Source organism: Streptomyces sp. NRRL F-5122, from assembly GCF_001507435.1.
GTDB classification, from domain to species: domain Bacteria; phylum Actinomycetota; class Actinomycetes; order Streptomycetales; family Streptomycetaceae; genus Streptomyces; species Streptomyces lannensis.
In genome coordinates this window covers 288,358-346,028 of record NZ_LMWH01000254.1, presented here as the reverse complement: position 1 = coordinate 346,028, position 57,671 = coordinate 288,358, and the positions used below count along the sequence as shown (strand labels likewise).

Here is a 57,671-nt window from a genome sequence, read left to right as displayed (position 1 = left end):
ACGAGGACTTCCAGTTCGCCAAGCTCAGCGAGGCGCTGTACCACTTCGCGTGGGACGAGGTCTTCGACTGGTACGTCGAGTTGTCCAAGACGACGTTCCAGGCCGGCGGCGAGGCGGCCGAGGCGAGCAAGCGGGTCCTCGGCGAGGTCCTGGACGTCACTCTCCGGCTGCTCCACCCGATCGTCCCCTTCGTCACGGAGACGCTGTGGACCACCCTCACGGGCGGTGAGTCCGTCGTCGTCGCGGACTGGCCGCGCGACAGCGGCTTCCGCGACGCGGCAGCAGAGCGGGAGATCGCGACCCTCCAGTCGGTCATCACCGAGGTCCGCCGCTTCCGAGCCGACCAGGGCCTGCAGCCCGGCCAGCGTGTCCCGGCCAGTCTGACCCTGGACGGCACGGCGCTCGCGGCCCACGAGGCGGCCATCCGCCAGCTGCTGCGTCTGCAGCCCGAGGGCGAGGGGTTCACGGCGACGGCGACCCTGCCGGTCGCGGGCGCCACGGTCGCCCTCGACCTGTCCGGCACGATCGACGTGGCGGCCGAGCGCAAGCGTCTGGCGAAGGACCTCGCCGCCGCCGAGAAGGAGAAGGCCCAGGCCACCGCCAAGCTCGGCAACGAGGCGTTCCTGGCGAAGGCGCCGGACAACGTCGTGGAGAAGATCCGCACACGGCTCGCCAAGGCCGACGAGGACATCGCGCGGATCCAGGCCCAGCTGGAGCGCCTGCCCCAGGCGTAAGGCCCGGCGCGGCGCAGTGCGCCGCACACGGTCCACACGTGACGCCCGGCCGGGACCTCCCGGCCGGGCGTCACGCGCACTCGGCTGCCGGGCGTGTGCGGTGACAGGGAGGATCCACCCGAACGGTCGGGCACCGAGGGCAGGACACCGCACGAACCGGACCATGAGGCGTGGGGGAACACCCACGCCTGATGGGAGACGCACCATGCGCAGAAGCGCCCTACGCCTGGGCACCACCGTCGGACTGGCCGCCGCCGCCCTGGCCGTCGTGCCACCGGCGTCCGCCGTCGACGGCCACCGCACGGAGACCATTCGGCTGACCGCCAGACAGGTTCAGTCCCGGCTGCTCGATCTGGGCGCGAAGGGGATCGGCCTGGGCGACGAGCTCGTCCTCGCCGAAGACCTCTACCGCGGCGGCAGGAAAATCGGCGACCACAGCGTGGTCTGCACGTACATCCGGATCCAGCCGGGTGATCTCCAACTCCAGTGCGTCGGGACCTTCGCGCTGCCCGAGGGCCAGATCACCTCGCAGGCGCTGCTGCACCTGAAGGGGCAGGGAACCCCCGCTCTCGCCGTCGACATCGCCCTGACCGGCGGTTCGGGCGCCTACAGCACGGCCCGGGGGTATGTGCACACCGTCGCGGCCGGTGGAACGGAACGGCAGGTCACCTTCCACATCACCATGGACGAGCCGGCGGCAGGCCAGGGCCCGCTCCGAGGACCGAGCAGGGCCCGCGCGCCGGCCTTCCTCCGGCACCGCCGGCTCCGCACGCGTGGGCCGCTCCCGGCACACGACCGCCCGCGGCCGCGCCTGTCACCCGTGCTCCGTAGACTGACATCGTGAGTGACGTGCCTCCGCTTGACCCCAATGAGAGCGATCCCTTCGAAGACATCGTCGCGGCCGAGACCGACCGCGATCCTGATCTCGCGGTGATCGAGGCCGGCAGCCGCACCCTGCGTACGCAGGGCGGCACGCCCCGGGCAGACGTCCCCGGCCGCCCCGCCGACCCCGAGGTCGACCGGGCGTTGCGGGCGGTCGAGGCGGAACTGGCCACCCGCTGGGGCGAGACCAAGCTCGAGCCGTCCGTCAGCCGTATCTCGGCACTGATGGACGTGCTCGGTGAGCCGCAGCGGTCGTATCCGTCCATCCACATCACGGGGACCAACGGCAAGACGTCCACCGCGCGCATGATCGAGGCACTGCTCGGCGCCTTCGAGCTGCGCACGGGGCGGTACACGAGCCCGCACGTCCAGTCCGTCACCGAGCGCATCAGCCTCGACGGGGCCCCCGTCTCCGCCGAGCGATTCATCGAGACGTACAACGACATCAAGCCCTACGTCGAGATGGTCGACGGACAGCAGGAGTACCGCCTCTCCTTCTTCGAGGTGCTCACCGGCATGGCCTACGCGGCCTTCGCGGACGCCCCCGTCGACGTCGCGGTCGTCGAGGTCGGCATGGGCGGAAGCTGGGACGCCACGAACGTGATCGACGGGGACGTCGCCGTCGTCACCCCGATCGACCTGGACCACACCGACCGGCTCGGCGGCACGCCCGGCGAGATCGCCCTGGAGAAGTCCGGCATCATCAAGCAGGGCGCCACCGTCATCATGGCCCAGCAACCGGTCGATGCGGCCCAGGTGCTGCTGAAGAAGGCCGTGGAGGTGGACGCGACCGTGGCCCGCGAAGGGCTGGAGTTCGGCGTCGTCTCCCGGCAGGTGGCGGTCGGCGGCCAGCTCGTCACCCTGCGCGGCCTCGGCGGTGAGTACGAAGAGCTGTACCTGCCGCTGCACGGTGCCTACCAGGCCCACAACGCCGCCGTGGCCCTCGCCGCAGTGGAGGCGTTCTTCGGGGTGGGCTCCGAGCGGCCCGAGCCGCTCGACCGCGACACCGTCCGCAAGGCGTTCGCGTCGGTGTCCTCCCCGGGCCGTCTCGAGGTCGTGCGGCGCTCCCCGACCGTGGTCCTGGACGCCGCCCACAACCCGGCGGGGGCCCGCGCCACCGCCGAGGCCGTGAGCGAGGCCTTCGACTTCAGCCGGCTGATCGGCGTCGTCGGCGCGAGCGGCGACAAGAACGTCCGGGGTCTCCTGGAGGCCTTCGAACCGATCTTCGCCGAGGTCGTGGTCACACAGAACTCCAGCCACCGTGCGATGGACGCCGACGAGCTGGCCGCCGTCGCGGTGGAGGTCTTCGGCGAGGACCGCATCCAGGTCGAGCCGAGGCTGCCCGACGCCCTGGAGGCCGCGATCACACTCGCCGAGGAGGAGGGGGAGTATGCCGGGGCGGGCGTCCTCGTCACCGGCTCCGTCATCACCGTCGGCGAGGCCCGACTGCTCATGGGGAAGGGCTGATCCTCCGTGCGTACGCTCTGTTCTTCGACCCTGATCGGCGAGTTCTTCGTCATCGGCTTCGCCGGGCTGGTCGCCATGAAGGACCCGGACCTGTCCACCGGCACGGTCTGGACGGTCTGCGGCATCGCCATGGCCGTCAGCGTCCTGCTCTGCGGTGTGATCACCCGACCCGGTGGTGTGCAGCTGGGCTGGGCGCTGCAGATTGCGCTGATCGCCGCCGGGTTCGTGGTCCCCTCGATGTTCTTCCTGGGCGCCGTCTTCGCGGCGTTGTGGTGGGCATCGGTCCACTACGGACGGAAGATCGATGAGGCGAAGGCCCGCTTCGCGGCGGCCGAGGGCAACGAGAGCAGTCCGGCCTGACGCGGTCCCGTCCACGGACCGTCCGCCGGGTCGGGCACGCCCTTCCGGGCGCCCGTTCCACGGCCCCTCGGCCGGCGTCAGTACGAGGGCGTGAGCGGCTGGTCGCGCAGTCGTCCACGCCCGTACGGGACATGGTCCCGGGACCGTAACCGCAGAGTCTGACGCTGAGTGACAACCACCCGGCTCCGCCCTGTAGCCTCATCCTCCCGCACCACCGATTAAGGAGCTCCCTCGTGACCGCGCGCACCCTCGTCCTCCTCAAGCCCGACGCCGTCCGTCGCGGGCTGATCGGCGAGATCATCGGCCGTATCGAGCGCAAGGCGGGCTGGACCATCAGTGCGCTGGAGCTGCGCACGCTGGACCACGACACGCTCGAGCAGCACTACGGCGAGCACAAGGGCAAGCCCTTCTACGAGCCGCTGGTGGAGTTCATGGCCTCCGGCCCGGTCGTCGCGCTCGTCGTCGAGGGGGAGCGGGTCATCGAGGGCCTGCGGGCGCTCGCCGGTCCCACTGACCCGATCGCTGCCGCGCCGGGCTCCATCCGCGGCGACTACGGTGTCATCGTGCGTGAGAACCTGATCCACGCCTCCGACTCCGAGGAGTCCGCCGAGCGCGAGCTGAAGATCTTCTTCCCCGGTCGCTTCTGAGCGTCCGACCGATGAACTTCTGAACGTCTCTTGTGAACAATTCCTGAGGGTTTGTCACGTCACCCGGATGCCGTAACGGGGGTGGCTGGAAAATCGGGCCCCGTAAAACCCGGCCGTCCCCCGGCATATGCGTGCCGTTAGGGGGAACGGCTACCCCCGAACGTCCGTCTCCACAAGCGAGGCGAGGCGTCATCTGCTGACAATGGCGAAGACCCTCGCGCAATGTTTCGTGCGGGCGAGACTACGATGTAAGCCTTCACGTCACAGCACCCACTTCGCCGCCCCAACAAAAGCCATCAAACGCTCAACTTGGGAAGGCCAGACGAATCCTCATGGGGAACTCAATGTCGTTCATCGGCCGTGACATGGCTGTCGACCTCGGGACCGCCAACACGCTGGTGTACGTCAGGGGTCGCGGGATCGTACTCAACGAACCGTCCGTCGTCGCGATCAACACCAACACCGGTGGCATCCTGGCGGTCGGCGCGGAAGCGAAGAAGATGATCGGCCGGACCCCGGGCAACATCGTCGCGGTGCGTCCTCTGAAGGACGGTGTGATCGCGGACTTCGAGATCACCGAACGGATGCTCCGCTACTTCATCCTGAAGATCCACAAGCGGCGGTATCTGGCTCGTCCGCGCGTCGTCGTCTGTGTGCCGTCGGGTATCACGGGCGTCGAGCGCCGCGCCGTCATCGAGGCGTCCTCCCAGGCCGGTGCGCGCCAGGTGCACATCATCGAGGAGCCCATGGCCGCCGCCATCGGCTCCGGCCTGCCGGTCCATGAGGCCACGGGCAACATGGTGGTGGACATCGGCGGCGGCACCACGGAGGTCGCGGTCATCTCGCTCGGCGGCATCGTCACCGCCCAGTCCATCCGCGTCGCGGGTGACGAGCTGGACAACGCCATCATCCAGCACATCAAGAAGGAGTACTCGCTCCTCCTCGGTGAGCGGACGGCGGAGCAGATCAAGATCACGATCGGTTCGGCGTACGACCTCGACTCCGACGAGCACACCGAGATCCGTGGCCGGGACCTGGTCTCCGGATTGCCCAAGACCGTGGTCATCTCGGCGGCCGAAGTGCGCAAGGCCATCGAGGAGCCGGTCAACGCCATCGTGGACGCGGTCAAGACGACGCTCGACAAGTGCCCGCCGGAGCTGTCCGGCGACGTCATGGACCGGGGCATCGTCCTCACCGGCGGCGGCGCCCTGCTGCGCGGTCTCGACGAGCGGCTCCGCCGGGAGACCGGCATGCCGATCCACATCGCCGAGGACCCGCTGGACAGCGTGGCGCTCGGCTCCGGCAAGTGCGTCGAGGAGTTCGAGGCGCTCCAGCAGGTGCTGGACGCCCAGCCCCGCAGATGACGCGACAAGCCGATTCCGCCGTACGAGACGAACTCCCTCTCGTGCGGCGGATCATTGATATAGAGGCTTAAACTCCCCCATACCACCCCTCGGTTCCGCCCGCCGGGTCGTGCCTGCCAGGTATTGCCCGCCGGGTTCACACCCACCGGGTACCGCGCACCCGGGGGACCCGCCCGACACATTCCGACGAGGAAGGCACGGCCGCCGCACGTGAGGGACACACGAGAGAGCCGGCTGCTCCTGGTGCTGCTGATCGCCATCGCGTTCGCTCTGATCACGGTGGACATCCGCGGCGGCCAGGACTCACCGGTCGAAGGTGCCCGCCAGGCCGCTGCCACGGTCTTCGGCCCGATCGAGAACGGGGTGTCGACCGTCGTCGACCCCATGGGCAACGCGATCGACGCCGTACGCGACTCCGGCAGCCGGCACGACCGCATCGCGCAACTGGAGCGGTCGAACGCCGCTTTGAAGGCGAAGCTGGGCAGCGACGACCGCAACCGGAGCCGCCTCAGGCAACTCGACAACATGCTCCGGGTGGCGGGCGAGGGCCAGTACGGCATAAAGGGTGCGGAGGTCATCGCGATAGGAGCGGCCCAGGGCTTCTCCTGGACCGTCACCATCGACGTGGGCGCCAATGACGGCATCAAGCGCGACATGACCGTTCTCAACGGCGACGGGCTGGTGGGGCGCGTCACCACGGTCGGCCCGAACACCTCGACGGTGCTGCTGGCGAACGACCCCGACTTCACGGTCGGCACCCGGATGGAGGGCAGCGACGAACTCGGTTTCGCCTCCGGGCAGGGCGACCGCCCGCTGCGCGTCCAGCTGCTCAACGGCAAGGCCGACGTGAAGAAGGGCGACCGTCTCATCACCTTCGGGTCGGAGGCCGACAAGCCCTTCGTGCCCGGCGTACCGGTCGGCGTGGTCTCCCGGGTCGACCCGTCCGGTGGTGACCTGACCCGCACCGTCTACGTCACGCCGTTCGCGTCCTTCACCAAGCTCGACGTCGTCGGTGTTGTGATGCAGGCGCCCAAGAAGGACCCGCGCGACGCCGTGCTGCCGCCCAAGCCCCAGCCGACGCCCACGCCGACCGTGACCGTCACCGTCACGCCCTCGGCCTCCGGCGAATACCAAGACCAGCAGCAGACGCCCTAGGAGCTGAACCAGATGCGCTTCAACCGGATGCTGCTCGCCACCACCCTGGTGGTCGTCGCCCTGGTGATCCAGGTGAGTGTGCTCGCCCGTCTCCATCTCCCCGGTGCCGTACCGGACCTGGTCCTGCTGACCGTGGTCGGTCTCGCACTGGTCTACGGCCACGTCGGCGGCTGTCTCGTCGGCTTCGGCGCCGGCCTGCTCTCCGACCTCGCCCCGCCCGCCGACCACGCCGCCGGGCGCTACGCCCTCGTGCTGTGCGTCATCGGCTACCTCGCCGGACTCGCCCGGCCCGAGAACGGCCGTCTGAAGTCCGCCACCGGCCCGATGGTCGTGGTGGTCGCCGCCGCGGTCGGCTCGACCCTGCTGTACGCGAGCGTGGGCGCCCTTGTCGGGGACACCGCCGCCCGTCATGTGGGCCTCGGCAGCCTGCTGTTCACGGCGGCCCTGTACGACCTGCTGCTCGCGCCGTTCGTGGTCCCGGGGATCATGGCCCTGGCCCGCCGGGCCGAGAACGACCCGCTCGCCGAGACCAGCTCCACCAAGGCGGCCGACGTCTCCTCCGGCTGGCTCTCCTCCGGTACCGGACTGCGGATCGGCAGCCAGCGCGGTCTCCGGGTCAAGGCGGCCAAGGCGAGAGTGGCCCGTGCGGGCCGTATCAAGGGGGTCAAGCGGCTGTGACGACCCGTAAGGCGGCTGACTGCTCACACAGGTTGGTCGTGTACTCGTATGACACGTATGTGCACTGAGAGGGGGCAGCAGCAGTGAGCAACATCCCCGAGACCGGACGGACCCCACGCGTCCAGATCCGTCTCGTCGTCATCCAGATCCTTGTCCTCTCGCTCCTCGGCACCCTCGGCGGCCGTCTGTGGTACCTGCAGATCCGCAACGGCTCCGAGTACGCCAAGGAAGCGTCAGGCAACCACGTCCAGCAGGTGGTCCAGCCCGCCGTGCGCGGCGAGATCCTGGACGCGCGCGGCGTCCCGATCGCCGACAACGAGACCCGCCTCGTGGTCTCCGCCTCGCGCACCGACCTGCTGAAGATGAAGGACGACGGCAAAGGGGTCCTCACCAAGCTGGGGAGCGTCCTCGGCATGAAGCCGCAGGACGTCATGGACAAGGTCCGCCTGTGCGACTCCAAGACGCCCCAGCCCTGTTGGAACGGCTCGCCCTACCAGCCGATCCCCATCACCGACGAGGCCACGCCCCGCCAGGCCCTGCAGATCCGCGAGCGCTCCGAGGACTTCCCCGGCATCACCGCCGAGCCCGAGGCCGTGCGCCGCTACCCGAGTCCCGGTGAGGCCAACACCGCCCAGGTCCTCGGCTATCTCTCGCCCGTCACCGACAACGAGATCCAGCAGGCCAAGGACACCGATTCGCCTTATCTGCGCTCGGACCAGGTCGGCCGCTCCGGACTTGAACGCCAGTACGACAAGGCGCTGCGCGGCAAGGCCGGCGTCACCCGCTACGAGGTGGACAACCTCGGCCGGGTCATCGGCAAGGCCAAGAGCGACCCCGCCCAGGCCGGTTCCAACCTGGTCACCAGCATCGACGCCCGGGTGCAGCGGGTCGCCGAGTACGAGCTGGACAACGCGATGAAGATCGCCCGCACCCAGTTCGACGACATCACCGGCGAGAACTACAAGGCCGACTCCGGTGCCGTCGTCGTGATGGAGGCCAAGACCGGCCGCATCGTCGCCATGGCGTCCGCCCCGACGTACGACCCGAACGTCTGGGTCGGCGGCATCTCCGCCAAGGACTACCAGCAGCTCACCGGCAAGGGTTCCGACTACCCGCTGCTCAACCGTGCCATCCAGGGGCAGTCGGCGCCCGGCTCGACCTTCAAGGTCGTCTCCACGGCCGCCGCGGTCGAGGCCGGCTATTCCTTCGACGGCAATTACCCGTGCACGAGTTCGTACTCGGTCGGCGGCCAGGTCTTCAAGAACTTCGAAGGTGAGAACTTCGGCCCGATCTCGCTCGGCCGCGCTCTCGAGGTCTCCTGCGACACCGTTTTCTACGGCCTCGCCGACAACGAGTGGAAGAAGGACGGCGGCATCAACCCCAAGAAGGGTCAGCCCAAGGACTACTTCTACAAGGCCGCCCACCAGTTCGGTCTCGGCAAGCCCACCGGAATCGACCTGCCCAACGAGGTCTCAGGCCGGGTCCCCGACCGGGAGTGGAAGCAGAAGTACTGGGAGGCCAACAAGGACAGCTGGTGCAAGACCGGCAAGAAGGACGGCGACTACGTCCAGAAGATCGCGTACGAGAACTGCCTCGAGGGCAACAAGATGCGCGAGGGTGACTCGATCAACTACTCCATCGGCCAGGGCGACACGCTTCTGACGCCGATCCAGGAGGCGGTCATCTACTCGGCGATCTCCAACGGCGGCACCATGTGGAACCCGACCATCGGCAAGGCGGTCATCAGCGCCGACGGCAAGCACGTCAGCGAGATCAAGCCCAAGTCGCACGGCAAGCTGCCGATCGACCAGAAGACGCGGGACGTCATGGAACAGGCGCTCGCGGGCGTGGTCACCCGCGGTACCGCGGCGTGGAAGTTCGGCGGCTGGCCGCAGGACAAGATCGCGCTGCACGCCAAGACCGGTACCGCGGAGGTCTACGGCAAGCAGACGACCTCGTGGCTGGCCACCTACTCCAAGGACTACGCGGTCATCATGACCATCGCCCAGGCCGGTACGGGTTCCGGCGCCTCCGGTGAAGCCGTGCACAACATCTACGACGCCCTGTACGGCGTCCAGAAGGACGGCTCGATCGACAAGAAGAAGGCCCTGCTGTACACCCCGCAGAAGGACCTGCCCAAGATCCAGCCCGATGGATCGATCACGGCCCCGAAGATCGAGAAGTACGACCCGAAGGCGGACCAGGCCGAGGGTGAGGGCCAGCAGGGGATGCCCACCGACAACCCGCCGGCCACCGTCCCCACGCCGACCTCGACCAATCGCGACACCCGTAGGCGCACAGCCCGCCCGAAGAAGAGGCGGAGGATCCTGACGTGACCGGAGCGAACAACTTCTCCGTCTCCGGATACGGTCCCGAGCGGCCCGTCTGGACGCGGATCTTCGCCCGCGACAGCCTGGCCCGCCGTCTGGACTGGCCGATACTGCTGTCGGCCCTGGCGCTGTCCCTGATCGGCACCGCCCTCGTCTACTCGGCGACCCGCAACCGCACCGAGATCAACCAGGGCGACCCGTACTACTTCCTGATCCGGCACCTGATGAACACCGGGATCGGGCTGGCGCTGATGGTCGGCACGATCTGGCTCGGCCACCGCACCCTGCGCACGGCCGTGCCCATCCTGTACGGCATCTCGGTGATGCTGATCCTGCTGGTGCTCACCCCGCTCGGCGCGACGGTCAACGGCGCGCACGCATGGATCGTGTTCGGCGGGGGCTTTTCTCTCCAGCCCTCCGAGTTCGTCAAGATCACGATCATCCTGGGCATGGCGATGCTGCTCGCCGCCCGGGTCGACGCGGGGGACAAGGCCTACCCCGACCACCGGACCGTGGCCCAGGCCCTGGGTCTTGCGGCCGTCCCGATGCTGATCGTCATGCTGATGCCCGACCTGGGCTCGGTCATGGTCATGGTGATCATCGTGCTCGGTGTGCTGCTCGCCTCCGGCGCCTCCAACCGGTGGGTGTTCGGGCTGATCGGCGCGGGTGCCCTGGGTGCGATCGCCATATGGCAGCTGCACATCCTCGACGAGTACCAGATCAACCGCTTCGCCGCCTTCGCCAACCCCGACCTGGACCCCGCGGGCGTGGGCTACAACACCAACCAGGCACGTATCGCGATCGGTTCCGGCGGGCTGACCGGTGCCGGGCTCTTCCACGGTTCACAGACGACGGGGCAGTTCGTCCCCGAACAGCAGACCGACTTCGTCTTCACGGTCGCGGGTGAGGAGCTGGGTTTCGTCGGCGCCGGACTGATCATCGTGCTGCTCGGCGTCGTCCTGTGGCGGGCCTGCCGGATCGCCCGGGAGACGACCGAGCTCTACGGCACGATCGTCGCTGCCGGCATCATCGCATGGTTCGCCTTCCAGGCCTTCGAGAACATCGGCATGACCCTCGGCATCATGCCGGTCGCCGGCCTTCCGCTGCCGTTCGTCTCGTACGGCGGTTCGTCGATGTTCGCCGTCTGGCTGGCAGTGGGCCTGCTGCAGTCGATCCGGGTGCAACGGCCGCTGTCGGCGTAGCGGCACGGTCGCCGTCGGGCCGGGAACGGCGGGCGCGTTCCGGACGAAGTCCGGTCGGCCCTGCCCTCCCGGCCCGATTGCCACTAGATTCGGTTCATGGCGGACACGAAGCGCGAAATCGAGCGAAAGTACGAGGCCGCGGCCGGGAACGAGCTGCCCGACCTCACCCGCGTCGGCGGGGTCTCGGCCGTCGTCGACAAGGGCCTCGCGCAACTCGACGCGACCTACTACGACACGGTCGACCAACGGCTCGCAGGCGCCTCGCTGACCCTGCGCCGCCGCACCGGCGGCGCGGACGCCGGCTGGCACCTCAAACTGCCGGTCTCCGAGGGCGTGCGCGACGAGATCCACGCCCCGCTCTCCGACACCGTCCCCGGGTACCTGTCGAGCCTTGTCCGCTCCCGCGTCCGCGACGCCGAACTCGTCCCCCTCGTGCGCCTGCGCTCCGCCCGCGACATCCGCCACCTCGTCGACGCCGAAGGCGCCCTGCTCGCCGAGGTCAGCCTTGACCGGGTCCGCGCCGAACGGCTCAGCGGCGGCGCGGGAGCCACCGAGTGGACCGAGATCGAGGTCGAACTCGCGGACGACGGCGACCCCGCCTTCCTCGACAAGGTCGACAAGACACTCCGCAAGGCCGGGGTGAGCCGCTCGTCGTCCCCGTCCAAGCTGGCCAGAGCCCTGGAAGAGACCGGCGCCCCGGCCGCTCGGACCACCGCGCGCGACGACAAGCCGCCCGTCACCGCGGGCGACCACGTCCTCGCCTATGTCCGCGTCCAGCGGGACGCGATCGTCGACCTGGACCCCGCGGTGCGCCGTGACGTCTTCGACTCCGTGCACTCCATGCGCGTGGCCACCCGCCGGCTGCGCAGCACGTTCCGCTCGTTCTCCAAGGTCCTGGACCGGGATGTCACGGACCCGATCGCCGACGACCTGAAATGGCTGGCCGGCGAGCTGGGCGTCGACCGCGACCGGGAAGTCCTCACCGAGCACCTGACGACCGCCCTGTCCGAACTGCCGCGGACCCTGGTCTCCGGCCCCGTACAGGGTCGGCTGAAGAGCTGGTCGAACGAACGGCGCGGCGGCACCCGGAACCGGCTGATCAGCGTCCTGGACGGCGACCGCTACCTCAGGCTGCTGAACGCCCTGGACGCCCTGGTCGCCGACCCGCCCCTGCTGAAGGCGGCCGCCAAGGATCCGGCCAAGGCGATCGCCAAGGCCGTACGGAAGGACTTCGGCAAAGTCGCCGACCTGGTCGGGCAGGCACTGGACCTGCCGCCCGGCCACGACCGCGACGTGGCGATGCACGAGGCCCGCAAGAAGACCAAGCGCACCCGGTACGCCGCGGAGGCCGCCGCGCCTGCCCTGGGAAAGCCCGCCGAGTCCCTGGTGAAGTCGATGAAATCCCTGCAGACCGTGCTCGGTGATCACCAGGACAGCGTGATGGCCCGCGAAACGCTCCGGGAGCTGTCGGCCACGGCCTACGCGGCGAAGGAGAACTCCTTCACCTATGGCGTGCTGTACGGGCGGGAGGAGCAGCGTGCGGCGGCCGCCGAGGCCGCACTGCCCGAGTTGTGGCGGTCGGTGCAGGGGCAGGTGCGGATCTAGCCGGGCGTGGGGGAGGTCCGGGCCGCCCACAGCCCCTCGAGCGTCCGAGGAGGGGTCGGGGCCGCGTTAGGCTTGATGGTCACCCCCGTCAGTACCGTCCAGCTCACGAAAGTCGCGAGATGTCTGCCGAATCGGTCTTCCCGCAGCTCGAAGCTCTGCTCCCGCATGTGCAGAAGCCGATCCAGTACGTCGGCGGCGAGCTCAACTCCACCGTCAAGCCGTGGGACGCCTGTGACGTCCGCTGGGCCCTCATGTACCCCGACGCCTACGAGGTCGGCCTGCCCAACCAGGGCGTCATGATTCTTTACGAGGTCCTGAACGAGCAGGAGGGCGTCCTCGCCGAGCGCACCTACAGCGTCTGGCCGGACCTGGAGGCCCTGATGCGGGAGCACGGCGTCCCGCAGTTCACGGTGGACAGCCACCGCCCGGTGAAGGAATTCGACGTCCTGGGCATGAGCTTCTCCACCGAGCTCGGCTACACGAACATGCTCACGGCCCTGGACCTGGCCGGGATCCCCCTGGAGGCCAAGGACCGCACGGTCGACGACCCCATCGTCCTGGCGGGCGGCCACGCGGCCTTCAACCCCGAGCCGATCGCCGACTTCATCGACTGCGCGGTGATCGGCGACGGCGAGCAGGCGGTCCTGGAGGTCACCGGGATCATCCGCGCCTGGAAGGCGGAGGGCCGCCCGGGCGGCCGCGAGGAACTGCTCTTCCGCCTGGCGAAGACCGGCGGGGTGTACGTGCCGGCCTTCTACGACGTGGAGTACCTCCCCGACGGCCGTATCGCCCGCGTCGTCCCGAACAAGTCGAGCGTCCCGTGGCGCGTCTCCAAGCACACGGTGATGGACCTGGACGAGTGGCCCTACCCGAAGCAGCCTCTGGTCCCCCTGGCTGAGACGGTCCACGAGCGCATGTCGGTCGAGATCTTCCGCGGCTGCACGCGCGGCTGCCGCTTCTGCCAGGCGGGCATGATCACCCGCCCGGTCCGGGAGCGCTCGATCACCGGCATCGGCGAGATGGTCGACAAGGGCCTGAAGGCGACCGGCTTCGAGGAGGTGGGCCTGCTGTCCCTGTCCTCGGCCGACCACAGTGAGATCGGTGACGTCGCGAAGGGCCTCGCCGACCGCTACGAGGAAGACAAGATCGGCCTCTCGCTCCCGTCGACCCGGGTGGACGCCTTCAACATCGACCTGGCGAACGAGCTGACGAGGAACGGCCGCAGGTCCGGTCTGACCTTCGCCCCGGAGGGCGGCTCGGAACGCATCCGCAAGGTCATCAACAAGATGGTCTCGGAAGAGGACCTGATCCGTACCGTCGCCACCGCCTACGGCAACGGCTGGCGCCAGGTGAAGCTGTACTTCATGTGCGGCCTGCCCACGGAGACGGACGAGGACGTCCTCCAGATCGCCGACATGGCCATGCGTGTGATCCAGAAGGGCCGCGAGGTCTCCGGCTCGAACGACATCCGCTGCACGGTCTCGATCGGCGGCTTCGTCCCCAAGCCGCACACGCCGTTCCAGTGGGCCCCGCAGCTGTCGGCGCAGGAGACCGACGCGCGCCTCGAAAAGCTCCGGGACAAGATCCGCGGCGACAAGAAGTACGGCCGCTCGATCGGCTTCCGCTACCACGACGGCAAGCCCGGCATCGTCGAGGGCCTGCTCTCCCGGGGCGACCGCCGGATCGGTGCCGTCATCCGCGCGGTCTACGACGACGGCGGCCGCTTCGACGGCTGGCGCGAGCACTTCTCGTACGACCGCTGGATGGCTTCCGCGGACAAGGCCCTGGCGGACTTCGGCGTCGACGTCGACTGGTACACGACCCGGGAGCGCGGCGCCGAGGAGGTCCTCCCCTGGGACCACCTCGACTCGGGCCTCGACAAGGACTGGCTCTGGGAGGACTGGCAGGACGCCCTCGACGAGACGGAGGTCGAGGACTGCCGCTGGACGCCGTGCTTCGACTGCGGGGTGTGTCCTCAGATGGATACGGCCATCCAGATCGGCCCGACGGGCAAGAAGCTGCTGCCGCTGACGGTCAAGAAGGACGCTGCGGCCAGCGGACACGTGCACTGAGGTGCGCGGCGGCGCCACGGGCCCGTCGCGGAGGTGCCGGCCGAGGCCGGCGAGGACGATACAGCCGTCGTCCTGAGGTGGGCCGGTGTCTCGGAACGGCGCCGGACACCGGGCCTCCCGGGGCGCGCGCTATGCCACAGCAGGGCTGCGGCGTTCGATCAGTACGACGTCGCGCCATACGCCGTGGTGCCGCCCGATGCGTTCGCGGGTGCCGATGACGCGGAACCCAGCCTTGCGGTGCAGGACGAGGCTGCCGGTGTTCTCGGGGAAGATGCCTGACTGGATCGTCCAGATGCCTGCCGCCTCGGTCGAGGTGATCAGCGCGCGCAGGAGAGCCGACCCGACGCCCCGGCCGCGGTTGCCGGGGTGGACGTACACCGAGTGTTCGACGACGCCGGCGTATGCGCATCGGTCGGACACCGGCACGGCTGCGACCCAGCCGAGCACCCTGCCTGTCCCGTCGACGGCGACGTGCCGGTGTCCGGGCAGCTTGGTGGCGTCGAAGTGCTGCCAGGTGGGCACGGTCGTCTCGAAGGTGGCGTTGCCCTCGTTGATGCCGAGCCGGTAGATCGTCAGGACGTCGTCGGCGTGTTCGGGGCCCATGGCCGCGATGCGAACTCCGGCCGCCGTACCCATGCTCACTCCGCGGGCGCGATCTCGTCGATCAGGTCGCGAATGCGCTTCTCGATCTCGTCGCGGATGGGGCGGACGGCGTCGACGCCCTGTCCGGCCGGGTCGGCGAGGTCCCAGTCGAGGTAGCGCTTGCCGGGGAAGACGGGGCAGGTATCGCCGCAGCCCATCGTGATGACCACGTCGGACGCCTGGACGGCCTCGACGGTGAGCACTTTGGGCACTTCGGCCGAGATGTTGACGCCCGCCTCCGACATGGCCTCGACGACGGCCGGATTGACCGTGTCGGCGGGCGCCGATCCGGCGGAGCGGACCTGTACGCGGTCGCCCGCGAGGTGGGTGAGGAACGCGGCGGCCATCTGGGAGCGCCCGGCGTTGTGGACGCAGACGAACAAGACGGACGGCCGTTCGGCAGCGATGGTCATGGCAGGTGTCTTTCCGGGTGAGGCGGGTCAGGGGAGGGTGGTGGCGGCGAGTTCGGGTCCGCCCTGAAGCGGTACGGCGCCGGTCTGCGCGGGTGCCGGGCGTCCGAACACCGCGAGCACCAGGCCCAGTCCCAGCGCGGCGCCGACCAGTTGGGCCGCGATGAACGGGCCGAGCGAGCCGGGAGCGATGCCGGCGAAGGTGTCCGTGAAGGCCCGGCCGATGGTCACCGCCGGGTTCGCGAACGACGTGGAGGACGTGAACCAGTAGGCCGCGCCGATGTAGGAGGCCACGGCCACGGGGCCCAGGTGGGTGCGGCCCGTGCGGCCCAGGCCGAGGACCAGCAGGATGAGCCCGGCGGTCGCGACGACCTCGCCCAGCCACAGGTGACCGGCGAAGCGGTTGTGCGTGGACCACTGCACCAGCGGCTTGCCGAACATCGCATCAGCCACGATGGCTCCGACGACGGCTCCCACGATCTGGGCCGGGACATAGGCGGCGACGTCCCGTACGGTCGGCCCGTCCTTGCCGCGGCGGCCGGTGGCCCAGGCCGCGAGCGTGACGAGCGGGTTGAAGTGCGCGCCGGACACCGGGCCGAGGAGCGCGATGAGTACGCCCAGGCCGAAGACGGTGGCCAGGGAGTTGGCGAGCAACTGCACGCCGATGTCCCGGGTCAGCTCGGTGGCCTGGATGCCGGAGCCGACGACCACTGCGACCAAGGCGGCCGAACCCACGGCCTCGGCGAGGGCCCGGCGGGCGAGCGGGGCGGTCACGTGGTCGTCTCAGCCGTCTGCGGGGTCTTCAGGAACGCGGCGAGCCGGTCGAGGGTGGCGGGCAGCGCCCAGTAGTAGACCCATGTGCCCCGACGCTCGCAGTCGATCAGTCCGGCCTGCCGCAGCAGCTTGAGGTGGTGGGAGATCGTCGGCTGGGACAGGTCGAAGGCCGGGGTCAGGTCGCAGACGCAGACCTCGCCGCCCGCCCGCGAGGCGATCATGGACAGCAGGCGCAGTCGCACCGGGTCGCCCAGCGCCTTGAACAGCCTCGCCAGCTCCATGGCCTGGTCCTCGCCGAGGGGCGCGGAGACCAGTCCCGGGCAGCACGCGCCGGCCTCATCGGTCTGCCCGATCACGACAAGTTCTTGCTTCGACATGCGTCTATGTTGACAGTCTTCGATTCAAGGCGCAAGGTTGCATCGATGGATATCAATGCAAGCCGATGGGAGCCCTGCCATGTCCCGTGCTCAGCTCGCCCTGCGCGTCAGTGACCTCGAAGGGTCGATCGCCTTCTACTCGAAGCTCTTCGGGACGGAACCGGCCAAGCGGCGTGAGGGCTACGCCAACTTCGCCATCGCCGAACCGCCGCTGAAGCTCGTCCTCATCGAGGGGGAGCCCGGCCAGGAGACCCGTCTTGACCACCTCGGCGTCGAAGTCGGGTCCACGGAGCAGGTGAACGCCGCGACCACCCGCCTCAAGGACGCCGGCCTGGCCACGTTCGAGGAGAACGACACCTCGTGCTGCTACGCCCGCCAGGACAAGGTGTGGGTGCACGGCCCGGGCCGGGAGCCCTGGGAGGTCTACGTCGTCAAGGCCGACGCCGACACCCTCGGCAAGAGCGCCGGCCCCGACGCCACGGGTGACGGCTGCTGCACCGGCCAGGCCGCGGGGGGCACCTCGGCGGCCTCGGGCTGCGCCTGCGGTCAGTGATCCGCACGGCCCGTACGGCAGCCCCCGCTCGCCAGGAGGGCGGCAACACCTGTGAGGTCACCGGGCCTTCAATCGGGCGTAGATCCTGCCTTCGGTGTCGCGGACGGTGACCTGGGAGACGAAGTCGACGGGGTCATCATCGGGTTCGAGGTGGGTGGTGGCGTACCAGACGCCCCATCCGGGGTGGCCGGGCAGCTCGATGAGCTTGCCGTGCACCGTCCCGGTCTGCGTCTGGATCTCGACTGTGGACGCGGTGCCCTTGCCGCCGTAGTACAGACCGGAGAGGTATGCGCGGTTGGTGTTGGTCTCGGACTGGAGTGAGACTCCGGGGGTGTTCGGGTCGATGTTGCCGTCGACCACGCTGCGGAACTGCGGTTCGGGGAAGGTGGGCACCGTCCAGTGTTCGCCCTCGGCCGTGAGCCAGAGCCGGAAACCGGGGGCGGCCGTCACCTGCTCACCGGGCGTGACGATCCGGGGCGCCGGGGCGTTCTTCCTCGCCGTCGGCTTCACCGTCGTCGCGGCCCGGGCCTTCCAGGCCGGAGCGGCCGCGACCCGCGTCGCTCCCGCCTTCGTGACCGTGTCGTGCGGTGCCTTCGCCGGTGCGGCGTACGACACCGTGGCCATCCCGACCACAGCGGCCGTGACGGCCGGGCCGGCCAAATACCTCAGCGTCCGTTTCATGAACGGGCAACTCCTTGCAGAACTCGGACCCACAGGGGGTCCAGGCTGGCTTGCGGACGGAGGGCGCCTCTCCATCCGTACAAACTCCCGTGGGTTCTCTCCCGGATGACACCGCCGCGGTATTTCTTCACGCGAGTTGCTGCCGATCCGGCGGTCGGCGTTCAGGGCGTCAAGTGCGCATCGGCGTACGTGGGGACCGGGGCCGGAACGCAGAGGGAGACCGCACGCTGTGCCGACGCGCGCCTCACGTGTGGTCAGCTCACCACGCCGAACGGACTGACCTGGAGCTCCCCCTCGCAGGGGCTGATCTGGATGTCCGAAGTCAGAGTCAGAGCGCGCGAATCGCCCGGAACCCGGATCTCGACGCCGTAGGCCGGATCGACAAAACGTAGCCGGCGTAGGAGCCCTGCCAGACGATCGTGAAGAAGGTGGTGCGTGCCGGGGCGAGCCAGATGTCGGGATGGTCATGCGTGGACGCCCGGGTGACCGAGAAGGCGCGCGGCCCCGACGTGCTCAACGGCTTGCCGCAACGGGGTGACGGGTCGCCCTGACTGCAGCCCCGGATGACCCCGTCGCCGAAGAACGTGAGGCCGGGCCAGCCGCGAAGGTGGCACGTCGAGCCGGATTGGTTGCGCAGGAGGATCTGCGTGGCGAACCAACCGGAGCGACCGGTGGCCGGCAGGCCGGTGTGCCCGAGCGACACCGTGAGGGCTCTCGACGTGCAGGCGCGTACGGGGGCCGCGACGGGTGCTGACGTGCGGGGCGGCGGGTTCACCGGCGCCGTCTTCGGACTCGTGGCCGGTGTCCTGATGAGGGTCGACGGACTGGGGGAGCGCGCCCCGCGATCGTCGTTCGGCGGTGCCGATGACGGGTGGGACTGCCGGACCGTCGCCGTTTCTGCGGCCGGGGCCTGCGGCTCGACAGACGGCAGGTCCCCCATGCCGCCGCAGCCTGCGGACTGCCCCCGGCCGAGCCCGGCAGGGACGATCCCGCTGCCTCGGACACCCCTGCACACCCGGGCCACCGCCCCGAGCCGAACTGTCCACGCGGCGGCCGGCTGGAAGCCGCGGTGCTGAACCTTCCCCGGGGCGGGCACCTCGTGTTGCAGTGTCGGTCTGACCGCGCTTGCGCTGGTGGCCGTGGGACCTGCCGCCCGCCGGATCGGGCCGGACACGCTCGCCGCGGTGACGGCCCGTCTGGCCCGGGCCGCGGTGGTCGTGGGGCTCCTGGCCGTACCCGCCGTTCTCACCGAACTCGCCCACGGCGCGTCGGAGGACGGCGGCGGCTACGACTACGGTGCGGCGTGGAGCACGCTGTACGACGGCAGCAACGCCGGTCGTCTGTCCGGGCTCGAGGTCACCCTTGTGCCGGCCGGAGTCGTGGTGCTCGCCCCGCTCTGCGCACGCCGAGTGGCGGCGGGTGGGGCCCGGAAGTGGCTGTCGGCCGTCGGACTGGGCGCCGGCGCGATCGCCCTGGGGACCACCAAGTTCCCGGACGAGGTACCGGAGGACTGGGGCCGCACCGGCTTCGAGACGCTGATGTGGATGCTGCACCTGCTCGGCGGCGCTGTCTGGCTCGGCGGACTGGCGGGCCTCGCGCTGCTCGCCCTGCCGGGCGCGATCGCCCCCGCCGACCGGGAGGCGTTCTGGTCGCCGTCCATACGCCGCTTCTCGGTCGCCGCGATGAGCTGCGTCGCCGCCATCGCCCTTTCGGGGCTGTTCCTGTACTGGGAGCATGTGGACGGTCCCTCCCAGCTGTTCACGACGATGTACGGGCGCGTGCTCGGCGTGAAGATCCTCATCTTCGGTGTCCTGCTGCTCCTCGGTGCCTTCAACCAGTTCTGGCTGCACCCGAGGCTCGACGCCCTGCGTGCCGCGGGCGACGCGCGTCCGTTGCGCACGATCCTCGTACGGGAGTTCCCCATCGTGGTCACCGTCGAGACGCTCCTCGGGACGGCGTTGCTGTTCGTCGCACCCTTCCTGCACGGCTCGGCGCGCAACCAGGCCTTCCAGGCCGACGTGGCCAGGCACTCCACGGTCCTTCCCGGCGAACTGCCCAAGCTCGCGCCCAAGGAGGTGAGCGCGGCCACGTGGATCTGGGGAACGACCGAAACGCTCGTTCTCATCGCCCTGTTGGTCGCGGGTTACTGGTTCTCCGGCAGGCTCGCCCGCCGGCGGGCCGCCGCCGCGCAGGGCACCGTGACGAGCAGTCCCGGCGACCTCGTCCAGGCGTAGTGAGCGCGCCGGGGCGCGGGCGGCGATCCGCCCGTGCCCCGGGCCATCGCGAGCGGGGGACTCCGCGGCGCGCCGCCGTTGGACGTCGTTCAGATCGGCGACGAGGTTTGCTCGAGCGTCCTGGATGCCGCGAGAGCGGCGCCGGCCGCCCTTGCCCCAACGGTCGGCTGAGGCGCTCCGGTGCGGACCGCGCCCGCCCACGGGGGCACATCAAGCCCGGCCCCGCAGGCAGCGAACCGTCGCCTCGCACGGTTCAAGCACGTTCTCGGCGTGGCGAGGGCCGCGTGTTCCCGTCGGACGGTTCCGGCAAGGGCGGTGGAGGAGAGGTGGACGGCGAGACGGCGACGGCGGGGCCTCCGCCGTGTGACGTCCTCGTGTCTGCGGCGGTCGGCGCACGGGTGTTGAGCCGGACGGACAGATGGTGGACCGCGGCGCCGAGAGCCGCACCCAGAATCGGCGCGACCAGGTAGGCGGCGAGATCGGTGGTCTCTCCGGAGAAGGCCGTGGGGCCGAACTGGCGGGCCGGGTTGACCGAGCCCCCGCTGCGAGGTCCGAAGAGTGCGATCACGAGCCCCACGGACAGTCCGACGGCACAGGGCAGCAGGCGGATGAGCCCGGGGTGGGCCAGGAAGAATCCGATGACAAGGGTCAGGGCGGCCATGCCGCCCGCCTCGGCGAGGAAGACGGAGGCGGGCTGCCAGGTGGGCGCGGGCCTGATCGCGGCGTGCGCGACCGACGGTAGGGAGACGGCGCGCCCCCACGTGAGGCGGGCGAGTCCCGTACCGGCTGCGGATCCCGTGAGCTGGGCGAGCACGTAGGGCAGTACACGACGGCCGGGGAAGGCGTTCATCAGCCACAGGGCGATGGTCACGGCGGGGTTGGCGTGCCCTCCACTGCGCCGTCCGGGAGGGCTGAGGATCAGGCCGGTGAGGATGATCCCGCTGAGCACGCCGATGACGGGGAGTGCGACGTCCAGGTCGGTGATGTAGAGGGCGGAGCCGGGGGCGCGCAGCCACCGGACGACCGTCACCGCGAGGAACAGCAGAATGGTGGTGAGTACGAACTCGTCGACGGCACGTGCCAGGGGCGGCCGTCGTGCGAGTGAGGAAACGATGCCCACCTTGATCTCCTGGTGTCGGGTGTGCCGGCCGTTCCGACGACGCATGGGCGGCCAGGGACGGGATCCGGCGGGTGGTTCGCTTCCGCCTCCGTGGTGCGCGGACCGTGGGACTCCGGACGCGTAGACGCGCGGACCTGCCCGCGTACGCCGAGGGGCGCCAGGTGCGCACGGGTGCTTCGTCGTCACACCCACGACGCTACGTTTCCAGTGGTATGGGGGTATGGTCCATTTACATGGCAGATCCCCGGACCAAGTCCGCGGCCGCCCCACCTCTCGCGTTCGGCGCCGACCTCCATCTGGAGCTGCGCGGGCCCGGCCTACGTGCAGGGCTCACGGAGGCCTTGAGGGAGGCCGTGCGCACGGGGCGGCTGGCACCCGGCAGCCGGTTGCCGGCCTCCCGCTCACTCGCCGCGGATCTCGGTGTCTCGCGCAACACGGTGGTCGAGTCGTACGCCGAACTGGTCGCGGAGGGCTGGCTCACCGCCCAGCAGGGCTCCGGGACCCGGGTGGCCGCCCGGGCGAAGCCGCACAGGGCCGCGTCCGAAGCCCCCCGAGCGAGGCCGGACGCGCACCGTGCCAGGTACGGCCTGCTGACGGGTTCGCCGGATCTCGCGAACTTTCCGCGCACGCAGTGGCTCGCCGCGGCCCGCCGGGCACTCACCGCCGCGCCGAACGACGCCTTGGGCTACGGCGACGCCCGCGGCCGGGTGGAACTGCGCACCGCGCTCGCCGACTACCTGGCGCGGGCCCGCGGGGTGTACGCCGAACCGGAGCGGATCGTCGTCTGTTCCGGTTTCCATCACGGTCTGGCGCTGATGGCTCAGGCACTCAGGGCGCGACGGGTACGGGCGGTGGCCGTGGAGGCCTACGGCCTCGGCCTGTATCGCGACCTGCTGACGAACGCCGGTCTGCACATCCCGGCCCTTCATGTCGACGAACACGGCGCACGCACCGACGACCTGGCCCGACTGCGAGGAGTGGGCGCGGTGCTGACGACTCCGGCGCACCAGTACCCGACGGGCGTCGCGCTCAGCCCGGAGCGGCGCGCGGCGGCCGTCGACTGGGCGCGTGCCACGGGTGGCCTGATCCTGGAGGACGACTACGACGGGGAGTTCCGGTACGACCGTCAGCCGGTAGGGGCCCTGCAGGGCCTCGATCCGGAGCGGGTGGTCTACTTCGGTTCCGTGAGCAAGTCCCTGGCCCCCGGGCTACGGCTCGGATGGATGGTGCCGCCGGAGGAACTCGTTGCGGAGATCGTGGCGGCCAAAGGACACGGCGACTACATGACGAGCGCCCTGGAGCAGTTGACGCTCGCGGAGTTCATCACCTCGGGCGGCTACGACCGTCATGTGCGCTCGATGCGGCTGCGCTACCGGCGTCGCCGCGACGAACTGGTCACGGCCCTGCGGCGGAGAGCCCCCGGCATTCGTGTGACCGGCATGGCGGCAGGGCTGCAGGCGGTCCTCGAGCTGCCGCGGGGAACCGAGAGCTCGGTGGTCCGGGCGGCGGCCCGAGAAGGGCTGGCGGTCGGCGGGTTGAGGCAGTTCGGCCACGAAGCGGCCGACTCCGGGTGGCGGTTGCCCGAACGGGACGCCCTGGTGGTCAACTACGCGGCGCCCTCGGACAGCGCGTGGGCGGGTGCACTGGACGCGTTGTGCAGGGTGATGCCCTAGAAAGTGGCTCCGAGGAGGGAGCGTTGTGCCTTGGCCGCGGGTGGCGTGGTCCTGCGGGGTGTCGGGCGCTGGGGCCGCCGGCCTCGATCGGGAAGGAGGCGTGGGGAGGACTGGCCGGAAGCCGGCGCGATCCGTCAGCCGGTGGGTCGTGCCGTCGCGGTCCCGTGATCCGTTCCCACGGACTTCTCCAGGTGGGCGAGCGCGTCGGCGGCCGTGTCCGCGACGAAGACGAGTTCTGCGAGGGGCGAGGGCAGGAACCCCTCGTCGTCCATGCGCCGGAGCTGGAGGATCAAACCGTCGTAGAAGCCGGCCGTGTTCAGCAGCACCACGGGCTTGTCGTACAGCCGGTGCTTCCTCAGCTCGAGGACCTCGGTCGCTTCGTCCAGGGTGCCCACGCCTCCGGGCAACACCACCAGGGCGTCGGACACTGCAAGCAACCGCGCCTTGCGTTCGGCGAGGTCCTCGGCGAACGTCATGTCGTCGGCGTCCTTCCTGGCACACTTCCGAAGGAAGTCGACCGAGACGCCGATCAGCCGCCCTCCCGACTCCCGTACGGCGTCGGCGACGACCTTCATCAGTCCGGTATCGGACCCGCCCCACACCAGGGTGTGTCCCGCCCTGCCGATCAGGTCCCCGAACTCACGGGTCGGCCGGGTGTAGAGCTCGTCGAGATCACCGGCCGAGAGGAAGACACCGATGTTCATCGCAGTGGGCGCTGTGGCGGTCATGACCTGACCGTATGCGCGCGTCCGTCCAAACGCGCGGACCATTTTCCGGGCGAGAGAGCGGACCACTTCGCACCCGGCAGGACGACGGTGACCGGCCCGCTCCGGGCTGCGCCTGGCGGATCGCGTCGTCGAAGGTGCCGTGAGGGCTGCCGGTCGGCTCGTGCTTCGGGGCGGTTGTGCGGCCCCGGGGAGCCCCCTTGCCGATCGGGAGGGGGGCTCCGGCCGAGATCGGTTCAGTCGCCGCGGGAGTCCGAGCCGTAGGCGGCGGCGATGTCCTTGGACGTCCCCCACCGGCTGTAGGTGGGCGACTGGGGCCAGCCCTCGGGCGAGTCCTGCCACTCCTCCTGCCTCCCGTACGGCAGGAGGTCGATCAGCGCGAAGGTGTGGCTGAGCTGCTCGGTGCCCCGGCCGTCGGTGTGCCAGGTCCGGAAGACGGTGTCGCCGTCGCGCAGGAACACGTTGACCGCGAAGCCTCCGTCGGGCGGTGCGCCGACGTCGGCCCCGAAGGCGCTGTCGGCAGTCGAGTACCACGCCATCCGGTTTCCGACCCGCTGCTTGTAGGCGAGTGCCTCCTCGATGGGGCCCTGGGTGACGATGACGAATCGCGCATCGTAGTTGTCCAGGAACTCCAGGCGGGTGAACTGCGCGGTGAACCCCGTGCAGCCCGGGCACTGCCACTCCTTCCCGGCGAACCACATGTGGTTGTAGACGATCAGCTGCCGCTTGCCCTCGAAGACGTCCGCCAGCCGAACGGGGCCGTCCTCGCCCTCGAGGGTGTAGTCGGGCATCTCGACCATCGGCAGGCGACGTCGCTGGGCGGCGATCGCGTCGAGTTCGCGCGTCGCGGCCTTCTCCCGGGCACGCAGTGCCTCGAGTTGGCGCTCCCACGTTGCGGCGTCGACGACGGGTGGTAGTGCGTGGGTGGTCATGGTCCCTGGTCCCCTTAAAGAGCTCGTGCGCAGCTTTCGCTTGTGCAGAGGCAGACCCCGCTCGGCGCCGGAACTCATCGCTCGCCCGCCGACGATTTCAGCAGGGGGCGGCGGCAGCAGTGCGATGCCGGAGCCCGTCAGCGGACGACGTCGAAGACGTTCTTCTGCAGCCCGTTGGCGTAGACCTCGTGTTCGACCAGCTTCAGCTTCTGGGTGTCCTTGTCCGTGGTGCTGAACAGGCGCTTGCCCGCGCCCAGCAGCAGCGGAAAGACGAGCAGGTGGTAGCGGTCGATCAGGCCCGCGTCCGAAAGGCTCTGGTTCAGGGAGGCGCTCCCGTGGACGATGATCGGGCCTCCCTCGGTCTCCTTGAGCGCCGCGACCTGGTCGAGCGAGCGCAGAATCGTGGTCTCGCCCCAGTTCGCGGTCAGTCGGTCCTCGGCCAGGGTGGTGGAGACGACGTACTTCGGCATCGCCTTGTAGTCGGCGAACTCCTCCATGTCCGGCCACACCGGGCTGAACACCTCGTAACTGACCCGGCCGAGCAGGATCGCGGTGGATTCCTTCTGCTCCTGCCCCTTGATGGCGTACGCCTCGGGCACGAACTCGACGTTCTTGAAGGTCCATCCGGAGTTCCGGTAGCCGGGTTCGCCGCCGGGGGCCTCCACGACGCCGTCGAGCGACATGAAGGCGGTGCTGATGAGAGTACGCATTCGGGTCCCCTTGATGAGTCGTGTCCGGTCTGCGGTGCTCGGCGTGCACGTCGACCGCGCAGGCCGCCGGGCTCGGGTGCGATACGGCGACCGGGCGATGCCGTCGGCCGTCCGGAGCGGACTCGTCGACGTTCAGCGCACTTCCAGCATCCAACCGACAAAAAAAATTGTCAAGGCGATCTGAGTTGTCGGTTGCGGAGCCGCCGGGTCCGGGCCGCCGGTGCCTGGGCCGCCGGTGCCTGGGCCGCCGGTGCCTGGGCCGCACGGAGGCCGTGTCGTCGGCACCGGTGTCGACCGGGTGTAAAGGCGGGCTCGTCGTCCCCGTCGGCGGCATCGAGGGGGACTGTGTGCGCCCCGAGCCCCCTCCCCGGTCGGGGAAGGGGCTCGACGGTGTCCGGCGACAGTTCCTGACCGTCCGCACCCCCTCGCTGCGTCGACGCCCCCGGGAACTCCCGGCAACTCCAGGGGCGGCGACCGGTGGGGACGGTTACACAGGCACGACGTAGGGGAAGCTGCCGCTCCTCAGGTGCTCGGCGACGGACGGCTTGAGACCGGCCGGCACGGCCGTGCCGGACACGAGGGAGAGCATCGCCTCCGGTGCGTTGTCGGCCAGGGTGCGGCCGTTGCGTACTACGAAGCCGTAGATGGCGGGGGTCCCGACGACGTAGGGGAGCACGTCCGGGAACAGTTGCCGGGCCACGATCCGTCCGTAGCCCTCCGGGTCCGCGCTGGTCCCGGTGGCGGCGACGACCGCCGCGACCTGACCGGCGATCTCCTCCCCGGCGGCCGCGAGGTCCGCCGAGGGATGCCGGGTGTTGGCCGGGTTGGAGAAGTCGGTGTCGCCCGGCCAGAAGATCGGCCACATCATCGGATGCCCGCCGCGGTTGATCTGCCGCCAACCGCCTGCGTCGGTGGCCAGCTTGGTCGCGCACCACACACCGATATCGGCTCCGGGGTGCAACTGTGCGTGCTCATGCGGCACTTCGAGCACGATCGACTCCACGGTGGTGCCGGTGAAGCTGTTACGGGCCTCCTGCGGGCGCCAGTCCGAGAGGTCCACGGCTGTTCCCTTCGCCACCGCCCCGTTGACGACGGCCAGCAGGGACAGGTCGATATAGAACGAGTCGGAGATGCGCCCGGCCCAGAGGCGGGTGCCGTCCGCCGCGGCCGTCCGACCGGTGCGGCCTTCCAGCACGAGTTCGCCGTCGGCGGAGTCCTCGCGCGCCTCGTCGCCGGACAGGACGTGCAACCGCAGTGTCTGCGCGCCGTCCGGGTCGGGTTCGCCGAAGGAGACCCGATAGGTCAGGGTCTCGAATTCGGCGCCGTCGAAATGAACCTTGAATTCGTAGCGAGCCTCCGGGTGGAACCCGGGCCGCGCATACACGCCGGTGATATCGGAGTTGACGTCCATGACGAACACCGTGCTGTGTTCGCCGGGGAACACGTAGAGGTCGTCGATGAACAGCTGACCGTTCTGGGCGGCCTGTGGAGTGTCGAGATGGTGGGACATGGTCGGTCCTTACTGCTCTCGTTCACGCATCGGGTGGGAGGACGGGGCGAATCCGAATGCCCTTTTCCTGTTCGGCAGGTCGGGAAGGGGTTGCGTGCCGTTGCTCCCTTGGGGTCGGGGCGCTCTCGCGCGGGCCGCCCGCGGCTGAATCGGCAGGGCAGGCTCTCTTGGGACCGGGTGTCGTCGGGTGGGCGCCCGTATCGACGGAATTCGGCCCTCGGCGGCTCTCCTGCCGTCCACGCGGCGGGAATTCATGACCATCACGGTGCCGAACCCGCCTGGAGATCGCGATTCACAATGTTTCGGCCGTTCTTTCCGGACGACTCCCATCCTCGTCGGGCAGGCGACGGTCCGGTACCGGCCGATCGGGAATGCCCTCATAATCGGGGGTTATGAGTACTTCGCCTCCCGACCTCAGCAGTCTCCAGTTGCTGACATTGGTGGCCGAGCTGGGCAGCCTGGGCCAGGCCGCCGAACGCATGGGGATCAGCCAGCCCGCCGCGAGCAAACGCCTGACCCTGCTCGAGCGCCGCCTGGGGCTGACGCTGGTGAACCGCGACACGCGCGGCTCGGTGCTGAGCACCGAGGGCAAGGCCGTGTGCCAATGGGCGGGGCGGGTGCTTTCCGAAGTGGATTCGCTGATGGTGGGCGTCGCGGCGCTGCGCGGCGACCGCGCCGTCGACCTGCACCTGGCAGCCAGCATGACGCTGGCCGAACACTTCGTACCCGGGTGGCTGGGCACACTGCAGCGGAACTCGCCCGATGTATACGTCAGCCTCAAGGTGACCAATTCCGAACAGGTCGCCACGCTCGCCGCGAGCGGCCGGATCGGCCTGGGGTTCACCGAGGCGCCGACCGTGCCGTCCGGGCTCGACTCACGCCAGGTGGGCAGTGACCGGCTGGTCGTCGTGGTCGCGCCGCAGCATGCCTGGGCGCGGCGGCGGGAGCCGGTGGACCCGGCGGAGCTGGCCCGTACCCGCCTGATCGTCCGCGAAGCGGGTTCAGGCACCCGCGAGACGCTCGAGCGTGTACTTGCCGGCTCCGGCGTCGAGCGGGTCCGGCCGCTGATGGTGCTGGACGCCAACGCCGCGGTGCGCAGGGCCGTGGCCGAAGGCGCCGGTCCCGCGGTGCTCAGTGCGGTCACGGTCCAGGAGGATCTGGCCGAAGGGCGCATCGTGGAGGTCCCGGTGACGGGGGCCGATCTGCGCAGGCGGCTTCGTGCCGTGTGGCCGAAGGACCGCCCGCCCACCGGCGCGGTCGGGGAACTGCTCCGCATCGCGGTACGGACGCCCCGCGAGGACCCGTCAGGCTCGACCGGGCCGGCAGCGGCCCAGGGCAGCGGGGCCACACCGCCCCTGTGACGCGGGGTTGGTCCGACCCGAGAGCCTCGAGGTTCCTGCGGTGCGCGTCCCTGCCGCGGCGCGGCTCACCGGTCTCGGGTGCGCCCGACGCTTCCCGATACCGCCCGGTCGCGGTCGGCCCGGCCTACGCCCCCAGCCGGCGCGCCGCCGGTTGGAGTTCTTCGGCCGATCCGGGGGGCTCCACGAGCAGTCCCCCCTCTCCTGGCCCTGGTGGAACACGCGCAGGCGCGGGCCGTCGGCCGTCACGCGCAGTTCCTTCCAGGGGTGGCTCCACAGCAGGCCGGCGTGCTCCCACAGATGCAAGGTGCGTGTGGTCAACCGCAGTTGGTAGGGGGGATTCTCATGCGGGGCGGCGGCCCGCTGCGGGGCCGACGGCGGCCGCACGGTGTGCGCGCCGAGGACGATCTCATCCGGCGCGACAGCCTGCGCGCGGACACCGTCCTCGTGGCCCGACCGCGCACCCGATCATGCCACGAAGCCACCCGACACCGCGGCGACAGGGACCACGAGCCACCAGGTCAGATGCGCGGTGTAGCCCTCGATGAGGATCACCACGGTCCCCAGGGCGGCGGCGGTGATCTTGCCGGAGAGCGCGGCGCGTCGGTTGTGCCGGTGGCGTTCGTCTTCCTCGTTCGTCCGCTCGGGTCCCCGCCGTGCCATGTGGAATCCCCCTGATCCCGCCCTGTACCGCGCGTGATCCGGGCTTCTCCGGCCCCGCGCCACCATAGACGTCCACAGCGCTGCGGGAGTTCACGGAGAACGGGGGACACCTGCGACCGCGGGCCGTACGCCGCGTCCGACCGGGTGGGGCCCGCGGCCCCGGCCCGGTCAGCGCGGGTCGAGGAGCGGTGGGACGAGGGGGACCTCGATGGCGGCCGCGATGTCCTCGGGGGTCATCCTGAACCTCTCCGGGTACAGGTCGCGCCGGGTCCGGCGGGCCGGTTCGGTGGTGCGCCACATATAGAGGCACTGCCGGCACTGGAGCACGTCCCACACGCCGGGCACGGGCGAGGTGAAGACCGTCTCGACGGTCTCATGGGCGCAGCGGGGGCAGATCGAAGAGGCGGCCATGGCGGGCACTTCCTTGCGGCTGGGACTGGACGGGGGTCAGCGCCGGGCGGCGAGCTGCTGAAGCCTGGTGAGCCATTCGCCCGTCTCGGGCAGGTCCTTCACCTGGTTGCTGAAGTTGCCCCGCCGGTCGGATCCGGTGGGAGTGGTGGCGTCGATGATCAGCTTGTCGAGGATGCCCGGGGCATCGGCCTGCGGGGCCAGTTCCATCACCGGCATGTTGGGGATCCGGATCAGGTCGCCGGCCGGGTTCATCTTGGTGGACAAGGCCCACATCACCTGGGGCAGGTTGAAGGGGTCCACGTCCTCGTCGACGACGATGACGGTGGCCGCGTAGCCCAGGCCGTGCGGCGTCGTCAGCACCCGCGTGCCGACCGCCTTGGCGAAGCCGCCGTACCGCTTCTTCGTGGACACGATGACGACCAGGCCGTGGGTGAACATGGCGTTGACCGCCTGCACTTCGGGGAAGTCCTGCTTGAGCTGCTGGTAGATCGGCACGCAGGTGTTTGGGCCCATCAGGTGGTCGATCTCCGTCCACGGCATGCCGAGGTAGAGATGCTCGAAGACCGGGTCGGTGCGGTAGGAGATCCTGTCGATGCGGATGACGGTCATCTTGCGGCCGCCGGAGTAGTGGCCGGTGAACTCGCCGAAGGGCCCCTCGATCTCACGCCTGCGGCCCTCGATGACGCCCTCGACGACGACTTCACTGCCCCAGGGCACCGGCAGCCCGGTGAGTGGGGCCCTGGTGATCGGTGCGGGGGCACCGCGCAGCGCGCCCGCCATCTCGTACTCGTTCTCGTCGTACTTCATCGGGGTCGAGGCGACGATGGAGATCACCGGGTCGTTGCCGAGCGCGAGCGCGACCGGCAGGTCCTCGCCCCTCTCCTCGGCCTTGCGCAGGTGCTGGGCTATGTCGTGCATCGGCACCGGCTGGAGGGCCAGTCTGCGCTTGCCCTTGACCTCGATGCGGTAGATGCCGACGTTCTGGTTCCCGAAGTTCTGCGGGTCCCCGGGGTCCCTGGAGACGACGGCGGCCTTGTCGATGTAGAAGCCGCCGTCGCCGTCGTTGAGCCGGATCAGCGGGAGCACCTGGAAGATGTCGACCTCGTCGCCGTCCATGGTGTTCCGGCCCCACGGCGGGTTGTCCCGCCACTCGGGTCGGACGGGGAAGTCGGCCCAGCGGCGGATGAACTCCGCCACTTGTTCCTTGGTGCCGGTCTCCTTGGGAAGGCCGAGCGCGAGGGCGTGGTTGGCCCAGGAGCCGTGCACGTTCATCGCGATCCGGGCGTCGGTGAAGCCCTTGACGTTGTCGAAGTACAGGGCCGGGGCGGCGTCGCCCAGGCGGGGGGCCGCGTTCGCGGCAGCGGCGATGTCCGGCTCGGGCATCACCTCGTCCGTGACACGCAGGAGTTGGCCCTCCTTGTCGAGGGTCTCCAGGAAGCTGCGCAGGTCGTCGTAAGGCATGGAACTCCTTGCCGGTGCGGTGTCCGCCGGCGGGTCAGACGGCGGGTTCGATCGCGCGGGCGGCGCGCATGCCCTCCCAGCGCCTGGCGGCGGGGGCGGGCAGGTCGAACTGGTCGAGGACACGGGCGGTGATGTGGTCGACGATGTCGTCGACCGACCGCGGGTGGTTGTAGAAGGCGGGCATGGGCGGCACCATCCGCACGCCCATCCGGGTGAGGGCCAGCATGTTCTCGAGATGGATCTCGCCGAGCGGGGTCTCCCGCGGCACGAGGACGAGCCTGCGCCCCTCCTTGAGCACCACGTCGGCGGCGCGGCCCACGAGCCCGTCGGCGTAGCCCGCGCGGATCCCCGCCAGGGTCTTCATGGAGCAGGGCGCGACGATCATGCCGTCGGTCCTGAAGGACCCCGAGGAGATCATGGCGCCTTGGTCCGCGGGGGCGTACACCTCGTCGGCCAGAGCGGTGACCTCGCGCACGGAGCGTCCTGTCTCCAGCTCGATGGTGGTGCGTGCCCACCGGCTGAGCACCAGATGGGTCTCGACGTCGGGCAGCAGGGCCAGCCGCTCAAGGAGGCGGACGCCGAACACGGCCCCCGTCGCGCCCGTCATTCCCACGATCAACCGCACGCCGGTCAGCTCCCTTCGCACCTTCGGCAGGATGGAAGGCGGTCGACCTTTTTCGGTCGCCGCAACACCTTCCGTTTCCGACGCTAGCCAGGAATGGGCAGGCCATGGCATTCCTTCGGCGACATGCCATGGACAGAAACGGACAACCGGGATTCGGGCCGGTCCGAGCCCCTTCGGTGCGACCCGAGCGGACCGGTCAGGGCCGCCGCGTGCCCCGGGCGGTGTCGCGGAAGGCGGTCGGGGTCTCGCCGACCCGCAGTCGGAAGAACTTGGTGAAGACCGTGGCGTCCGGGAAGCCGAGCCGCTCGCCGACGGCCGTGGCGGACAGGTCGGTGTGCACCAGCAGTCGTTTGGCCTCCAGCAGGACACGGTCGTCGATGAAGCGCTTGGCGCCGCGGCCTGTGGCGGCGCGCGTGGCCCGGGTGAGGGTGCGCACGCTGTAGCGGAGATCCCTGGCGTAGTCCTCCACGCGGTGGCTGCGGGTGTAACCGTCCTCGACCGCCCGCCGGAACCGGCGGAACACCTCGGTGCCCGTCTCGGCGTCGCTTCGGGGGCCGCGCAGATGGGCGAGGCGCAGGACGAGGGCGGTGAGCAGGTGGCGGAGCACCTCGATGTGGACGTCCGGCGGCAGGTTCGCCGGCCTGCGGTACTCGCCGGCCAGCAGTGCCAGCAGGGTGGAGAGGGCGTCGCCTGCCGCGCCCTCGGGAATCAGTGGCCCCTGCGGCGGCCGGTGGGCGATGTCGGCGGTCAGGGCGGCGGGCCCGAGGAAGCCGGGCCGGATCAGGATGACGACGCCCTCGGCGGCGGCGAGGTCGGAGCGGAACTGGTGTACCTGGCCCGGGCGTGCCCACAGCCAGCTGCCTTCGCCCAGCCGGTGCTCGGTGAAGTCCAGCGAGTACTCCAGTACGCCGGACCGTACGGCGATCAGTTCGTGGAAGGCGGCCCGGATGGGGGAGTACGGGTCGACGCCGTGACCCGCCGCGCGAGCGAGCAGCCCGGGGAAGTCGAGCACCTCCACCCCGGGCGGAGCTCCCACCGACGATGTGTAGGGGACGTCCGTCAGCTCGGGCTGTCCGTTTCTGTCCGTGCCGGGTCCCGGGGGAGATGCCACGGCCTTCTATTTTACGGTCGGCCCGTCCGTCAGGGGGTTGTGCGGTGGCCGAAAAAATACCGGTTCTCCGATATGCGCGACGAGGCGACTCCGGCCCGGGCGAACGTCGGCCCTGCCGAGGCCGAACCGGGTGGTCCGGGCGGAGTCGGGGGTGTCGCAGGGGCGACCGAGGTCCCGTGCCCGGCCGTCGACGCTCCGGGCGCGGGCGCGGGGGCGCCCCGGGGCCGTGATCCCGCTTGCGACCTGGGCCCGAGAGACTTGTAGTGGAGTAAAGGGCCAGGTGAAGGCGGTCAGGCATGCGTGGGCATGCGCACGCCAATCGCCGCATGGGGGCTTCATGCCGTCCGCAAGACGTGACGAGGGATGGCGATGCGAACGAACATCATCCGCAGCGAGCGCATGGTCGTCAGCTTCGACGTGGTGAACGGCTGGACCGTTCTGGAGGTCGACGGCGAGATAGACGTCCACACCTCGCCCAGGATCCGCGAGGCGGTGATCAAGCTGCTCGACGAGGGGCACCGCCACCTCGTCCTGGACCTGTGCTTCGTCCCGTTCCTGGACTCCGTGGGCCTCGGGGCGGTGGTGGCCAGCACGAAGCGCGTCCGCGAACACGGGGGTTCGCTGCGTATCACGTGTCCGTCCGGACGGTCGCGCAAGGTCTTCGAGATCAGCGGCCTCCACGACGCCTACGAGTTCTACGACTCACCGGAGGACGCGACGCTCTACGCTCCGTCGGTCGACGGACTGGTGCACTGGCCGGACGGCTGAGTGCGCCACCGGCAGGGGTCGCGTGAACGGCGGGGGCCTGCCGCCCCTGCCGGATTCCTGTTGCCTTCGCCCGCGGCCGGCTCGCCGCACCTCAGGCAGGTGTGCGACGCCCCGGCCCCCTGACGGCGGGGCATCCGGCGTCAGCGGACCGCCCCGGTGCGCCGCGTTCATACCGAGGACCGGCACGGCCCCGCGCACGGAACGCGGGGCCCGAGGCCCCCTGCCGTCTGCTGCCACCAAAAGGCGCAAATGGGGTTGTTCGGCCATTCTGTGTGTCGAGAAGGAAGCCCTGCCCGATCTTCTCGTGATCGGCCACGGGCGACCCGGACATCACCACCCCACGTCGCCGACAGGGAAAGGTCCGCATGTGATGAACGCAGACGAGCCAGGGGCCGAGAGCGAGCCACGACGACCCGGGGCCGTGCTCGCAGCGACGAGCGTGGCCCTCGCGGCACTCGGTGCGGCGTCGCTGGTCTCGTGCACGAACAACAACGACAACGGCGGTGGGACGGTCAGCCCGCGTCCCACACCGCCGAACACCGCGTCGTTCTCGGGCACACCACCTTCCGCTCTGGCATCGCTGGCCCAGTCCGCCGAGGCGTCCGCCCGCGCGTCGGCATCGGCCGCGGAATCCTCTCTCTCGGCCCGCGCCTCCGAGTTCGAGGCCTCGGTGTCCGCCGACACCGCACGCAACGCCACGACCGCCGAGAACGAGCTCAAGCATGTGCAGGGGAGGGGGAACGCACTCTCCGACGTCAGCATGTCCGGCATGCCCAGGACCCAGACCGGTGGTGTCCTCGCCGTCCTGCTCACCATCACCAACAACACCGACCAGAAGGCCTCCTACGCAGTCCAGGTCGACTTCGAGGACGCGGAGGGCCGTGTCGTCGAGACCCGGTACGCCGGTGCACAGAATCTCGCCCCCGGCCAGAAGGAGCAGCCGATCGCCTTCAGCCGCCAGCCCGCCGAGCCGAAGCTGACGCCCCGTCTCGTCAAGGCCCAGCGCTACTGAGCCGGCAGGCGCCGGCCCGTGGGCTCGCCAGATCCCCGGCCGGGCACATGGCCCCGTCCGAGCCCCCTCCCCTGTCGGGCGGGGGCTCGGTGACGTCCGGTGTGCGGCCGTACGGCTTGGCACCCGCGGGCCGGGGAAGCGGTGCTCCCGCCGCCGCCCAGTGGCCTCTCACCCTGACGGCTCGATGGACGTGCGCCGGTGCCCGTGCCCTTCCACGCTGAGAGGAGGCAGCCCGCGTCCGTGCTGTCTCCGGGAAGAACGGCGGCCCGCACGAGCGCGTCGTGAAGGAGCTGACAGCGCATGAGACTTGTCGTTGACCTCAACCGGTGTCAGGGCTACGCGCAGTGCGCCTTCCTCGCCCCCGACGTGTTCACGATGCACGGCGACGAGGCACTGATGTACGACCCGCAACCCGACGACGAGCAGCGGAGGAACGTGCGGCGGGCGGCCGAGGCCTGCCCGGTCAGGGCCATCACGGTGGAGTACGGGGACGGGGCACCGGCCGCGGGAACGGCGGGTGCCTCCCGTGTCGGTTGACGGATATCTGGAGGCGTTCCGAAGCCAAGGTCGCATCGTCGTCGTCGGAGCCTCGCTGGCCGGCCTTCGGGCCGCCGAGGCGCTGCGCGACGAGGGGTTCACCGGCACGCTCACGATGATCGGCGACGAGCCCCACGAGCCGTACGACCGGCCGCCGCTGTCCAAGCAGGTCCTGCTGGGGAAAGTGCCCCCCGACCACACGGCCCTGCCCCGGAGACGGCTGGTGGACGCCGAGTGGCGGCTCGGCGTGGCCGCGACGGGACTGGACCTGGCGGCCAAGCGGGTGCAGCTCTCCGACGGTGACTCCGTGGAGTACGACCGGTTGCTGATCACGACCGGGGTGCGGGCCCGGCCGTGGCCGCGTGAGCTGGAGGCCGAACTGGACGGGGTGTTCGTGCTGCGCACCCGGGACGACGCGACACGACTGCACCACCGGCTGAAGGCCGGACCCCGCGGGGTGCTGGTGATCGGGGCCGGATTCACCGGCTCCGAGATCGCCTCGGCCTGCCGTGAGCGAGGGCTTTCCGTCACGGTGGCGGAGCGCGGCGCGGCGCCTTTGGTGGGTGCCCTCGGCGGTGTGGTCGGCGAGGTGGCCGCGGAGCTGCAACGGTCCCACGGCGTCGATCTGAGGTGCGGTGTGCAGGTCACAGGGCTGGAGGGGGACGCCGCGGGCCGGGTGCGCACAGCGCACTTCTCCGACGGCGCCGCCGTCGAGGCCGAGGTGGTCGTCGTCGCGCTGGGCGCCACGCGCAACACGGAATGGCTGGCGGACTCCGGGCTCGGTGCCGGTCCACGGGGGATCGCCTGCGACGCCGGATGCCGCGCCTTCGACGTACGGGGCATCGTCACCGACGACGTCTTCGTCGCCGGTGATGTCGCACGCTCCCCGCATCCGCTCTTCGGATACCAGTTCCTGTCCCTGGAGCACTGGGGCAACGCGGTCGCGCAGGCCGAGATCGCGGCCCACAACATGGTCAGCGCCAGCACCGACCGCCGTCCCCACCTGTGGATGCCGTCGTTCTGGTCCGCGCAGTTCGGTGTCAACATCAAGTCCGTCGGCGTCCCGCCCATGGCCGACCAGATCATCGTCACCCAAGGGTCCCTCGCCGAACACCGCTTCACGGCGGCCTACGGCCACCAGGGCCGCATCATCGCGGCCGTCACCTTCGACCAGGCGAAATGGCTCGACTTCTACGAAAGTGAGATCGAGAGGGCCGCACCCTTCCCGCCCGAATTCCCCACCGTCGACCGGCGGCCCGAGGGGATGCAGCCCGTGCCGGCCGGATTCCCCGATCCGTCCCTGCCCAGCCACGGTCCCACCGTCACACTCAGCGGCCACTCGCCGACCGACCGGCGTATCACCTTCACCCCGCGACGCGCCTGACCGCATGCGCCGAGAAGAACGCCGCCCGGCCGCAGCACTCGGAAGGAACCCGCCATGACGTCGGTCGCGCTCCTGCACCGGATCACCGACTTCGCCAATCGCCCCGACCCGTATCCGCTCTACGCGGAGCTCCGCAAGACCCCGGTCGTCCGCGACGAGGCCGGTCCCTACCTGGTCAGCACCTACTGGGAGATCAGAAGTCTGCTGCACGACCCGCGCATCAGCTCGGACGCCCGCAATCTGACCGCCGAGGCCGCCAAGGCCACCGGTCAGGACCAGGACCCGGACCTGCCGCCGAACTTCCTCAGGCTCGATCCTCCCGAGCACGACAGGCTGCGCCGGCTCGCCACGGCCCCCTTCGGCCCGCCGGACACCCCCCGCCGGGTGTACGACATGCACGGAGAGCTCACCGATGTGGTCGCCGAGCTCATCGACGGCTGCCGGGGCAAGGAGCAGATCGATCTCGTCGACGACATCTCCTATCCGTTCCCCGTCACGGTGATCTGCCGTCTGCTGGGCGTCCCGCGCGAGGACGAGAAGCTTTTCCACGAGTGGGCCGACACGATCGCGGCCGGGCCCGACCCCGTCGTCACCGACGAGGAGCGCGAGGCCAAGCTGGAATCCGTCCGGCGGGCACGGAGAGAGCTGGCCGGCTATCTCGCCGGACTCATCGAAGAGCGCCGCCGCTCCCCCCGCGACGACATGCTGTCCGCCATGGCCGCAGGCCACGGAGCGGACGGGCGGATGTCACCGGTGGAGGCCGTCACCACCTCCGCACTGCTGCTGGTCGCCGGTCATGAGACCACGGTCAACCTCATCACGAACGGCATGCTCACCCTGCTGCGCAACCCGGACGTGCTCCAGCGGCTGCGGGCGGAGCCCGATCTGGCCGTCCCGCTCGTGGAGGAGCTCCTGCGCTTCGAGCCCCCCGTGCAGATGCTGCCGCAGCGCACCACGCTGGCCGACATCGACATCGCCGGAACCATCATCCCCAAGGGCGCGTCGGTCTACCTCATGCTGGCCTCCGGCAGCCGGGACCCCCAGCGCTTCACCGACGCCGACCGGTTCATCCCCGACCGCTCGGACAACCAGCACCTGGGCTTCGGGCACGGATTGCACGCCTGCTTCGGCGCTCCCCTGGCCCGGCTCGAGGCCCAACTGGCCCTGACCGCACTGGTCCGCCGGCTCGACGCCCCGCGCCTGGCCGAGGACCCACCCCCCTACCGGCCCAACGCCGTGCTGCGAGGTCCCCGTCATCTGCCCATCGCCATCGGCGGGATCAAGGACTGAGGAGGAACCGAGCCCGACCACCCGATTCCCCCGCCGTGAGGAGGCGACCGTGGGACACGCCGTGGGCGACGTGCTGGGCCTGGCGGCCGGTGTGGCGGTGAGCCCGCTCCCCATCGTGGCGATCATCCTGCTGCTGGCCACCCCACGAGGGCGCCTCAACGGCAGTCTGTTCGCGTGCGGCTGGTTGCTGGGCCTCGCGCTGCTCGGCGCGATCATGCTGGCGGTGGGCGGCTCGGGCGGCGCGTCCGCGAACAAGCACCCGGCGGCCTGGGTGGGCGTGCTGAAACTCGTACTGGGAGCGCTGCTCGCCCTGTTCGCCGTCCGTCAGTGGCGCCGCCGGCCGGCCGACGCGGCGCAGGCCCGGCTGCCGAAGTGGATGTCCGCGCTCGACCGCCTCACCCCGCTCAAGGCCCTCGGTCTTGGGCTGCTGCTGTCGGCGGCCAACGCCAAGAACGCCCCTTTGACCCTTGCGGCGGGAGCCTCGATCAGCTCCGCCGGGATCCCCGTGTCCCAGCAGATCGGCGCGCTCGTCGTCTTCGTCGTCATCGCGTCGCTCGGCGTCCTCGCGCCGCCCGCCGTCTTCCTCGCCATGGGGGAGCGGGCCCAGGGCCTTCTCGGTACCTGGCGGGACCGGGCCGTGCGGCACAACGCGGCCGTCATGGCCGCCCTGTTCTTCGTCCTCGGACTCAAGCTGCTCGGTGACGGCATCGGCATCCTGGCCTCCTGAACGCGGCCCGGGAAGGCAGGGGAGGAGGCCGGCGTCCGCCCCGTGCCGGACACGCCCGCGGCCCGGGCCGTGAAGTGCCGGGCCGCGGGGGTCGTCGTCCGATGTGCCGCGGGAACTACTTGCTGACGGCGAAGCGCATCAGTGCGTGCTCGTCGCCCTGCTTGATCTTTCCCGTCGTATTGATCACTTCGAGCTTCCAACTACCGTCGACACGCACGGCCTTGGCCACGGCGCAGCCGTTGTCCTGGGTGAGCAGACTCGGCCAGATGTCGGCGACCTGCTGGGAACTGCCCCCGGTCGCGTCGTAGACCTTGAAACTGATGTTGCGCGCCTTCTGGAAGGAACTGCCCTTCTTGAAGGCGGCGGCGACGAACACGATCGACGTGATCTGGGACGGAATACGGGCGAACTCGACCGTCACGGTCTCGTCGTCGCCGTCCCCGCGCCCGGTCTGGTTGTCGCCACTATGCACCAAGGAGCCGTTGCCCATCGGGTCGAGGGAGTCGAGCCCCGCCAGACGCACCGGGTCCTGACCCTGCATGGCGACCGCGATGAGATCGAGGTCCGTACCGGCCTTGCGGCGGAGCACGCCCATCACACCGCCGCTGGCACCGGCGGTCGGATCCCAGGACACGCCGATGGACAGGTGGGTCACTCCGTTCAGATCAGCGGGGCCGTCTTCCTTCGTGAGCGTAATCATGCGTCGATCATCCTCTTTGCGACGGGGCTGCTACAGACAAAGTCTGCCTGGAACTCGTGGATTCCACAGGGCCGGTGGACCCGTTGACGTTCCTGCGTCCGAAGTCGGTTCCCGGTCGGGGAAGTTGCCGTTGCCGAGGGGAGCCTGCGGCTCCGCGGCGGGCGGGGGCCGTCGCGCGCATCCGTCCGGGCGGCAGAGGCGTCTACGCCGGTATGGACCTGGAGAAGCCACCGCAGCGGCAGTCAGCCGAGGGCTGCCTGACCCTCGCGATCCGTCTGCCCGTGCGGATCGTCGTGTTCGTCCTGGTCGTACCGGTGCGCATGCTGTGGGACGCCCTGGTCGTCGGCGGGCGGTTCGTGCGCGGCACCGTGCTGCGGCCGGTGGGCCACGCCCTGGTGCGGGTGGCATGGGCGGTGCTCGTGTGGCCCTGGGTGACGGTGTGGCGTTACGTCCTCGTGCCGCTCGGCCGGGGCGTCACCTGGCTGGGCCGTGTGCTCGTCGTTGCACCCGCCCTGTGGTTCCACCGTTACGTCCTCACTCCGTTCGGTCGCGGTGCCGCCCGGGTGTCGCGCGCGATCGGCGCCGGGGCGGTGTGGGTGTACGGCCGTGTGCTGACGCCGGTGGGGCATGTCCTTGCACGGCTGCTCAAGGGTGTGGGGTACGTCCTCACCGCCGTCGGGGCCGGTGTCCGCGCGGCGGTGGCGTGGTTCGTGGGTCATGTGGTCGTCGTACCGGCCGGCTGGCTGCACCGGTATGTGCTGACGCCCTTCGGGCACGGTGTCGTCCGGCTCGCGGACGGTGCCGCGCGGCTCGTCCGTGTGATCCTCCACGCCGTCGGCGCCGCCCTGTTCCAGGTGCTGTACGTACTGCTCGTGCTGCCCGCGCTCGCCGTCCGGCGCTGGGTCCTCACCCCGGTCGGTCACGTTCTCGCGGTCGTGGGGCGGGAGATCGCCGCCGCGTTCGGCCACGCCTGGCGCGTCGCCGGACATCTCTCGCTCGCCGTCGGCCGTTTTCTCGGCACCCTCTTGCGGTGGTTCTTCGTGCAGCCGGTGGGCTGGTTGTACCGGACGGTGCTGACGCCGGTCGGGCACGTGCTGCGCGAGACGGTCCTGCGCCCGGCCGTCGAGGCGGCCCGCGCCGCGGGCCGGGCCACGCGGCAGGCGCTGGCCGCGGCGCACGAGTCCGCACGGCAGGCCCGCGCCGACCTCCGGCGCATGCTCTTCGGGGACCCGGGGCAGCCGCAGGCCGTCTCACGGCGGGAACCGAAGTCCGGTGAGACACGTACTCTTGGTAGCAGTACGACCGCTCTCACGAAGGACTGAACGACACTGGGCAAGCGACAGCCCGAAGGCCCGCCGCCCGCACCCGCGGTGCAGCGCATCCGACTGCGCTACACCAAGCGCGGCCGCCTCCGGTTCACCAGCCACCGTGACTTCCAGCGCGCCTTCGAGCGTGCGCTGCGCCGTGCCGAGGTGCCGATGGCGTACTCGGCGGGGTTCACGCCGCATCCGAAGGTGTCGTACGCCAATGCCGCACCCACCGGCACGGGCAGTGAGGCGGAGTATCTGGAAATCGCGCTCACCGAGGCGCGCGACCCGGACAAGCTGCGCGAACTCCTAGACCAGTCGCTGCCCACCGGGCTCGACGTCGTCGACGCGGTCGAGGCCCGGACCTCGGGCCTCGCCGACCGGCTGACGGCTTCCGTGTGGGAGTTGCGGCTGGACGGTGTGGACCCGGTGGACGCCCGGCGTGCGGTCGAGGCCTTCAACACGGCCGAGACCGTCGAGGTCCAGCGCATGACCAAGAACGGCATCCGGACCTTCGATGCCCGGCCCGCCGTCGCGAGCCTTCAGAGCACCGAAAAGCACCGTACGCAGCCCGCCACGGGCCTCGGCTCCGACGGAGCGGCTTCCGTAGCGCACCATGATGGGCCGACGGGCCGGCCCTGTGCGATACTGCGGCTGGTTGTTCGGCACGTGACGCCTGCCGTACGACCCGACGACGTCCTGTCCGGTCTCCGCGCCGTGGCCGACCTGGCGCCGCCGGTCCCCGCAGCGGTGACCAGGCTGGCGCAGGGGCTGTTCGATGAAGAGACCGGCGCGGTGACCGACCCGCTCGCGCCCGACCGCGAGGCAGCAGCGACCGAGCCGATCTCGGCCGCCGCGACTGCCGCCGCGACGGCGCAGAGCTAGGGAAGGTTCCGCGGAGGGACGAACGTCGTAGCGCCGCCCTTGTACTCGGGAGCCACCTGGGTCGGGCAGCGCACCGACCACAAGACTTTCGCCAGGCCGTGCGCGACAAGGCGTACGGAACCGGTGAGACAGGACACAGAAAGCTCCCGTGCGGCGCCCGCGCCCAGGACGGCGGCACCGCGCATCGCGCGAGCCGCGGACGTCACCGGCATCCATGCCGGGCCAGGTGCGGCGCCCGGGAGCCTGACGGGAGATACCCCCGCATGCTCGAACCGATCGAACCCACCGAGGGTTCCGAGAACAACACGCCCAGTGACACCCTGCCGCCGCGCCGCCGCCGTCGTGCCGCGTCGCGTCCGGCGGGACCGCCGGTGATCGCGGCCGACGCAGTAAGCGCCGAGACCGAGACCGTGACCGTGACGGCGCAGGCCGTCCCTGCGGAGGAGACCGCGGAGGCCGTGGAGGCCCCGGAGGTCGAAGAGACCGAAGTGGTGGCCGAGGCGCCGGCTGTCGCTGAGCCCGAGGTGGCTGCTCCGGCTCGTACGCGTCGTCGTGCCGCTCGCCGGGCTTCCGCGCCCGCCGGGCGCCGAGGCGGTCGAGGTGGTTGTGCCCGCCGGTGCCGAGGGTGCCGTCGAGGCGCCTGTGGCTGCCGAGGCCGTTGAGGCTGAGCTCGAGGTGGCTCCAGCTCGTACGCGTCGTCGTGCCGCTCGCCGGGCTTCCGCGCCCGCCGGGTCGCCCGAGACCGTCGAGGCCGCCGAGACCCGGACGTCCGTGGCGGCCGCCGAGCCGCTGGTCGACGAGACGGCAGAGGAGACCCCCGCGGCCGAGGAGGCGGCCCCGCGTCGCGCCCGTCGCCGGGCCACACGTCGTGTGTCCGCGCTCGTCGGCGCACCTGAGGCCGTCGAGGCGCCGGTGGAGGCGCCCGAGGCCGCCGAGACACTCATGACCGCCGAGGCCGAGCCGGCCGTCACCGAGGCGGCCGCCGCGTCGGAGACGGAACCGTCCGCCCAGGAGGCCGCCCCGCGTCGCGGCCGCCGGCGTGCGGCCCGCAAGGCCGCCACCGGATTCTCCGAGCCCGCGCAGTCCGCCGACGACGAGGAGCCGGAGGCCGTGAAGCGGCCCGCGCGGCCCACTGTCGCCGTCTTCCAGGCGCCGGTCTTCACCGAGCCGATGTTCCAGACCCCCGAGCGGGCCGCGGCCGCCGCTGCCGCCGAGGCCGCGGGGCTGGAGGAGGGCGAGGACGAGGCCGAGACCGAGACCGAAGCCGTCGCACCGCGCCGCCGTCGCCGCCGGGGTGGCGACGAGGAGCCCGTGGCCGCGACGCCCGAGACCACCGACGAGGTGGAGGAGGACGAGGAGGAGCCGGAGGAGTCCGCCGAGGGCGAGGAGACCGAGGAGACCGGTTCCCGTCGTCGCCGTCGTCGCGGTGGCCGTCGTCGGCGCCGTGGTGAGGCGGCCGAGGGCGAGTCCGGGCACGGCGACGAGTCCGAGGAGTTCGCCTCCGAGCAGGCGGAGCAGGACGCGGAGGACACCGCCGAGCAGCTCGAGGAGGACGCCGAGGACGCGGAGGAGGACGAGCACCTCGAGGATTCCTCGGGCGGCTCCAGCTCCAGCAGCCGTCGCCGCCGTCGGCGCCGTCGGCGGGCCGGTGACTCCGGTGTCGACGCCGAGCCTTCGTCCGACGACCCGGAGCGCACGGTCGTCAAGGTCCGCGAGCCCCGCAAGAAGGACGAGCGACCCGGTGACGGCACCGACGAGGTGCAGTCCATCAAGGGCTCGACCCGCCTCGAGGCCAAGAAGCAGCGCCGCCGCGAGGGACGTGAGCAGGGCCGCCGCCGTGTCCCGATCATCACCGAGGCCGAGTTCCTGGCCCGGCGCGAGGCCGTCGAGCGTGTGATGGTCGTCCGTCAGAGCGGCGAGCGCACGCAGATCGGCGTGCTGGAGGACGGCGTGCTCGTCGAGCACTACGTCAACAAGGAGCAGTCGACCTCGTACGTCGGCAATGTGTACCTCGGCAAGGTGCAGAACGTCCTGCCGTCGATGGAGGCCGCCTTCATCGACATCGGCAAGGGCCGCAACGCCGTCCTGTACGCGGGCGAGGTCAACTTCGAGGCACTCGGCCTCGCCAACGGCCCGCGGCGCATCGAGTCCGCCCTGAAGTCCGGCCAGTCCGTCCTCGTCCAGGTGACGAAGGACCCGATCGGCCACAAGGGCGCCCGTCTGACCAGCCAGGTCTCCCTGCCCGGCCGTTACCTGGTCTACGTGCCCGAGGGCTCGATGACCGGTATCAGCCGCAAGCTGCCCGACACCGAGCGGGCCCGGCTGAAGACCATCCTCAAGAAGATCGTTCCCGAGGACGCGGGCGTCATCGTGCGCACCGCCGCCGAGGGCGCGAGCGAGGAGGAGCTGCGCCGGGACGTCGAGCGGCTGCAGGCGCAGTGGGAGGAGATCCAGAAGAAGTCGAAGAACGGCGGCAACGCCCCGACGCTGCTGTACGGCGAGCCGGACATGACCGTCCGCGTCGTGCGCGACATCTTCAACGAGGACTTCTCGAAGGTCATCGTCAGCGGTGACGAGGGCTGGGAGACCATCCACGGATACGTCTCGCACGTCGCCCCCGACCTGGCCGAGCGCCTGCAGAGGTGGACCTCCGAGGTCGACGTCTTCGCCACCTACCGGATCGACGAGCAGCTCGCCAAGGCGCTGGACCGCAAGGTCTGGCTGCCCAGCGGCGGTTCGCTGGTGATCGACCGGACCGAGGCGATGGTCGTCATCGACGTCAACACCGGGAAGTTCACCGGTCAGGGCGGCAACCTCGAGGAGACCGTCACCAGGAACAACCTGGAGGCGGCCGAGGAGATCGTCCGTCAGCTGCGGTTGCGCGACCTCGGCGGCATCATCGTCATCGACTTCATCGACATGGTGCTCGAGTCCAACCGGGACCTGGTGCTGCGGCGCCTGCTGGAGTGCCTGGGCCGGGACCGCACCAAGCACCAGGTCGCCGAGGTGACCTCGCTGGGCCTCGTCCAGATGACGCGCAAGCGCGTCGGACAGGGGCTGCTGGAGTCGTTCTCCGAGACCTGCGTGCACTGCAACGGCCGTGGCGTGATCGTGCACATGGACCACGCGCCCGCCGCGCCCGGCACCGGCAAGCGCCGCAAGCGGGGCCGGGGCGGCGCCGAGGCCGAGACGCACGAGGCGGCGGTCACGACCGAGGAGATCGCGGAGGCCGAGGAGACCGAGGCCGAGGTGGCCGCCGAGGCGGCGGCACCGGTCGCGATGCCCGAGCCCGAGTTCGCCCCGGACGAGGAGCTGTACAGCAGCGTCGCCGAGGCCGAGGCGGCCGCCTCCCGCGGTCGTACGCGGCGCCGTGCGACCCGTCGTGCGTCGGCTCCCGCGGGTGCCCCCCGCACCGAGGAGCGTGCACCGAAGTCCCGTACGGACGAGCGTGCGCCGAAGGCACGGGTCGAGGCCGAGGCGGAGCCCGCGGCGGTCGAGGACCCGGTCGTCGAGGCGCCCTCCGCGCCGGCCGAGGAGGAGGCCGCGCCCAAGGGCCGTGCGCGCCGTCGTGCGACCCGCAAGGTGTCGGCACCCGCCGGTTCGCCCGCGGAGAGCGTGGTGACGGTCGCCGAGACCGAGCCGCAGGCCGAGACGCCGGCCGAACCCGCCGTTGAGCAGGCGGCGGAGCCGGCCGAGGCGACCTCCGAGAGCGCCGCTCCGGCCCGCCCGCGCCGCCGTGCCGTGCGCAAGTCCACCGCGCCCACCTCGTCCGAGGAGACGGCCGTTGTGGTCGTCCAGGCGGCCGAGGCGGCCGGTGAGACCGAGGCCCCGGCCGAGGCCGAGGTGTCGGCGCCGGTCAAGAAGGCGGCGCGTACCACGGCGAAGAAGGCCACGGCGAAGAAGGCCGCCACCAAGAAGGCGACGGCCAAGAAGACCGCAGCCAAGAAGACCGCCGCGAAGAAGACGACGGCCAAGAAGGCGGCGGCGAAGAAGGCGGCGGCGGCCGAGCAGCAGGCGCAGCCGGCGGTCTCGGCCACCACGGAGGACTGACCCGGCCCCCGTCCTGGGGGCGCCGCGAGCGAAGAAGCGCGGAACACCGGTGAATTGCCGGTGTTCCGCGCTTCTTTTGTGTGCGGCCGCGCTCTGGCTTTTCATACAAGGTGATCACTTTGCGAACCGGTCGCGCCGAAGGCGAGTCGAACCGAGGTATCTCTCCTGTAACCCTGGAGAAAAATTCTGTTCCTTTGCTGGTAATGTGACTTCGGCCTTGGCGTCACCTTGCGTTGACGATGTGCACGCCGGGCCACAGCCGACGTGCCCGCACGCTCCTTGTTGCCCGGCACACCGGCTGTCGTCTCGCACGGGCCTTCTTTGGGGGGAGGCCCTCCGCGAAATCCGTTCGCCGTCACCAGACACGGGCGAACTGTCAGGGATGCGGACACGCGCGCACAAACGCCGTCCCTCCCCGACGCATGCGCAACGTGGTGCGCCCCTCGAGGACGCCGAAAAGGAGGGGGATGTCGTGTCCGACATTCATGAGCCGATACCTGCCGCCAGACCCGTGATCGGCGACGAGGAGATCGAGGCCGCGGTACGCGTCCTGCGCAGCGGCAGGGTGGTACAGGGCCCCGAGGTGGCCGCCTTCGAGGCGGAGTTCGCGGAACTGGTGGACATGCGGCACTGCGTCGCGGTCAACTCCGGCACCTCGGCACTGCACTTGACGCTGCTCGCCCTCGGCCTCGGGCCGGGCGACGAGGTCATCGTGCCGTCGTTCTCGTTCGCCGCATCCGCCAACGCCGTGCGGCTCGTCGGCGCCGACGTGGTCTTCGCCGACATCGAGCCCGACAGCTTCTGCCTGGACCCGGCGGCGGTCGAGGCCGCCATCACGCCGCGCACCGCCGCGATCATGCCGGTCCATCTGTACGGCCACCCCGCGGCGATGGACCGGATCATGGCCATCGCCGAACAGCACGGTCTGGCCGTGGTGGAGGACGCCTGCCAGGCGCACGCCGCCGCGCTGCACGGAACGCCGGTCGGGGCCTTCGGCACTGCCGGAACGTTCAGCTTCTACCCGACGAAGAACATGCACAGCCTCGAGGGCGGCATGGTCACCACCGCCGACGCGGAGATCGCCCGCACCCTGCGCCTGCTGCGCAACCAGGGCATGGAACAGCGCTACGCCAACGAGATCGTCGGCGCCAACATGCGCATGACGGACGTCTCGGCCGCGATCGGCCGGGTCCAGCGCGCCAAGCTCGAGGGCTGGACCGAGCAGCGCATCGCCAACGCCGCCTACCTGAGCGAGCACATCACCGTGCCGAACGTGGTCACGCCGCGGGTCGCCGAGGGCGCCCGGCACGTCTACCACCAGTACACCGTGCGAGTGCGGGGCGACCGCGACGCCGCCATGCAGCGCCTCGCCGAGGCCGGCGTCGGCAACGCCGTGTACTACCCCACCCCGATCCACCGGCTGAAGCCGTACTGGGAGCCGGACCAGAAGGCCGGCCGCGTCTGGGACCTGCCCGAGACCGAGCGCGCCGCCGCCGAGGTCGTGTCGCTGCCCGTGCACCCCGCCCTGTCCGCGCAGGACCTGGAGCGCATCGTGTCCGCGGTGAACACCCTGGGGGAGGAGCTGTGACCGCCGCCAGATCCCTGCGGGCCGGACTCGTCGGCCTCGGTTCCATGGGGCGTCATCACGCCCGCGTCCTGTCAGGCCTGGAGGGCGTCGACTTCGTCGGCGTCGTCGATCCGATGGGCGACAAGTTCGGCGCCGCCCAGGGCGCGCCGATCCTCGACACCGTCCAGGAACTCATCGCCCTCGGCGTCGACTACGCCGTCGTGGCCTGCCCCACGGCCATGCACGAGGAGGTCGGCCTCCAACTCGCGGAGGCCGGTGTCTGCGCGCTGATCGAGAAGCCGGTCGCCGCCACCGTGGAGGGGGCGCGCCGCCTCGTCGAGGCCTTCGAATCACGCGGCCTGGTGGCCGGTGTCGGACACATCGAGCGGTTCAACCCGGCGCTGCGCTCGCTGCGGGCCCGCCTGGAGGCCGGCGAACTCGGCGACGTCTACCAGGTCGTCACCCGGCGTCAGGGCCCCTTCCCGCACCGCATAGCGGACGTCGGCGTGGTCAAGGACCTCGCCACGCACGACATCGACCTCACCGGCTGGGTGACGGGACGCGAGTACGTGTCCATCGCCGCGCACACCGTCTCCAAGAGCGGTCGCGAGCACGAGGACATGGTCTCCGCGGTCGGCCGTCTCGACGACGGCACCATGGTCAACCACCTGGTCAACTGGCTGAGCCCGCTCAAGGAGCGCTTCACCTCGGTCACCGGCGAGCGCGGATGCTTCATCGCCGACACCCTGACCGCGGACCTGACGTTCCACTCCAACGCCGCGATGACGACCGAGTGGGAGGCGCTCCAGGCCTTCCGCGGGGTCTCCGAGGGTGACATGATCCGCTACGCCATCCAGAAGCGCGAACCGCTCCTCGTCGAGCACGAGCTCTTCCGCGACGCCGTACTCGGCAGGCCCGCCGACATCTGCACGCTCCGGCAGGGGACGCGGACGGTGGAAGTGGCGGCGGCGGTACTGGAGTCGGCGTTGGACAACCGCAGTGTTTCGCTCGAGTCGGAGGACCTGGCTTTCCATGGCCGTTGAGCACCGGCGGTGGTACAGGGCCGACTGCTCCGCAATTCTGCGCGTTCTTCCCCTCAGCGCCCGGCGGTCCACGGCCGCGGGAGACCAGGAGCCGGAAAATGAGCACCGCACCTGATGTCAGCGTGATCGTCGCTGTCTACAACACCATGCCCTACCTGACGGAGTGCCTGGACTCCCTTCTCGGGCAGAGCATCGGCCGGGACCGGCTGGAGATCGTCGCCGTCGACGACGGCTCCACGGACGACAGCGGCGCCGAACTCGATCGCTTCGCGGCCGAGTACCCGGACACCGTGAAGGTGCTCCACCAGGCCAACTCCGGTGGCCCCGCTGCCCCTAGCAACCGGGCGCTGGACATCGCCACGGGCCGCTACGTCTATTTCATCGGCTCCGACGACCACCTCGGCGAAGAGGCGCTGGAGCGCATGGTGGCCTGCGCCGACGAGCACGACTCGGACGTGGTCGTCGGCAAGATGGTGGGCACCAACGGGCGTTACGTCCACCAGGCGCTCTACAAGGAGAACAACCCGGACATCGGGCTCACCGACTCCGCGCTGCCCTGGACCCTCGCCAACACCAAACTGTTCCGGCGGGAGCTGGTCGAGGCGCACAAGCTGCGCTTCCCCGAGAACCTGCCCGTGGGCAGCGACCAGCCGTTCACCATCGAGGCGTGCGTGCGCGCCCGGAAGATCTCGGTGGTGGCCGACTACACCTGCTACTACGCGGTCAAGCGGGGCGACGCCAGCAACATCACCTACCGGGCGGACCACATGGCCCGGCTGCGCTGCACCGCCGAGATCATGGACTTCACGGCCGGGCTGATCGAGGAAGGCCCGCAACGGGACGCCGTCCTGCGCCGGCACTTCACCTGGGAGCTGGCCAAGCTCGTCCAGGACGACTTCCCGGCGCTGGACCGCGCCCTGCAGAAGGACATCTGCGCGGGCATCGGGAAGCTCGCCGACACCTACTTCACCGCCGGGATCCGCGACGCCATGGACGTCAAGCGCCGAGTGCGCATCGCGCTGGCCCGGGCCGGGGCGGTGGACGAGCTGTGCGAGGCGATCACCTCCGAGAAGGAGGACGGCGCACCTCCGTTCGTCGTCGAGGGCGACCGCGCATACGCCCGCTACCCCGGGTTCCGCAGCCCGCTGATCGGCGTGCCCGACCGGGTCTACGAACTCGTGGGCGAGGCGGTTCCGGGACGGCTCGCCAAGGGCACGGAACTGCTCGCCTCGGTATGGGAGCAGCAGGGCGAAGGGCTGACCTACACGGCCTCCGTCAGGGTGCCCGTCCTCGGTGACGTCGACGGCGCCTCTCTGCGGCTCGCCCAGGGCGCCATGCCCAAGTCGGCGGACAAGCCCGGGGCCAGGAAGCTGCCGGCCGACCACAGCCTGCCGGAGCCCACGGGCCGGTGCACGACCGAACCGGCCGAGGACGGTGGCGCCACCGTGCTGCACGCCCGGCTCCCGCTGGAGAGACGCACCGGAAAACTGGGCGTCCGCGTGTATCTGGACGTCGCCGGTTCGACATACGAGATCCCCGTGCGCGGCAAGGACAAGCCCATGCCGCTGTCCCGCCGGTGGGGCCGCGCGGAGGACCCCTACCGGGCGGCGGCCCTGGTGAACGACAAGGGACGCGTGGTGATCTCCACGGCTCGGATGTTCCCGCCGAAGCAGTCATTGGCCTCCCGGGCGAAGGCGGCCCTCGCCCGTCGCCTGAAGTCCCGCTCCGTCGGCTCGAAGCCGAATGGTGCCAAGCAGCCGAACGGTTCCAAAAGGAAGTAGCCACCGTCCATGAACATCTGTGTAGTAGCGCTCGGCAAGATCGGGCTCCCGCTGGCGGTGCAGTTCGCCTCCAAGGGTCACCGGGTCATCGGCGCGGACGTCAACGAGAAGGTCGTCGAGCTGGTCAACGCCGGCACCGAGCCGTTCCCCGGTGAGCACGACCTGGACGTCAAGCTCAAGCAGGCGGTCGACGCCGGGCTGCTGAGCGCGACCACGGACACCGCGTCCGCGGTCGCCGAGTCCGAGGCCGTCGTCGTGGTCGTGCCGCTGTTCGTCGACGCCGAAGGTGTGCCGGACTTCGGCTGGATGGACGCGGCCACGAAGGCGATCGCCCAGGGCCTCAAGCCCGGCACGCTCGTCTCCTACGAGACCACGCTGCCGGTCGGCACCACGCGTACCCGCTGGGCGCCGATGCTGGCCGAGGGCTCGGGCCTGACCCCGGGTGAGGACCTCCACGTGGTCTTCTCACCGGAGCGGGTCCTCACGGGCCGTGTCTTCGCCGACCTGCGCCGCTACCCGAAGCTGGTCGGCGGCATCGACGAGGCGTCGACGGCCCGCGGTGTGGAGTTCTACGAGCAGGTCCTCGACTTCGACGAGCGCGCGGAGCTGCCGCAGGCGAACGGCGTCTGGGACCTGGGCACCGCCGAGGCCTCGGAGCTCGCCAAGCTCGCCGAGACCACCTATCGGGACGTCAACATCGGCCTGGCCAACCAGTTCGCGCGCTTCGCCGACAGCAACGGCATCGACGTCAAGAAGGTCATCGAGGCCTGCAACTCGCAGCCCTACAGCCACATCCACCAGCCGGGCATCGCCGTCGGCGGCCACTGCATCCCGATCTACCCGCGGATGTACCTGTGGAACGACCCGGCCGCCACCGTCGTGCGCTCCGCCCGCGAGGCGAACGCCGCGATGCCGCAGTACGCGGTGGACCTGCTGGCGGCCGCGTACGGCGAACTGACCGGTGTGAACGTCCTCGTGCTGGGCGCGGCCTACCGCGGCGGCGTGAAGGAGACGGCGTTCTCGGGTGTCTTCCCGACGGTCGAGGCGCTCAAGGCGCGCGGTGCCGTCCCCTTCGTCTCGGACCCGATGTACACGGCCGAGGAGCTGAGTGCGCTCGGTCTCACCCCGCACGCCGGTGAGACGGTCACCGCGGCGATCCTCCAGGCCGACCACGCCGAGTACCGCGAGCTGACCCCGGCCGACCTCCCGGACGTCACGGTCCTGGTCGACGGGCGCCGTACGACGGACCCGGAGGCATGGAAGGGCGTGCGCAGGGTCGTCATCGGCGGCTGAGGACACGCGTACGCAACGATCTTGTGGCCCCGCCCCGCGCACACCGGGGCGGGGCCCATGTGTAGAAGGGTTTCCCATGACCTGGCTGATCACGGGTGGTGCCGGCTTCATCGGCTCGCATGTCGTGAGGTCGATGACGGACGGCGGCGAGCGCGTCGTCGTCCTCGACGACCTGAGCACGGGCCGGGCCGAGCGGCTGCCGGACGGCGTTCCGCTTGAGGTCGGCACGGTGCTCGACCGTTCCGTCGTGGACCGGGTGCTGCGTGAGCACGCCGTCACCGGCATCGTGCACATCGCGGGCAAGAAGCAGGTGGCCGAGTCCGTGGAACGGCCGCTGTACTACTACCGCGAGAACGTGGAGGGCCTGCGGGTCCTTCTCGACTCGGCCGTTGCCGCGGGCGTCGGCCGCTTCCTCTTCTCCTCCTCCGCCGCCGTGTACGGCATGCCCGACGTCGACCTCGTCACCGAGAAGACGCCGTGCGCGCCGATCAACCCGTACGGCGAGACCAAGCTCGTCGGCGAGTGGCTGGTGACCGCGGTGGGCGGTCGGCACGGGATGGCGACGGCCTCGCTGCGCTATTTCAACGTGGCGGGCGCGGCCACGCCCGGCCTGGGTGACGACGGCGTCTTCAACCTCGTCCCGATGGTCTTCGAACGCCTCACCGCCGGTGAGCAGCCGCGTATCTTCGGCGACGACTACCCGACGCCCGACGGCACCTGCATTCGCGACTACATCCACGTCGAGGACATCGCATCGGCGCATCTCGCTGCCGCCCGCAGGCTCGTCGACGACCCGGACGCCCGGTTGATCCTCAACGTCGGCCGCGGCGAGGGGGTTTCCGTGGCGGAGATGGTAGACATCATCCAGGACGTCACCGGCCGCGCCGATACGGAGCCACGGGTCTGCGAGCGCCGCGCCGGGGATCCGGCCCGGGTCGTCGCCTCCGCCGACCTCGTCCGTGACGAGCTCGGTTGGAGCGCACGGCACGGGGTCCGGGAGATGGTGCAGTCGGCCTGGGCGGGCTGGCAGCTGCGTCACCCGTAGGCCCCACCTGCGGAGAAGCCGTACAAGGAAAGGCCCCGGGAGTGTCCCGGGGCCTTTCCTTGTCGTAGGCGTCTCAGCTGTCGCCGAGGAACAGTTCCTCGAAGTGCTTCCGCACCACGGGCCAGTCCCAGACGGTCAGCGCGTGCTCGGTCGCGCTCTCGCCCGCGCTGCGCCAGGCCTCCTCGGTGGCCGTCGTCTTCAGGATCCGCTCGGCCGCCTCCTCGGGGGAGCCCACGACCCAGCCTTCCGGGTACAGGGTGCGGGCGCTGTTGGGCTTGCCCGCGTAGAACGGCCAGTCGCGGACGACCGGGACGGCACCGCTGGCCGCGCCCTCCATCACACCGACGTGACAGCCCTCGCGCACCGAGGAACTGAGGATCGTGCCGATGTCGACGAGCTTGGAGGGGACGTCGTCCGTCGGGCCGAGGCGGACGACCCCTCCTGACTCCTCGAGCGGCGCGAGCTCCTTCTCGAACTCGCGCAGGTATTCGCGCGTGGCCCGGCTGGTCTTCGGGTCCATGTCGCCGCCGACCAGGATCAGCCGGTAGCGCTCGTCGTGCTTGCGCACCCGCTCCAGGACGTCGACGGCCCACTTGGGGTCCTTGGCGACCTGGCTGATGCCGATCAGGCCGAGATTGAAGCGGGCCTCGGCCGGCTTGGGCCGGTTGAAGCCCGACAGGTCCATGGCGTTGTCGAGCACGTGGAAGCGCGGGGCCTGCTCGCCGCGCAGCATGGGGACGAGTGAGGTGGTGAGGTCGCGTACGTGCGGTGCGACGAAGACGAGGTCGTCGACGCGCGAGAAGTCCGTCAGGTGCGGCCAGCGTGTGAATGCCTCATAGCTGTGCAGCCGTACGATCACCCGGGTATCGCCCGGATCGATGGTGGTGAGCATGCCGGCGGGACCTGCCGCCCACTCGAGGAAGACCGTGTCGGCCCAGTCGAGGTGAGGGCGCATCAGCCGCTCGACCTCTTCCTGATAGTCGCTGGTGCCGTCCGACAGCCGGTCCACGAGCATCCGCTTCGCGGCCCACGAGATCCGCTTCAGATGCTTCGACTCGGCCAGATCGAGATAGCGGAGCTCGACGCCCGGATGGTTGCCGAGGTGCTCCCTGATGAGGTGCAGGAAGTTGTCGTTGGCGCTGGTGGTCACCAGCAGTCGCAGCGGGCGGTCCACAGGGGCCGGGGAGGCGGATACGCGGCGGCTGCGGGGGCGGCTGACGGCCTGCATCGCTTTCGAGCGGTACAGCGGTGCCACATAGCCTGCCGCGTCCTTCGCCAGCGGTGACGACAACTGGTCGATGTGCAGCACCCGGTGGAAGCCCAGGAACAGCGCGCGGTTCAGTGCCTCTGCCGCTGTCTCGAGCCGACCGCCGGCGAACTCGGCATCCGCGTACGACAGCTGAGCCGCCACGGCCTTGCCGGGGTCACGGGGGCTGCTGCCCTTCTTGATCTCCTGCATCACGGCCTCGTCGAGCAGCTCCGCCTTGAGCGCGAGGTCCGAGATCTTGGACGCGGCCTCCGTGAGGGCCAGGGCGGCTCCACTCGTGCGTCCCGCCCATTGCATGCCTTCGGCGACATAGCGGGATGTCGCGGCGCGCACCTTGACCGGCATGCCGGGCGCGGTGATGGCGGTACGCCACAGCCGGGCACCGATGCCGGAGCGCATCACGGGCCGGGCGGTCGCGGTGCGCACGAGTGCGGTCGGCAGGCCGTCGACGCTACGGCGTACATCACGGGCGACCACGTTCAGCGGCGGAAGGACGGACGCACGGCGTGCCGGGCGGTTCTCCTGAGCCCGCAAGGTCTCCACCGCCTTCAGCGCGGGCGCGAGCCCGAACCTGGCGGCGGCGTCACGGTTGTACTCGCTCAGCCGCCACACCGTGTACACGGCGTTCGCGTCGAGAGCGACGAGCACGTCGGCCCTGCGGGCCCGGTCGCGCAGCCATGAGTCGCGCTGCGCCTGCATCCACACGCGCACGCTCCGCGGGGACGCCTGCGCGCGGCGGCGCAGCGCCTGGCTGCGGTGGTTCAGGTTGCGGGGCAGTTGGTGCCGTCCGGCCAGCTCCAGGGCGGCGACATCCTCGGTGATGGCCTCGGCGTCCAGGTGGAACGTGGCCCCGAGGTACACGTGCGCGCCCTGGGCGTTGAACTTGCGCACGGAGTCGGCGAGTACGCCGAACTGCGGCCTGGAAGAGGCGACGAGCAGGACTTCGGTCACGAGGTGGATCCTCCGGCGGCTATCGACGTCCCGGCGCGCTCGGCAGCGAACTCCTCGACGAGGTTCTTCACGGCGACGGACATCAGAGCCTCACGCGTGAACTGGTCTGCGTGGGCCATGGCTTCGGCGTGCATGTCGTCGGTCGTCTCCATCGCCATGTGGGCGGCCTCGACGAACGACTCGGTCAGACCCCCCTCGTCGATGCCGACGGCACCGGTCCACAGCGGGTGGCCCCTCAGCACGTTCGACGCGTCGTGCTCGACGGCGTGGGCCGAGACGATCGGCAGACCGGTCGCCATGTATTCGTAGACCTTGCCGGAGGTGACGTACCGGCCGCCGATCAGGATCAGCACCATGGCGTCCCACCCGGCGTAGATGGAGGCGACCTCGGCCTTTGCGGCGGGCCCGCCGAAGAAGACCCCGTCGGCCTCGGCCTGCTTGAGGATCTCGGTGTGGCGATTCGCCTCGCGACCCGCTCCGGCGCCTATGTGACCGCGCAGTTCGAAGCGCGCGTTGGCCAGCAGGGGCTCCTTCTGGCGCGCCGCACGCCAGGCGTTCAGCACCGTCTCCAGGTGGCGGGTGGTGAAGTTCACCGTACCGAGATAGCCGAAGACCAGCCCCGACTCGAGGTCCGGGCTGTGGACACGCCCCGGCGAACTGTCCGCGTCGTAGCCGTTGCGCACGACGTGCACGCGAGCCGCGAAGTCCGGGTAGCGCGCGCGGTAGTGGTCGGCGATCGGATCGTTGACCACCCAGAGGGACACCGCGTGCTCGAGCACCTTCAGCTCCCAGCGGCCTTCCTCGGAGTCCCGGGAGAACGCCTCGACACCCTCGACGACGTCGATGGACCAGCCGTCGCGGAAGTCCACGGCGTACGGCACCCGCGCCTCTTCCCACAGCTTCCAGGCCGCGGCCAGGTTCACGTACGGGACGCAGGTGGCCAGCAGCAGGTCCGCCGGATGCTCCTGGTGGATGCGCAGCACGGCCTGCTCCAGAGCGCCCCGCCACTCTCCGAAGTTGGGTTCCGGGAAGGTCTGTTGCTGCCGGATGCGGAGCTCGGCGACCCAGCCGTTGGGGTCCAGGGCACGCGACTCGTCGTAGAGGCGGATGTCCGTCTCCAGATCCTCACGTGCCAAGGGCAGTTCGACGACCTCGACTCGGGGATCGACCTGCTTCAGCAGGGAGGGGTCGACGCCGGAGTCCCGCTCCCAGGATTCCGGGGCGATCGTGACGACGGTGACGTCCCAACCTGCCTTGACGAACTGGTTCGCGGTCTCGCGCATTCGGTACGCCGAGCTCTTGGCGGCCGGTGGGAACCCGATGGCGAGATAGATGACGTGGGGCCGGCTGCCTTCCGCAGACGGTCCGGACGGGGGAGACGCTGACATAGCGGTTGACGCTAGCACGGTGTATTGCGGGAAAACGGACCGTGAACGGCCGTCGAGGACGGAACGGCACGGTCCGGAGTGCCGCGTCACACGTGCCGGCTGCCTCCTCTCCATTCCTCCATGAGACGCACGACGTTGTCCGCGGCACGGCCGTCGCCGTAGGGGGTGCCGGGGTCGTGGGTCGGCACGGCACGGGTGACCATGGCGGCCCAGGCCTCGGGGGCGAGCGTCTGCGGGTCGGGGACGAGGACGTTCCATCCGGTGTCGACGGTCTCGACCCATTCCGTCTCGGGGCGGATCGTGGTGCAGATACGCTCCAGCAGGAACGCCTCCTTCTGTAGCCCGCCCGAGTCCGTGACCACGCCGGCGGAGGCCAGTACGGCGGCGATCAGACCCGCGTACGGCAACGGGCGGCCGACGTGCACACTGCCCTGTGCCAGCTTGATGCCGTGCTCCTCGGCCCGTGCCACGAGGCGCGGGTGGGCGGCCAGCGCCACAGGCAGCGGCAGCCCGGCCAGCGACTCGACGAGGGCGGCGAGCCGTTCGGGGTCGTCCGTGTTGTCCGGACGGTGCAGGGTTGCCAGCAGGAACGGCTGCGTGGGGTCGATGCCGTCGGGCAGCACCGGCGCGGGATGTTCCCCGGCGAGCACGGCGTCCCTGATGCGCAGGCAGATGTCGACCATGACGTCACCGGCGAGCCGGGCACGGTCGGCGAGACCCTCGTTGGCGAGGTGGCGCATGGCTTCTTCGGTGGGGGCCAGAAGCAGGTCGGCGCAGTGATCGGTAAGAACACGGTTGTGCTCCTCCGGCATCCGCCGGTTGAAGGAGCGCAGGCCCGCCTCGAGGTGCGCCACTGGCAGATGCATCTTCACGGCCGACAGCGCGCCGGCGATCGTGGAGTTGGTGTCCCCGTACACGAGCACCCAGTCCGGCTTCTCGCGCCCGAAGACCGGGTCGAGGGCGGAGAGCACGGCGCCGGTCTGGACGCCGTGGCTGCCGGAGCCGACGCCGAGGTGCACGTCCGGATCGGGGATGCCCAGGCCCGAGAAGAAGACGTCCGAGAGGTCGGCGTCGTAGTGCTGGCCGGTGTGGACGATGACGTGCTGGTGCTCGGTCCGTGCGAACGCGGCAGCGATCGGTGCGAGTTTGACCAGTTGCGGGCGGGCGCCGACGATGCTGATGACCTTCAAAAGGGACACTCTTCTTTGTGGTGGCTGGGCGGAATGACGACGTTCGGCGAGCGGGGCCGCCGGTGCCGAACACCCAGAAGACCGCCAGGGCGTGTCATTGGTTGTACTCGCGCTGGGATCGTCCGGTCGGCGGCGTGGGCAGAGATCAGGAGCTGTGGGCAGAGAAAGGATCATTTGCCGCAGAGCGGATTCTGGCGGTGAGGCCAAGTACTCGCGGCGGGCATTCCGTCCCCGGCTACGACAGTGGCTTTCGTCAGCTGTCGCGTTCGAGGAGAACGCCGTCCTTCTCCTCGTAAATGCTGCCGGTCTCCGGGCATTCCCAGACACCGGCCTCTCCGGCCCGCTCGACCAGCTTGACGCCTGCCCTGCCGACCCAGCCGACCCGTCGCGCGGGAACGCCGACGACCAGGGCGAAGTCCGGCACGTCCTTGGTGACGACGGCGCCCGCGGCGACCATCGCCCAGCGGCCGATGCTGATGGGCGCGACGCACACGGAGCGCGCCCCGATCGAGGCACCGTCGGCGATCTTCACACCGACGGCCTCCCAGTCGCCGCCGCGCTTCTGCTTGCCCTCGGGGTCCACGGAGCGGGGGTTGTGGTCGTTGGTGAGGACCACGGCGGGGCCGATGAAGACACCGTCGCCGAGTTCGGCCGGCTCGTAGACGAGCGCGTAGTTCTGCAGCTTGCAGTTGTCGCCCATGCGCACGCCCGTGCCGACGTATGCGCCCCGCCCGATCACACAGCCCTCGCCCAGCCGGGCACCCTCGCGGATCTGTGCGAGGTCCCACACGCTGCTTCCGGCGCCGATCTCGGCACTGTCGTCGACCTGGGCGCTGGGCTGGACCCTGTAGTTCACTGCTCTGCCTCCGGCTGTTTAGGTTCGCCCGGCGAGCATACGGGCGCGGCGGCCGACCGCGGGTGGCGGGCGCCGTTCGGCGGCAGCCCCCGGCCGAGGAGTCCGTCTCATGTCCCCCCGCCGTCCGGCCGGTTCGAGACGGCCGTCGCGTATGTGCAGCACAT

Annotated in this window: 50 protein-coding genes and 1 pseudogene (1 of these 51 running past the window's edge); 30 read left to right on the top strand and 21 right to left on the bottom strand. The window is 70.4% G+C overall.

What is annotated here, in order from left to right; translation table 11 throughout:
- The 12 genes from ADL25_RS33355 to ADL25_RS33300 all read left to right on the top strand — a co-directional run.
- On the top strand, positions 1–734 hold the end of the coding sequence (locus ADL25_RS33355) for a valine--tRNA ligase (protein ID WP_059131614.1). The gene continues 1,891 nt to the left of window position 1, outside the view; the window shows 734 of its 2,625 coding nt (coding positions 1,892–2,625); the start codon falls outside the window, past its left edge; the stop codon is at positions 732–734.
- A 205-nt stretch (positions 735–939) separates the two neighbouring features.
- On the top strand, positions 940–1,578 hold the full coding sequence (locus ADL25_RS33350) for an allene oxide cyclase barrel-like domain-containing protein (protein WP_059131613.1): 639 nt from the start codon (positions 940–942) through the stop codon (positions 1,576–1,578).
- Positions 1,575–3,083 carry a bifunctional tetrahydrofolate synthase/dihydrofolate synthase gene (gene folC, locus ADL25_RS33345; protein ID WP_234381127.1) on the top strand — a complete coding sequence of 503 codons (1,509 nt, stop codon included), beginning with the start codon at positions 1,575–1,577 and terminating at the stop codon, positions 3,081–3,083. The genes ADL25_RS33350 and folC overlap by 4 nt, the downstream gene beginning before the upstream one ends.
- A gap of 6 nt (positions 3,084–3,089) precedes the next feature.
- Positions 3,090–3,443: a DUF4233 domain-containing protein gene (locus ADL25_RS33340; protein WP_059131612.1), complete on the top strand. Its 354-nt coding sequence runs from the start codon at positions 3,090–3,092 to the stop codon at positions 3,441–3,443.
- Between the two features lie 233 nt (positions 3,444–3,676).
- The gene (ndk, locus tag ADL25_RS33335) at positions 3,677–4,090 is read left to right on the top strand and encodes a nucleoside-diphosphate kinase (RefSeq protein ID WP_059131611.1); all 414 of its coding nucleotides are present in this window, start codon (positions 3,677–3,679) and stop codon (positions 4,088–4,090) included.
- A 344-nt stretch (positions 4,091–4,434) separates the two neighbouring features.
- A complete protein-coding gene (locus ADL25_RS33330) occupies positions 4,435–5,454 on the top strand; it encodes a rod shape-determining protein (RefSeq protein WP_059131610.1) in 1,020 nt (339 codons plus the stop codon).
- Positions 5,455–5,664: 210 nt separating this feature from the next.
- Positions 5,665–6,609, top strand: a complete 945-nt coding sequence (gene mreC / locus ADL25_RS33325) for a rod shape-determining protein MreC (RefSeq protein ID WP_059131609.1) — start codon at positions 5,665–5,667, stop codon at positions 6,607–6,609.
- 12 nt (positions 6,610–6,621) lie between these two features.
- Positions 6,622–7,287, top strand: a complete 666-nt coding sequence (mreD, locus tag ADL25_RS33320) for a rod shape-determining protein MreD (protein ID WP_059131608.1) — start codon at positions 6,622–6,624, stop codon at positions 7,285–7,287.
- An 83-nt stretch (positions 7,288–7,370) separates the two neighbouring features.
- The gene (mrdA, locus tag ADL25_RS33315) at positions 7,371–9,623 is read left to right on the top strand and encodes a penicillin-binding protein 2 (RefSeq protein ID WP_059131607.1); all 2,253 of its coding nucleotides are present in this window, start codon (positions 7,371–7,373) and stop codon (positions 9,621–9,623) included.
- Positions 9,620–10,819 carry a rod shape-determining protein RodA gene (gene rodA / locus ADL25_RS33310; protein WP_059131606.1) on the top strand — a complete coding sequence of 400 codons (1,200 nt, stop codon included), beginning with the start codon at positions 9,620–9,622 and terminating at the stop codon, positions 10,817–10,819. The genes mrdA and rodA overlap by 4 nt, the downstream gene beginning before the upstream one ends.
- Positions 10,820–10,915: 96 nt before the next feature.
- Positions 10,916–12,424 carry a CYTH and CHAD domain-containing protein gene (locus ADL25_RS33305; RefSeq protein WP_059131605.1) on the top strand — a complete coding sequence of 503 codons (1,509 nt, stop codon included), beginning with the start codon at positions 10,916–10,918 and terminating at the stop codon, positions 12,422–12,424.
- Positions 12,425–12,543: 119 nt separating this feature from the next.
- The gene (locus ADL25_RS33300) at positions 12,544–14,496 is read left to right on the top strand and encodes a TIGR03960 family B12-binding radical SAM protein (protein WP_059131604.1); all 1,953 of its coding nucleotides are present in this window, start codon (positions 12,544–12,546) and stop codon (positions 14,494–14,496) included.
- Positions 14,497–14,625: 129 nt separating this feature from the next.
- Here the strand turns inward: ADL25_RS33300 and ADL25_RS33295 are convergent, their stop codons facing one another.
- From ADL25_RS33295 to ADL25_RS33280, 4 genes are read right to left on the bottom strand one after another with little or no spacing between them, the layout of a single operon-like run.
- The gene (locus ADL25_RS33295) at positions 14,626–15,132 is read right to left on the bottom strand and encodes a GNAT family N-acetyltransferase (RefSeq protein WP_059131603.1); all 507 of its coding nucleotides are present in this window, start codon (positions 15,130–15,132) and stop codon (positions 14,626–14,628) included.
- 2 nt (positions 15,133–15,134) lie between these two features.
- The gene (locus tag ADL25_RS33290; protein WP_059131602.1) at positions 15,135–15,551 is read right to left on the bottom strand and encodes an arsenate reductase ArsC; all 417 of its coding nucleotides are present in this window, start codon (positions 15,549–15,551) and stop codon (positions 15,135–15,137) included.
- A gap of 27 nt (positions 15,552–15,578) precedes the next feature.
- Positions 15,579–16,322 (bottom strand): aquaporin, encoded by a 744-nt coding sequence (locus ADL25_RS33285; protein WP_059131601.1) that lies wholly within the window; start codon positions 16,320–16,322, stop codon positions 15,579–15,581.
- Positions 16,319–16,699, bottom strand: a complete 381-nt coding sequence (locus ADL25_RS33280) for an ArsR/SmtB family transcription factor (RefSeq protein WP_059131600.1) — start codon at positions 16,697–16,699, stop codon at positions 16,319–16,321. Before ADL25_RS33280 ends, ADL25_RS33285 begins: the two co-directional genes overlap by 4 nt.
- A gap of 79 nt (positions 16,700–16,778) precedes the next feature.
- On the opposite strand from ADL25_RS33280, the gene ADL25_RS33275 reads away from it, so the two are divergent.
- A complete protein-coding gene (locus ADL25_RS33275; protein ID WP_059131599.1) occupies positions 16,779–17,252 on the top strand; it encodes an ArsI/CadI family heavy metal resistance metalloenzyme in 474 nt (157 codons plus the stop codon).
- 57 nt (positions 17,253–17,309) lie between these two features.
- Here ADL25_RS33275 and ADL25_RS33270 read toward each other — a convergent pair whose 3' ends face one another.
- Together ADL25_RS33270 and ADL25_RS33265 are read right to left on the bottom strand one after the other, a co-directional pair.
- A complete protein-coding gene (locus tag ADL25_RS33270; protein ID WP_059131598.1) occupies positions 17,310–17,933 on the bottom strand; it encodes a hypothetical protein in 624 nt (207 codons plus the stop codon).
- A 328-nt stretch (positions 17,934–18,261) separates the two neighbouring features.
- The gene (locus ADL25_RS33265; protein ID WP_059131597.1) at positions 18,262–18,636 is read right to left on the bottom strand and encodes a hypothetical protein; all 375 of its coding nucleotides are present in this window, start codon (positions 18,634–18,636) and stop codon (positions 18,262–18,264) included.
- A gap of 436 nt (positions 18,637–19,072) precedes the next feature.
- Here ADL25_RS33265 and ADL25_RS33255 point away from each other — a divergent pair, with 436 nt between their 5' ends.
- Positions 19,073–20,167: a copper resistance D family protein gene (locus ADL25_RS33255; protein ID WP_199839246.1), complete on the top strand. Its 1,095-nt coding sequence runs from the start codon at positions 19,073–19,075 to the stop codon at positions 20,165–20,167.
- Between the two features lie 253 nt (positions 20,168–20,420).
- Here ADL25_RS33255 and ADL25_RS33250 read toward each other — a convergent pair whose 3' ends face one another.
- On the bottom strand, positions 20,421–21,287 hold the full coding sequence (locus tag ADL25_RS33250; protein WP_234381126.1) for an MIP/aquaporin family protein: 867 nt from the start codon (positions 21,285–21,287) through the stop codon (positions 20,421–20,423).
- Positions 21,288–21,520: 233 nt separating this feature from the next.
- Here ADL25_RS33250 and ADL25_RS33245 point away from each other — a divergent pair, with 233 nt between their 5' ends.
- Entirely contained in the window at positions 21,521–22,960 is a 1,440-nt protein-coding gene (locus ADL25_RS33245; RefSeq protein ID WP_059131595.1) for a PLP-dependent aminotransferase family protein, read from the top strand.
- A gap of 134 nt (positions 22,961–23,094) precedes the next feature.
- Here ADL25_RS33245 and ADL25_RS33240 read toward each other — a convergent pair whose 3' ends face one another.
- The 4 genes from ADL25_RS33240 to ADL25_RS33225 form a co-directional block, all read right to left on the bottom strand.
- On the bottom strand, positions 23,095–23,664 hold the full coding sequence (locus tag ADL25_RS33240; RefSeq protein ID WP_059131594.1) for a TIGR00730 family Rossman fold protein: 570 nt from the start codon (positions 23,662–23,664) through the stop codon (positions 23,095–23,097).
- A 257-nt stretch (positions 23,665–23,921) separates the two neighbouring features.
- The gene (locus ADL25_RS33235; RefSeq protein ID WP_059131593.1) at positions 23,922–24,617 is read right to left on the bottom strand and encodes a DUF899 domain-containing protein; all 696 of its coding nucleotides are present in this window, start codon (positions 24,615–24,617) and stop codon (positions 23,922–23,924) included.
- Positions 24,618–24,754: 137 nt separating this feature from the next.
- Complete coding sequence (locus ADL25_RS33230; protein ID WP_059131592.1) at positions 24,755–25,327, bottom strand: dihydrofolate reductase family protein; 573 nt, start codon at positions 25,325–25,327, stop codon at positions 24,755–24,757.
- Positions 25,328–25,814: 487 nt separating this feature from the next.
- Positions 25,815–26,837 carry a DUF4331 family protein gene (locus tag ADL25_RS33225; RefSeq protein ID WP_059131591.1) on the bottom strand — a complete coding sequence of 341 codons (1,023 nt, stop codon included), beginning with the start codon at positions 26,835–26,837 and terminating at the stop codon, positions 25,815–25,817.
- Between the two features lie 392 nt (positions 26,838–27,229).
- On the opposite strand from ADL25_RS33225, the gene ADL25_RS33220 reads away from it, so the two are divergent.
- The gene (locus ADL25_RS33220; RefSeq protein ID WP_059131590.1) at positions 27,230–28,198 is read left to right on the top strand and encodes a LysR family transcriptional regulator; all 969 of its coding nucleotides are present in this window, start codon (positions 27,230–27,232) and stop codon (positions 28,196–28,198) included.
- 465 nt (positions 28,199–28,663) lie between these two features.
- Here the strand turns inward: ADL25_RS33220 and ADL25_RS33215 are convergent, their stop codons facing one another.
- The 5 genes from ADL25_RS33215 to ADL25_RS33195 all read right to left on the bottom strand — a co-directional run bounded on the left by ADL25_RS33215 (position 28,664) and on the right by ADL25_RS33195 (position 32,466).
- Complete coding sequence (locus ADL25_RS33215) at positions 28,664–28,858, bottom strand: hypothetical protein (protein WP_059131589.1); 195 nt, start codon at positions 28,856–28,858, stop codon at positions 28,664–28,666.
- A gap of 168 nt (positions 28,859–29,026) precedes the next feature.
- On the bottom strand, positions 29,027–29,269 hold the full coding sequence (locus ADL25_RS33210) for a non-oxidative hydroxyarylic acid decarboxylases subunit D (RefSeq protein WP_059131588.1): 243 nt from the start codon (positions 29,267–29,269) through the stop codon (positions 29,027–29,029).
- Positions 29,270–29,305: 36 nt separating this feature from the next.
- On the bottom strand, positions 29,306–30,730 hold the full coding sequence (locus tag ADL25_RS33205) for a non-oxidative hydroxyarylic acid decarboxylases subunit C (protein ID WP_059131587.1): 1,425 nt from the start codon (positions 30,728–30,730) through the stop codon (positions 29,306–29,308).
- A 34-nt stretch (positions 30,731–30,764) separates the two neighbouring features.
- On the bottom strand, positions 30,765–31,355 hold the full coding sequence (locus ADL25_RS33200; protein ID WP_059131586.1) for a non-oxidative hydroxyarylic acid decarboxylases subunit B: 591 nt from the start codon (positions 31,353–31,355) through the stop codon (positions 30,765–30,767).
- A 196-nt stretch (positions 31,356–31,551) separates the two neighbouring features.
- Positions 31,552–32,466, bottom strand: coding sequence for a helix-turn-helix transcriptional regulator (locus ADL25_RS33195; RefSeq protein WP_181923045.1), 915 nt, complete (start codon positions 32,464–32,466; stop codon positions 31,552–31,554).
- A gap of 369 nt (positions 32,467–32,835) precedes the next feature.
- Here ADL25_RS33195 and ADL25_RS33190 point away from each other — a divergent pair, with 369 nt between their 5' ends.
- The 6 genes from ADL25_RS33190 to ADL25_RS33165 all read left to right on the top strand — a co-directional run bounded on the left by ADL25_RS33190 (position 32,836) and on the right by ADL25_RS33165 (position 38,184).
- Positions 32,836–33,234 carry an STAS domain-containing protein gene (locus ADL25_RS33190; protein WP_079050727.1) on the top strand — a complete coding sequence of 133 codons (399 nt, stop codon included), beginning with the start codon at positions 32,836–32,838 and terminating at the stop codon, positions 33,232–33,234.
- Positions 33,235–33,604: 370 nt separating this feature from the next.
- Positions 33,605–34,246 carry an FxLYD domain-containing protein gene (locus tag ADL25_RS33185; protein ID WP_059131585.1) on the top strand — a complete coding sequence of 214 codons (642 nt, stop codon included), beginning with the start codon at positions 33,605–33,607 and terminating at the stop codon, positions 34,244–34,246.
- Between the two features lie 300 nt (positions 34,247–34,546).
- Complete coding sequence (locus tag ADL25_RS33180) at positions 34,547–34,783, top strand: ferredoxin (RefSeq protein ID WP_059131584.1); 237 nt, start codon at positions 34,547–34,549, stop codon at positions 34,781–34,783.
- Positions 34,773–36,167, top strand: coding sequence for an NAD(P)/FAD-dependent oxidoreductase (locus ADL25_RS33175; protein ID WP_059131583.1), 1,395 nt, complete (start codon positions 34,773–34,775; stop codon positions 36,165–36,167). Before ADL25_RS33180 ends, ADL25_RS33175 begins: the two co-directional genes overlap by 11 nt.
- A 54-nt stretch (positions 36,168–36,221) precedes the next feature.
- Positions 36,222–37,457: a cytochrome P450 gene (locus tag ADL25_RS33170; protein WP_059131582.1), complete on the top strand. Its 1,236-nt coding sequence runs from the start codon at positions 36,222–36,224 to the stop codon at positions 37,455–37,457.
- Between the two features lie 49 nt (positions 37,458–37,506).
- Positions 37,507–38,184 (top strand): GAP family protein, encoded by a 678-nt coding sequence (locus ADL25_RS33165; RefSeq protein WP_059131581.1) that lies wholly within the window; start codon positions 37,507–37,509, stop codon positions 38,182–38,184.
- A gap of 115 nt (positions 38,185–38,299) precedes the next feature.
- Here ADL25_RS33165 and ADL25_RS33160 read toward each other — a convergent pair whose 3' ends face one another.
- Entirely contained in the window at positions 38,300–38,884 is a 585-nt protein-coding gene (locus ADL25_RS33160; RefSeq protein WP_059131580.1) for a TerD family protein, read from the bottom strand.
- Positions 38,885–39,096: 212 nt separating this feature from the next.
- On the opposite strand from ADL25_RS33160, the gene ADL25_RS33155 reads away from it, so the two are divergent.
- From ADL25_RS33155 to galE, 8 genes and pseudogenes are all read left to right on the top strand, one after another.
- On the top strand, positions 39,097–40,206 hold the full coding sequence (locus tag ADL25_RS33155; protein WP_059131579.1) for a hypothetical protein: 1,110 nt from the start codon (positions 39,097–39,099) through the stop codon (positions 40,204–40,206).
- Between the two features lie 48 nt (positions 40,207–40,254).
- Positions 40,255–41,076 carry a TIGR03936 family radical SAM-associated protein gene (locus tag ADL25_RS33150; protein WP_059131578.1) on the top strand — a complete coding sequence of 274 codons (822 nt, stop codon included), beginning with the start codon at positions 40,255–40,257 and terminating at the stop codon, positions 41,074–41,076.
- Positions 41,077–41,339: 263 nt separating this feature from the next.
- Positions 41,340–45,126: pseudogene (locus tag ADL25_RS33145) on the top strand (Rne/Rng family ribonuclease).
- 472 nt (positions 45,127–45,598) lie between these two features.
- Positions 45,599–46,714 (top strand): DegT/DnrJ/EryC1/StrS family aminotransferase, encoded by a 1,116-nt coding sequence (locus ADL25_RS33140; RefSeq protein ID WP_059131577.1) that lies wholly within the window; start codon positions 45,599–45,601, stop codon positions 46,712–46,714.
- Positions 46,715–46,758: 44 nt separating this feature from the next.
- Positions 46,759–47,736, top strand: coding sequence for a Gfo/Idh/MocA family oxidoreductase (locus ADL25_RS33135; RefSeq protein WP_416070629.1), 978 nt, complete (start codon positions 46,759–46,761; stop codon positions 47,734–47,736).
- A 98-nt stretch (positions 47,737–47,834) separates the two neighbouring features.
- Positions 47,835–49,517: a glycosyltransferase family 2 protein gene (locus tag ADL25_RS33130; RefSeq protein WP_059131575.1), complete on the top strand. Its 1,683-nt coding sequence runs from the start codon at positions 47,835–47,837 to the stop codon at positions 49,515–49,517.
- Positions 49,518–49,526: 9 nt separating this feature from the next.
- Positions 49,527–50,810 carry a nucleotide sugar dehydrogenase gene (locus ADL25_RS33125; RefSeq protein WP_059131574.1) on the top strand — a complete coding sequence of 428 codons (1,284 nt, stop codon included), beginning with the start codon at positions 49,527–49,529 and terminating at the stop codon, positions 50,808–50,810.
- 76 nt (positions 50,811–50,886) lie between these two features.
- On the top strand, positions 50,887–51,855 hold the full coding sequence (gene galE / locus ADL25_RS33120; RefSeq protein WP_059131573.1) for a UDP-glucose 4-epimerase GalE: 969 nt from the start codon (positions 50,887–50,889) through the stop codon (positions 51,853–51,855).
- Between the two features lie 73 nt (positions 51,856–51,928).
- On the opposite strand, the gene ADL25_RS33115 is transcribed toward galE, so the two are convergent.
- The 4 genes from ADL25_RS33115 to ADL25_RS33100 form a co-directional block, all read right to left on the bottom strand.
- A complete protein-coding gene (locus ADL25_RS33115; protein ID WP_059131572.1) occupies positions 51,929–54,073 on the bottom strand; it encodes a glycosyl transferase in 2,145 nt (714 codons plus the stop codon).
- On the bottom strand, positions 54,070–55,356 hold the full coding sequence (locus ADL25_RS33110) for a glycosyltransferase (protein WP_199839249.1): 1,287 nt from the start codon (positions 55,354–55,356) through the stop codon (positions 54,070–54,072). Before ADL25_RS33110 ends, ADL25_RS33115 begins: the two co-directional genes overlap by 4 nt.
- A gap of 191 nt (positions 55,357–55,547) precedes the next feature.
- Positions 55,548–56,651, bottom strand: a complete 1,104-nt coding sequence (gene wecB / locus ADL25_RS33105) for a non-hydrolyzing UDP-N-acetylglucosamine 2-epimerase (RefSeq protein WP_059131570.1) — start codon at positions 56,649–56,651, stop codon at positions 55,548–55,550.
- Between the two features lie 253 nt (positions 56,652–56,904).
- The gene (locus ADL25_RS33100; RefSeq protein ID WP_059131569.1) at positions 56,905–57,507 is read right to left on the bottom strand and encodes an acyltransferase; all 603 of its coding nucleotides are present in this window, start codon (positions 57,505–57,507) and stop codon (positions 56,905–56,907) included.
- Positions 57,508–57,671 lie beyond the last annotated feature (164 nt).

Bases quoted from the DNA above. Each gene is read 5' to 3' on its own strand.
- ADL25_RS33180 (WP_059131584.1), top strand. From the start codon at position 34,547: ATGAGACTTGTCGTTGACCTCAACCGGTGTCAGGGCTACGCGCAGTGC.
- galE (WP_059131573.1), top strand. From the start codon at position 50,887: ATGACCTGGCTGATCACGGGTGGTGCCGGCTTCATCGGCTCGCATGTC.
- ADL25_RS33225 (WP_059131591.1), bottom strand. From the start codon at position 26,837: ATGTCCCACCATCTCGACACTCCACAGGCCGCCCAGAACGGTCAGCTG.
- ADL25_RS33170 (WP_059131582.1), top strand. From the start codon at position 36,222: ATGACGTCGGTCGCGCTCCTGCACCGGATCACCGACTTCGCCAATCGC.
- ADL25_RS33135 (WP_416070629.1), top strand. From the start codon at position 46,759: ATGGGGCGTCATCACGCCCGCGTCCTGTCAGGCCTGGAGGGCGTCGAC.
- ADL25_RS33275 (WP_059131599.1), top strand. From the start codon at position 16,779: ATGTCCCGTGCTCAGCTCGCCCTGCGCGTCAGTGACCTCGAAGGGTCG.
- ADL25_RS33235 (WP_059131593.1), bottom strand. From the start codon at position 24,617: ATGACCACCCACGCACTACCACCCGTCGTCGACGCCGCAACGTGGGAG.
- ADL25_RS33295 (WP_059131603.1), bottom strand. From the start codon at position 15,132: ATGGGTACGGCGGCCGGAGTTCGCATCGCGGCCATGGGCCCCGAACAC.
- ADL25_RS33205 (WP_059131587.1), bottom strand. From the start codon at position 30,730: ATGCCTTACGACGACCTGCGCAGCTTCCTGGAGACCCTCGACAAGGAG.
- ADL25_RS33290 (WP_059131602.1), bottom strand. From the start codon at position 15,551: ATGACCATCGCTGCCGAACGGCCGTCCGTCTTGTTCGTCTGCGTCCAC.
- ADL25_RS33185 (WP_059131585.1), top strand. From the start codon at position 33,605: ATGAACGCAGACGAGCCAGGGGCCGAGAGCGAGCCACGACGACCCGGG.
- ADL25_RS33215 (WP_059131589.1), bottom strand. From the start codon at position 28,858: ATGGCACGGCGGGGACCCGAGCGGACGAACGAGGAAGACGAACGCCAC.
- ADL25_RS33330 (WP_059131610.1), top strand. From the start codon at position 4,435: ATGTCGTTCATCGGCCGTGACATGGCTGTCGACCTCGGGACCGCCAAC.
- ADL25_RS33280 (WP_059131600.1), bottom strand. From the start codon at position 16,699: ATGTCGAAGCAAGAACTTGTCGTGATCGGGCAGACCGATGAGGCCGGC.
- ADL25_RS33230 (WP_059131592.1), bottom strand. From the start codon at position 25,327: ATGCGTACTCTCATCAGCACCGCCTTCATGTCGCTCGACGGCGTCGTG.
- ADL25_RS33190 (WP_079050727.1), top strand. From the start codon at position 32,836: ATGCGAACGAACATCATCCGCAGCGAGCGCATGGTCGTCAGCTTCGAC.
- ADL25_RS33130 (WP_059131575.1), top strand. From the start codon at position 47,835: ATGAGCACCGCACCTGATGTCAGCGTGATCGTCGCTGTCTACAACACC.
- ADL25_RS33155 (WP_059131579.1), top strand. From the start codon at position 39,097: ATGGACCTGGAGAAGCCACCGCAGCGGCAGTCAGCCGAGGGCTGCCTG.
- ADL25_RS33210 (WP_059131588.1), bottom strand. From the start codon at position 29,269: ATGGCCGCCTCTTCGATCTGCCCCCGCTGCGCCCATGAGACCGTCGAG.
- ADL25_RS33270 (WP_059131598.1), bottom strand. From the start codon at position 17,933: ATGAAACGGACGCTGAGGTATTTGGCCGGCCCGGCCGTCACGGCCGCT.
- ADL25_RS33245 (WP_059131595.1), top strand. From the start codon at position 21,521: ATGGCAGATCCCCGGACCAAGTCCGCGGCCGCCCCACCTCTCGCGTTC.
- ADL25_RS33350 (WP_059131613.1), top strand. From the start codon at position 940: ATGCGCAGAAGCGCCCTACGCCTGGGCACCACCGTCGGACTGGCCGCC.
- ADL25_RS33240 (WP_059131594.1), bottom strand. From the start codon at position 23,664: ATGAACATCGGTGTCTTCCTCTCGGCCGGTGATCTCGACGAGCTCTAC.
- ADL25_RS33160 (WP_059131580.1), bottom strand. From the start codon at position 38,884: ATGATTACGCTCACGAAGGAAGACGGCCCCGCTGATCTGAACGGAGTG.
- ADL25_RS33110 (WP_199839249.1), bottom strand. From the start codon at position 55,356: ATGCGCGAGACCGCGAACCAGTTCGTCAAGGCAGGTTGGGACGTCACC.
- ADL25_RS33220 (WP_059131590.1), top strand. From the start codon at position 27,230: ATGAGTACTTCGCCTCCCGACCTCAGCAGTCTCCAGTTGCTGACATTG.
- ADL25_RS33300 (WP_059131604.1), top strand. From the start codon at position 12,544: ATGTCTGCCGAATCGGTCTTCCCGCAGCTCGAAGCTCTGCTCCCGCAT.
- ADL25_RS33125 (WP_059131574.1), top strand. From the start codon at position 49,527: ATGAACATCTGTGTAGTAGCGCTCGGCAAGATCGGGCTCCCGCTGGCG.
- mreD (WP_059131608.1), top strand. From the start codon at position 6,622: ATGCGCTTCAACCGGATGCTGCTCGCCACCACCCTGGTGGTCGTCGCC.
- ADL25_RS33305 (WP_059131605.1), top strand. From the start codon at position 10,916: ATGGCGGACACGAAGCGCGAAATCGAGCGAAAGTACGAGGCCGCGGCC.